A 57671-nucleotide genomic window follows, 5' to 3' on the forward strand; every position below is an offset into this window, starting at 1 on the left:
TGGCAACAGAGTGCCCGAGGGGTTTTGCCGGACGATGTCCGCTTGATGTCTGTCATGCAGGAATGTTACTCGATTGAAATAAATGACCCGGGCGGCGAAATGGCTTTAGATAGCCTCTTTTTGGTCCATGGATCCTGTAACCGTGAGCAGACTGCTGTTCGTCGACGACGACGTGGAAATCCTCTCCTTGCTGAAAAAGTTCTTCGTCCAGCACGCCTATGACGTCGACGTCGCCGAGAATGGCGAGGCGATGTGGGCGGCGATCGCGCAGCAGCGCCCGGACACGATCATTCTTGACCTGATGATGCCCGGCGAAAGCGGCTTGAGCCTGTGCCAGAAGGTGCGCGCGCAGCTGGGCATTCCGATCATCATGCTCACGGCCATGGCCGAGCTGAGCGATCGCATTGTCGGTCTGGAACTCGGTGCGGATGACTACCTGACCAAGCCGTTCGCCCCACAGGAGTTGCTCGCACGGGTGCGCGCCTTGCAGCGTCGCGCCGGTGAACAACGGAGCCCGGTTGAACCGTCGCGGCCGGTGATCGGCTTCGCCGGTTGGCATCTGGACATCACTTGCCGCGAGTTGCGCTCACCGGACAACGTGATGATTCCGCTGTCCGGAGGCGAGTTCGATTTGCTCGTGGTGTTTCTTGATCATCCGCAACGCATTCTTACCCGTGAGCAGTTGATCGATCTCACCCATGGCCAGGGTCACGACGCTTTCGACCGCAGCATCGACGTGCAGGTCAGCCGCCTGCGGCGCAAGATCGAGCCGGACTGCAAACGCCCGGATCTGATCCGCACCGTGCGCAATGGCGGTTATATGTTCACTGTCAAGGTCAATCGCTCGTGATCCCCCGATTGCTGCGTGGCGACACACTGAGCCGGCGCATCGCCCTGACCATCATTGCGGCGATGTTTGCCTCGCTGGCGCTCAATGCCCTGTTTTTTCAGGCGGCGGGGATCTGGGCGAGGCCACCGATCGAACGCACCGGCCTGCTGGAGCAGATTGCCGCGACATCGCGCGTGATCGAGGCTGCACCGGCCAACCTGCGCCCGCAACTGGCTGCCGCAGCGAGCAGCGCCATGCTGCAAGTGTCGTGGAAAGCGCAACGCGCTGAATTCGATCTGCCCAATGACGGCCTGCGCATTGAAGCGAGCAGGGTGCCGGTGCTGCAACAGTTGCTGGGTGCTGATCGAAAAATCGAAGCGTTCAACCCCGGCGATTGGCCGAACGACAATCCCCAGGCGCATTACGCTGCACTCGTGCAATTGGTCGATGGCAGCTGGTTGTCATTTATCCCGCCTGAACGCAGCTGGGGTTTGGAGCTGGGCACGCGGATCGCGATCATCATCACGTTGGGGTTGATTGCCACGTTGTTGGTGGCCTGGATCGCCACGCGCCAACTGGCCAATCCCTTGCAGCGTTTTGCCCGCGCAGCGCGGCGTTTCGGCACCGACTTGCGTGCACCGCCGATCAAACTGGAAGGCCCCGACGAGATACGTCAGGTGATTGTGGCTTTCAACACCATGCAGGCACAGATTCAGCATTTCATTGGCGAGCGCACGCACATGCTCGCGTCGATTTCCCACGACTTGCGCGCACCGCTGACCCGCATGCGCCTGCGCAGCGAGTTCATCGAGGATCTTGAATACCAAAGCAAACAGATTCGCGATATCGAAGAGATGCAATCGATGATCAACGCCGCATTGGCGTTCTTTCGTGAAGATACTCAACCCGAACAAACTACGGCGTTCGACCTTTCGGAACTGCTGCACACCATCGTCGATGACTATCGCGATCAGAACATTGCCGTCGACTACAACGGCCCGGCGCATCGGGTGTATGAAGGCCGGCCGCTGGCGCTCAAACGGGTGATCGTCAACCTGCTGGAAAACGCCTCGAAGTATGCGCAGCGCCCGCGTATCGAATTGAGCGGTAATGAGCGCTTTATCCGTATCGACGTCAGCGACGAGGGGCCGGGCATTCCCGAGGAGTCGCTGCAGCGTGTATTTGATCCGTTCTTTCGCCTCGAAGCCTCACGCAACCGCCATACGGGAGGCGTTGGCCTCGGGCTCTCGGCAGCGCGGGCCATTGTGCGCGAGCAGGGCGGCGAACTGACCTTGAGCAATCGCAGCGGCGGCGGGCTGTTGGCGCGGGTCGAGTTGCCGGTTCAATGACCACGTGCTCAAGGCGCGCAAGTCAGCGACACCCGCTCATAGTTGAGGGCCTTGTCGCGCTCAGGCAGTGAATAGCTGGCCTGACATTGCTTGCCCGCCCACTTGATCGTCAGCGTGGCACGCTGTTCCTGAACCAGTGCCAACGCCTTGCCGGAAGGATCGGCGATCGCAATCTGCTTGCCGGCCGCATCTTCGAGCACCGCGCCAAACGGCAAGCGGTTGTGCTGCGAATCAAACAACTCGAACTGCACTCGGCGACCGGTCTGCGACGGGTAGCGCACCAATACGGCGGCACCGCGGCGTGGCACGACTTGCTGGGTGGCGTTTTCAATTTCTACATCGGCACCCAGATCTCGAGTGTCGAGACTGATCCAGTTCACCCGATAGGGCTGGGTGTTGGGAATCACGGCGAAGCCATTGCGACCGGTTTCAGTGCCGCTGAAGCTGCTGATCTTGACCCCGCCCGGTACCCCCGGCACTTCGGCCAAGGCAAAGGTTTCACCCAAGGTTTGCCCCAGATTGATACCGCCCGCGTGCGCTACCACCGAACCGGCAAGGCTCAGGTTCTGCGAAGTGTAGCCGCGCCCCTGGCTGTAACCGGCGTTGACGTCGACGAACGAGGTGCGCGAACTGATGCTCGCCGAGCCTGAATTGCCGCCGGTGCTGCTGTTGCCGGCCTGCACCGAATAATAGGTGTCGCTGTTTTCCGACAGATAGCCGTTCACGCCCAACTGCGTGCTGTCGCTGGATTTCTGTCGATTGGTCGAGACAAACGCCCTTGGCGCGCGCGGTTTGGAACCCAGCGGAAATGACAGCGAAAGGTTCATCTGTGTGTCGTTGTTCGCCGGGCCGGAATTGCCCACGTCTTGGGTATGCGTTACGCCAAGGTTGTAGGTGACGTCGCCCCAGTTGTTGCTGTAGCCGGCAGACAGGCTTTGCGAGCCGCCACGTCCCCAGTACCGCTGATCGGTTGCGTTGAGGTACAGGCTGCCGAATTGCTGGTTGCGCCCCAGACTCTGGCTGACGGTCAGGTCGGTGCGGGTCTTGGAGTTGCCACGGCGCTGCTCCCCGGTGCTTTGATCCTCGATGTGATCGGTCAGGGTGCGATAGCCCTCGGTGGAGTAACGATAGGCGGCGAGGGTGAAATTGGTGTCGGTGCCGGTGAAGGTTTTGGCATAGAGCATCCGCAGGCTATTCCCTTCGGTGGTCTGCCCGTGCGCCTGACTGGACGAGTGCGTCAGGTCGAACGACACCGCGCCAAACGCCGTGTTGCGGCCCATGCCCAGAGACATCGCCTTGAAGCTGTCTGTCGCCTGCACACCAAGAATCCCGGTCATGTTGCTGGTCATGCCATAAGCCAGCGTGCCGCTGACAAACTTCGGTTCGGCCAGACCCTCGGTGTTGCTTTTGTATTGCCCCGCCGAGAGGCTGTAGTTGACCTGGCCCTTGCGCACCATGATCGGCAGGCTTGAAAACGCCTGCTGGGTTTCATGCCGCGTGCCGTCGGCCTCGATGACGATCACCCGCAAGTCGCCGTTCGAGCCACTCGGATAAATGTCGCTGATCTCGAACGGGCCGGGTGGCACGTTGGTGCTGTAGAGGACGTAGTCGTTCTGGCGGATTTCCACGGTGGCGTTGCTTTGCGCCACGCCGCGGATGACCGGCGCGTAGCCGCGTTCGCTGTCGGCGCGCATGCCTTCGTCGGAACTCAACTTGAGCCCTCGGTAACGCACGCTGTCGAAGAGCTGCGAGTCGGAGAAAATATCGCCGGCGCTGAATTGTCCCTTCAGCGCTGTGACATCGTGCTGCACATAGCTGCGGTTGCTGGTGAACGTGTTGCGCTCGCCGGTACGGCTGCTGAAGTTCGATTCGTTACGCAGCCGCCAGGCGCCGAGGTTGATGCCGTTACGCAAACCGAGGTTGTTGGAGATCGTCGTGGCGGAGTCGGTGCTGTTGCGGTTGCTGCTCAACTGGTAATTGATGAACGCCGCCGGGACGCCGGCATCCCACAGCGCAGGATCGACATAGCCACGCATGCCGCGTTGCATGGCGATTTGCGGCACGCTGATCAACAGTCGCAGGCGGGTAGGGTCGTAGCTGACGGTGGCTTGGTCAATCAGGGTTGGCAAGTCGTAGCAAGTGTCGGGCGCCTCAGGCTTGAGCAGGCCTGCCGCTTCCAGCGTACTCATGTTGATGCCCAACTGCTGCAGCATGTCCAGGGTCAGGCACGCCTCGACCTTGCCGGTTTTCTCGGCGCGACGAAAATCGATATCGCGCCGCCCGACCAACACTTCGTTGCTGTAAACGTCGACTCGGTAATTGCCCGGCAAAACGCTGTTGGCCGAGAGCAACAGATTCAAATCCACCGACGACCCGACTCCCTGCAGAAACGAAGTGTTGAACTGGGCGAGTTGCTCTTGCTCCGGTGCAGCGACGGCATCACTGGCATTCGCCAAGTAAGGAAGACTCACTAACATGGCCAGATACAGCGCATTGAATCCCGAGAGTTTCGGGCAGGATTGTTCAGTCAGCGAATTGAAGTTGCTGCGCGGGAGTAAAGACATACCCAGCCCTATATTGCTACAGAGAACGAAGAGTTAATTCATTATTAGAATCAAGAGAGGGGGCGAACTTTCGGTGCAGGTGCTATTGCACTGCTTTTGCATTCACGGCGGCATTACCCGAGAAAGTTGCGCTGTAACGATCCTGTGCGCCGTAATCGTTAATGCTTGAAAAGTTGAGGTTGGAATAAGTCGAGTTGTTTGTTCCTTTTAGTGCGATGGTCTTGCTCTGACCCGGAGCAATCATCATCGAATCGACTGGTTTTTCCGTTGTGGCACCCGATTGCACGGAGACTTCTGACAACGAAACATGAAAGAGACTTGGATTGGTGATTTTCAATGCGGCATGCCCACCTTGCTGGTCGATCTGCCATAACAGCTGAGTCGGTGCGAGGTAAGCCTGGCTGGCCAGTCCGGCAGGGCGGAAAAACACCTTGATGCGCTGGCGCACGGCCAGTTGCAGGGTGTTTTCCGTTTTGGCGGTCTGGGGGATTTCCTGAACGTTCAGCCAGACCACGGATTCCTTGTCAGACGGCATGCCAGTGCCTTCGTAAATCACCCGCAGCAATTGCTGTTCCTTGCCGAGAATCCTCGCCAACGGCGGCGTGACGGCGAAAGGCACCGAAGCAATGCCGGGCTCATCGCTGTCGATCCATGACTGGATCAACAGGTCATCGCCATTGTTGCGGACCTTGATGCTGACTTCTTTGTGCTCGCCATCAAACACCAGACGGGTCGCGCTCAGCGAGATACCCGCGTGTGCCTGCGTCGCCAGCAACGCGCAGTGCAAACCCATGCACAGGGAAAGAATGTGTCGATTAAACATGGAAAACTGCCTGAAATTGAAAAAAGGCGGGACGATTGCGTCCCGCACAGTGTCAGCCCCGAGTGCGGTTTACTCGTATTGCAGAGTGAACGGCAGAGTCGCGTCACCACGACCGGCGACCGCAGTTTTCGGGTCGGCAGTGGTCACATAGGCGGCGGAGAATTTCAGGGTGGTGCTGCCGTCTTGCAGGGTATTTTGAATTTTGGCGGCGGCAGGCGAACTCAGATCGATCTGATCGCCATTGGCGTCGAGCAGGGCGATACCGATGTTTTTCGCGGCGCCCACACCGTCGGTCAACTTCAGGACCTTGGTGCCAGTGACGATACCCGAACCAGCGCCTTTGGTCGGTTCGAAGATCATCGAAACTTTGGTACCGGCGTTGCAGTTGATCTTCATGTCGAAGTTCTCGGCACTCAGTTTGCCATTGCCCTTAGGCGCTGCAGCGGTACCCATGTCTTTGATTGACACTTCGCCCATCGGTACGGAAATGGTTTTATTCAGACCTGCATCTTCGATAGAGCAAGCATCGTTGTTGATGATACCGGTGAAGTTAATGGTGCCGCTGCCCGCTTTAGTGGGTGTTACCGGTTCGTCTGCTGCAAACGATTGGCCCGCCACCGAAAGCATGGAAAGTGTCAGCAGTGTCAGCGAAAGCTTTTTCATGTCGATATCCATTAGATCGTGATTAAGTTGTGTTGGAGAACACGATCCAGAATATAGGTCTGAGTGCAGTGCTCAGACCATCAGACGATTCCTATAAGGTGGGGGTGTTAGTTGCACTTCGTCTGATAAGTGCATTCATTGAAAGACATTATTCTCCAGGCAATATGTCAACAGATCCTGATCGCTGGACACTTCAAGTTTGCGCATCGCCGAAATCTTTTGCGTGCTGATGGTTTTCGCACTTCTGGACTGGCTGCGTGCAATCGTGGTGACGCTTTGCCCGGAGACAAACATGCGCAGAATTTCAAATTCCTTGGGCGACAGCCGCGACAGTCTTTCGTCCAGCGCCACGTTAGGCTCCAGGACGCTGACAGGCTCGGGTTTGGCACTCTTGAAGGTGCGGCCTTTGGCGATTGACGAGAGTGCCAGTTGAATATCGTCGTGCAACTGGTTTTTCTGAATCACCCCCACCACCCCCAGTTCATGCAGACGGGTCAGAATCAACGGGCTGGAGATCATGGTCAGCACCAGCACTTTCACCTGGGCAAAATGTCGGCCCAGGTACTCCACCAGTTTCAGGCCGTCACCGTAGGGCGAATCCGCCGGCATGTTGAAGTCGGTGATCACCAGATCAACCGACTGGGTGTGCAGCAACTCGATCAGCTCGTTCGAACAGACCGCTTCGCCCACCACGCGAAAGCGCTCATCACGCTCTATCAGCTCACGTACGCCCAATAAAACGATGGGGTGATCATCGGCGATCACGACGTTGAGTATTGCCATGTTCGGCTATCCCTAGTGTGTTGTTGAATTCAATCGGGTTACGCCAGAGCATCGAGCATCGCGGTCAATCGCTCAAGCATAGCGCTGATCTCGCGGACCAGAGCGGGCGTGATGACGCGACCTTGCAGCTGGCTTTCCAGACGCACGCACGCCTCCGCCAGACCAGTGGCCTGCACCGCGCCAAGGGCCCCGGCCATGCTGTGCAGGTGTTGGGCCAGCGCGGGGGCGTCATTGCTCTGGAGCAGGGCGCTGACTTTCTCGATGTCCTGTTGCAGGGTACTGAAAAACAGCACGCGCATTTTCGGTGAAAGCTGTGGCTGATCCAGCGGTGGTGGGGTGCCTTGTGTGGCAACCGCGTCATCGGCCAGCGCCGGCTCAACGAGTTGGCAATGCTTGAGCAACTGCGTTCGCAACGTGTGCAGGTTGAGCGGTTTCACCAGCCAGGCATTCATGCCCACCGCGGCGCAGCGCTCACCTTCATCGCGCAGGGCATTGGCCGTCACGCCAATGATCGGCAGATCCGCGTCGTTGCTGCGCAACGCCTTGGCCAGCTCATAGCCATTCATGACCGGCATGTTGACGTCGGTCAGCACCAGATCAAACACCCCCGGCAGCCATTGATGCAACGCCTGTTCACCATCGGCGGCGGCGACCACCGAGCAGCCCAGGGCTTCCAGCTGTTCTTTGATAATCGCTCGATTGATCGGGTTGTCTTCGGCAATCAGGATGTTCAGATCAAGGCGTCGCGCCGGCGCTTTGATCGCCGGGCGAGCTTGCGGGTCGGCGCCTTGTTGCGCGAAGTGGACAGCCCAGGCCACCGCGCGAATATCGTGGGCATCGACCGTCCAGCCTTCGCCCGTGTATTGCGGCGGATTGGCGCCGGCGGCCGTGGCGATGACGCGCAGACCTGGCCAGCCGGATGGCTCGGCGCACAGCAGTACGTCGAGCAAGAGTGATGATGAGGCGGCCAGGTGTTTGGTCTCGGGGCCGATGATCTGAGTGTCCAGCCCCAGTCGCTCAAGCCAGCCGCAGAAATGTTGCGCCAACTCCGGCGCGTAAGCCTGAACGAACAAGGTTGGCATATGCGCGGTGAATCCCGGGCAGTCACTCAGCGAACCCTCCACACGAGCGAGTTCCAGTTGCAACGAAAAGCTGCTGCCCAGACCGGGCTCGCTGACCACTTTCAGTTGCCCCTCCATCAATTCACACAACCACCAGCAAATCGCCAGACCCAAACCTGCACCGGCTTCGCTGGACGCATCACGTACCTGATAAAACGGGTCGAACAGCTGAAGTTGCTGGGCCTGGGAAATGCCGATCCCCGAGTCGCTGACCTGCCACAGCAGGCTGACATTTTCGGCGGATTCCTGCACAACTCTTGCGCGCAATACCACCCGGCCGTTATCGGTGAACTTGATCGCATTGCTCAGCAGGTTATTGAGGATCTGCCGGATGCGCAGGGGATCGCCGCGCACCCGGTCGGGGATCGCCGGGTCGATGCAGGCGTAAAGCTGCAAACCTTTGGCCTGAGCAAATGCACTGTAGGCCCGCAGCGAATCCTCGGTCAGTTCGAGCGGGCAGAAGTCCTGCGCTTCGATGGTCATTTGCCCGGACTCGATTTTCGACACATCCAGTACGTCGCTGATCAATTGGAACAACGTCGTGGATGAGCGCTGGATCGTCCGCAGATATTCTTGCTGCCGAGGGCCAAGTTCGGTCAGCCCCAGCAACTCCAGAGTGCCGAGAACGCCATACAGTGGTGTGCGGATTTCGTGGCTCATGGTCGCGAGAAAACGGGTTTTCGCTTCATTGGCCGAATCGGCTTCACGCAGGGCATTTTCCAGTGCGGCGGCGTCATCGATGTGCCGGGTCACGTCGTGAAATGCGCAGATCCACACATGTTCTCCGTGGTAGCGCGCAGGCACGAACCCGACGTGATAATGCCGTCCTGCCACTTCCAGATCGGTCTGGCCCGCAGCGGTCAGCGCGTGTTCGCGGATCAGCGCCGCGATCAGTTGATCACTTTGTTGCCACTCCTGAATGCAGCGGTTTTCCAGGAGAATCCGGTGGTCACTGCGGCGCACGACACAAAGGCCTGTTGGGGCGGTGTCGATGATCGCGCGGCTGAAGGCTTCGCTATCAGCGATGCTTTCATGGGCCTGATGTGCAGGAATCACCACGCGGATTTTGTACCAGCGATTGAACGCCCAGCCACCGCCGATACTGGTCAGCATCAACGTCAACAAGCCAAGCAGCGGCCACCAGGCATAGTCGATGAATCGCTTGAAACCGACCACATAGACGGCCGTCCACGGTTGTGGCCCGGCACTGGAAATCTTGAACACCAGACCGTCCAGACGAACATTCAGCCCGTCCTTTAAATCCTGACTGGCATGCTCCGCACCGATCACCAAAGTGCCGTTGGGAGCGGTGAGGTTGAAGCTGTCGTAGATCGACCACTTCATGATTCGTTCGATGTTGTTGATCTGCGCCAGACTCAACAACGACGCCACGACTACCCAAGAACTGGCGCCCTCGATATCCAGTTGCGCGGCGGGCATGTTGACATTGACGTAGGCCAGCAGCGCAGGCGGGCCTTTGCTATCCGATCGGGCGTCGTAGCGGACCCAGTGAACTTCACTGTCCAGCGGCTTCGGGTTGGCATCATGCAGCTGTTGCACCACTTGCTTCATGACGTCAACGAAAGATCCGCCCTGAAGCTGCCCGGCAGTGCGCAACTGCCCGGCAGCGGGGACGGCGATGTCGAAATTATCGGGCACGTTGAACAGGAATACCTGCGGTGATTGATAGTGCGAGGCCGACCAGAAAGCACTGTAGTAACTGGCCAGATGGGCACCCAGGGCAAAGACTCGTGCGCGCTCACTGGTTTCAATCGCTGCCGGATTGATTTTCACGCTGTACGGCAGGGAAGAGGAGAGCTCCTGCGCCTTATAGATCCCGACTCCCTCATAGGGCAATGGCGTCTGCTTGAAGATTTGCACGTGTGTATTCAACGGCAGGCCTTTGTCGGCTTGCTGAACAATGGCGCTGAGGAACACTTCCTGTTCGCCGATGTTCTCCATCAGCCGGGCGAAATGAAACCGCACCGTGTCGCGCTGTTCCTCGACCATCCGATAAAGCCCCCAGCCACTGAGGCCCACCAACAGCGAGGCGAGGCCGCAGAGCACCACCAGACCAGTGTTCATTCGCAATGAGCTATTGGTCAGTTTTTCCAAATGGACAGTCGGGTGGGTCATTGCGCAAGCCTGTTGAAAATGCCGGGATAAGCGTAGGTCACCGCTACCTCTGTAGAAAACATCGGGTCAATCCATCAACGCGGGACCGTCCTGCGTCAGCAGTTGCTGAAAATCCTGTGACGACACGGCGTGGGAAATGATGAAACCCTGAACCTGAGTGCAGTTGATTTTACGCAACACCGCCAGTTCTTGCGCCGTCTCGACGCCTTCGGCCACGACCGTCAAACCCAGTTGTCGGCCGAGGGCGACAATACTTGTCAGGGCCTGCGCCAACTCTTCATTTTCATTGCAGCCCTGGACCAGAGCCCGGTCGATTTTCAACTCGGTAAACGGCGTCGAGACCAGGTTCATGTAAGAACTGTAACCCTGACCGAAATCATCCTGCGAGAGGCCAAAGCCCTTCATGCGCAATCGGCATGCACCGGCGTAGAAGTTACTGATGTCCTCGGGCATCGAGCATTCCATCAATTCGAAACAGATCATCGCTGGAACCCCCTGGCGCTGAAGCACAAAGGCAAGAATCCGGTCAGCCAGATCGGGGCTGTTGAGCAGATGCGTCGGCAGGTTGATCGACACCGGGATCGCGTAACCTTGCACCTGCCATTGTTCCTGCGCCTTGATTGCTTGTCCCAGAATCAGCCACAGCAAACGCTCTTCCAGATTGAAGGCTTTGAAGGCCGGTAGAAATACCCCCGGCAGCAAAAGCCCTTGCTCAGGGTGAAGCCAGCGCACCAGTGCTTCGGCGGCGACGATGCGGCCGTTGGCCAGTGATTTCTTTGGTTGGAACCAGGCCTGCAATTCACCGTTATCCAGCGCATCGAGAATGGCCAGATGATCAATCTGCGGGCCGGGCAGGGGCAGGGTGGCCTGACGCAAGTTGCCCAATTGGTCGGTGAGATTGCGCAGGGCTGCGATCTTGACCGGTTTGGAAATCAGGCCGATGACTTTCACGCCCAGATTGCGCGCGGCGAGGCTGGCACTGGTCAGCATGCGGCGCGAGGCGGCGCTCATGATCGCCAGCGCGGGGCGCGAACCCGAGGCGGCAAGCCCCTGGATGAACTGCACGCCGTCCATGCCGGGCATCAACAAATCGGTCAACACCAGATCGAAGTCGTGGCGTTTCAGGCAGTCCAGCGCGGCGCTGCCTTCTTCGGCAAATTGCAGATGAAACTGGCCGATCTCGCTGAACAGGTTTTGCAGGTACAGTTGCTGGAACGGATGGTCTTCAACGACCAGGATACTAATCGGTTTCATGGAATGTTCTTTCGTAGGACGCCAACTGGTTATGCAGGGCCTGCAGCGTGAAAGGTTTGATCAGGCAGTCGTTCATCCCGGCCGCCAGACACAGCGCTTCTTCGCCGCGCATGGCATTGGCGGTCGCGCCGATAATCGGTACCGTACAACCGAGGCGGCGCAGCTCGCGGGCCAGTTCATAGCCGTTCTTCTGCGGCATGTTGACGTCGCTCAGGATCACGTCGAAATGCCCCTTGCGCCACAGCACCAGGGCTTCCTCACCGTTGCTCGCCAGCTCGGCGGTACAACCCAGCTCCTGCAACTGGTCATGCAGGATCAACTGGTTGATGACGTTGTCTTCGGCGACCAGTACATGCAGATGCAGGGTTTTCAGTTGCCGCTGTGGCGCATCGATTGTGGGTTTTCTCGCCGACAATCCTTGAGCGTGGCTGACCGCTTGATGAATGGCGTGCAGGTGATTGATGTTCACCACCCAGCCGTCGTCGCTCCATTGCGGTTCGTTGTAGCCATCGCCCGTGGCGATCACTCGCGAGCCGGTCCACTCGGCGTCCAGACGCTGTTCGAATGAGCCGGGATGCAGCTCCAGCAGCACATGGTCAGCGTTGCAGGCGCCCCGCGAAGGCCGATCAAGTTGCGGCCGTGCGCCCCAGCGGCGCAACCAGCCATTCATCGCTTCGGCCAGTTCGCGGATGGGTGACACCACGTAGACCGTCGCCGGCAACAGCGGCGTAAAGCTGCTCGGCAACCTCGGCGTTGAGGGCTGCTCGAGCGACAGGGTCAGAGAAAAGCTGCTGCCCAGGCCCGGCTCGCTGACCACGCGAATATGGCCGTTCATCAAGTGGGTCAGGCGTTGACAGATCGGCAACCCCAACCCGGTGCCGGCGATCACGTTGGTGTGGCCCCGCGACTGATAGAACGGTTCGAAAATCCGCACCTGATCTTCTTGGGTGATGCCTTTGCCCGTGTCCGACACTTGCCAGAACAGGTTCACCCGCTCAGCGTCACGCCCAAGCAGCTTCACCCGCAGCACGATACGCCCGGTATCGGTGAATTTGACGGCGTTGTTCAGCAGGTTGTAGAGGATCTGACGAATTCTCGACACATCGCCAATCACCCGTTCCGGCAGCTTCGGATCAATCACTGCGTACAGATCAAGGCCCTTGCCATGCGCCGCCGCCGCGTAGCCTTGAATCACTTCGTGGATCAGCTCGTGGACGCAGAATTCGCTGAGTTCAAGTGCCAGTTGCCCGGCTTCGATCTTGGACACGTCGAGTACATCGCAGATCAACTGCAGCAGCGTCGCCGACGAGCCTTCGATGGTGTGCAGATAGTCGGTTTGCTGCGCGTCCAGTTCTGTTCGCGCCAACAACTCCAGGGTGCCCAATACGCCATACAACGGCGTGCGGATCTCGTGGCTCATGGTTGCCAGAAACAGGGTTTTCGCTTCATTGGCGGCATCGGCCAATTGCCGCGCCTGTTCCAGCGCCTCTTCAATTTGCGTGCGCGTGCTGATATCGCTGAAGGCACAGAGCAACACGTCCTCGCCCTTGTAGCGAGTCGGTGCGCAGCTGAGATAGAGATGGCGGCCGTCGGCGGTTTCGAAGTAGTCAGTGACTTGCGGGTCCAGCGCATCGAACGCCTGATAGATCCAGCGATGGCTGAGCCTTTCTCTTTCGCCGCTTTGGCCCAGCCATTGTTGTGACAGGGTATTTTCCAGTACCACCTGACCATTGGTGCGGCGCAACACGCACAGGGCCACGGGTGCGGTTTGAATCACGTCACTGCTGAACAGTTCACTCTCCACCAGCGCCTGAATACGGCTGATGGTCGGCGCGATAAAGCGGTATTCGAGGCGGCGGATCAGGATCCACACGAGGCTGATACTGAACAGGCAGAACAGCAGCGCGCCGGCGAGGCGCGGCCACAGGGCGACGACGACATCCCGCAGGTTGATCGAATAAACCAGTTGCCAGTCCGAGGACTTCAGTTGTTTGCGCATCACCAGATGATCCGGCAACCAGCCTTCGCCAACGAAACCGAAGAAGTTCTGCCGCTGGATCTGCAGCAGGTTCTGGCTGAGCTGTGCAGGCTGGCTGTTGCTGAACACCAGCATGCCGTCGGAGTTGAACATCATGAACTGCCCGGCACTTTGATCATCCAGTGCATGGGAGACTTCGCGGCCGTCCATTTCCAGGCCGAGCCAACCGGAGTCGACGTCGCGCTCATCCAGGCGAATGAACATATACAGCCGGGAATGACTGGCCGACTGATTGGTCAACCAGAGTTCTTCCAGCGCAGCTGTGTTGTCGCGTTTGAGCGCCTGCAACCGATCAAGCATCGCCGGGGGGAAGTCGGCGACTATCGGCGTCGCCGTGTAAAGCCTTTTGACGCGCACGTCGTTGCCACTGCTGACGTAGAGCAGATTGACCTGTTTGCTCACCAGATACTGCTTGATGCGCTCCGTCAGCCAGATGCTCCACTGTTTGCCTCGCGTGTTGCCCAGCAGCAGGTGAACTTCCTCGGGTGAGACCTGCGGTTTGACCCCTTGAGGCTTGCGGATGGCCGACAGACTGAGGCTTTCCAGCAAGGCCTCGCGGGTGGTGAAAAAGGTGTGCGCCTCGGCAATGGCGCTGCTCATGTGGCTGCGTCGGCGCGACACTTCGGCATTGAAAGTCAGCAGCAGAAAGCTATAGACGCCGCTGAGGATGCCAATCAGTAACACCAGGCCAAAAATCCGCAGCAATCGGCGAGCGGCGTTGGGCGTAGAGAGCAGGGGGTTGATCTGGTGAAGGTAGTTCTTCAGTTTCATCCGGCCACCCTAGCGGGGCGTCGCCGGAGGCCACATCAGACGATTCCTAAAGTGTGCCGTTCTATAAATACGACATGACGAAATTGATACTGGTGTTGGCGCTGCCGGCGCGAAACTCCGCGCCCGGGATTCGGGTGTATGCCGCAAAGAAATTCGCCTCGGCGGTTTCCGCGCCGCTGGTGAAGCTGCTGAGAGTGTAGGTTTTATCCATCAGGATATTACCTACCGACGCATTGGTGATTTTCAGGCCAATACCTCTGGCGGTGGAGTATTGGTCAAGCTCCACGGTGCCGGTGTCTTTGTCGACGATGGGTGTGGTGGCGCTGAGTCTGATCTGAATTTTATTGATGCTCTTGTCGCAGCCGACGACAGGAATCTTGAAGGCGACCGGTGGTGTGGTATCACCGACGTTTTCCAGTTGGTGCAGTCGGTAGTCATTGCCCATCGCGACGTTCACGTCGTTCACCGTGCAGGATGCGGCGACGACATTGATCGGATTGAGCAAATTGAAGGAGGCGATGACATAGCCACTGCTGGTGACCCAGGTGCCGAGCAAGCCAGCGGGAATGGTGGTGCCCGGTTCGATGGTGCGGTTTTTGATCAGAAACAAGCGGTACGGCCCGTCCTTTATCTGCATGCCGGTCTTTGCGATGAAGCTCGGCTGCGGATCCAGTTTGGAGAAGAACGCGCTAAAGCCTTCTATTCTCAACCTCAGGTCCAGTCCGGTATTTCTCAAAGTGAATACTGTGCCCGTGGCGGGCTGAGAGCCCAATGCGGGATTCAACTGGAACCCGGAATTTTCCTCAGGGATACACACCGGTCGGATATGCTTGTTCAACCCCGAAGTGGTCACATCAAGGACGGTCAAACTGCTGCTATCGGCGGGAATATTCAGGGTTGATGGCGCACTGAAATTTATGACGCGAGGCTTGCCGTCGCCGGCCTGCCCATTGTCATCGATATAGCAGTTGGCGACCGCCCCGGCAGAGTGGAAGAGCAGTAATGTTGTGATGATTCGGTAGGTTCTGTTCACGGTGAAATCCAGTCTTCGGGTTTTCTGGCATTGAGCAGGGCGTTTTGGCGTCATCGCTCCCTTACTCATAAGTAATCGTCTGATAGTGATAGGCGCGTTATTCAGAGGCCATCAGAAGATTCCTAGAGTTTCTTGCTGCAGATTCGGTCGTGAGCGATCCTGTAATACTTTGAAACATTTGCGCGCGGCGGGCGGTCAACAGGTCACATTCCTGATAAGAAGCGTCCATGAAAACCCCACGGCCCTCCGCACGTCTTGAACCGCTGTCGCAACTGCGCAATCTGAAAATGGCCCGCTCGGCGCACGCTTATGTACGTGGCAGCACCGTGCAGTTTTACGAGTGGCTGCACAGCCAGCCGGGGCGCAGCCTGCCAAAAGGTCCGGCGGTGTGGATCTGTGGCGATTGCCATGCCGGCAATCTGGGGCCGACAGGGGATCTGAAGGGGAAAATCGACATTCATATCCGCGACCTCGATCAGACCGTCATCGGCAATCCCGCGCATGATCTGGTGCGTTTGGCCCTGTCGCTCGCCACAGCCGCCCGCGGCTCGGATTTGCCCGGCGTGGCGACCGCACGAATGCTTGAAGAGATGATGCGCGGCTACGAGCAGGCCTTTGAAGGCGATCTGGATGAAGAGCCGCCGCGCCCGACTCAGATCAAGGCCGGGATGCGCAGTGCGGTGCAGCGCACCTGGAAGCATCTGGCTGCGGAACGGATCGAGAACAGCAAACCGACCATCCCGCTGGGCTAGCAATTCTGGACACTGTCCCGGCCTGAGCGTGCGGCGCTGAAGGCGCTGTGTGCCACACCGGAAATCCACACGCTGGTGACTTCACTGAAGGGCCGGTCGAAGGACGACCGGGTAAAAATGCTCGACTCGGCGTATTGGGTCAAAGGTTGCAGCTCGCTGGGATTGCAGCGTTATGCGGTGTTGCTCGGTGTGGGCGAGGGTGACGATCAGGAATATTGCCTGCTGGATGTCAAAGAGGCCGTCGGTGCCGCCGCTCCACGTGCAGCCCGCGCCACCATGCCCAGGGACAACGGCAAGCGCGTGGTCGAAGGTGCGCGTTCGTTATCACCGGGGCTGGGCAATCGGATGCTCGCGACACGCATGCTCGATCACGGATTTTTCGTCCGCGAGTTGCTGCCGCAGGACATGAAGCTTGAACTGGACCAACTGAGCCAACGCGATGCGATGTTGGCGGCCGGTTATCTGGCGCGGGTCGTGGGGCTGGCCCATGCACGGCAGATGGACTTGGCGACGAGGGCCTCATGGATAGGCGAATTGCAAGCTTGCCGCTCGAAAACCCTGGACGCGCCGTCGTGGCTTTGGACGAGTGTGGTGCAGTTGGTCGGCAATCATGAGCGCGGCTATCTGGAGCATTGTCGCCGGTATGCGTTGGCGCACTGATTACTGGGCAAGTCGCTCTAATGTGATGCCCGGGGCAGGCGCCGCTGTGGATTTGACCTGATTGCGGTAACTCTGCGCACTGATGCCGAAATGCTTTTGAAACGCTCGGCGCATGCGTTCTTCGCGACCAAACCCCACGGTTTCGGCAATCCTCTTGATCGGTTCATCGGTGGTTTTCAGCAGCCGACTGGCCGCCTCCATGCGCAAGTTCTCTACGGCTTGCGCAGGCGTTTCCCCCGTGGCGGCGACGTAAGCGCGGGCAAAGTGGCGCGGGCTCATGCCGAACTGCTCGGCGAGCCGCTCGACCCGCAGATCACCGTTCAGATTTCCCGCGATCCAGCCGTGCAGACGGGCCAGACGCACATCGTGATCGGTGCGCAAGGCCTTCGATTGCGCATTGAGCGAGGCGCTGAGCTGCGGCTGTTCGGCGCTGCGCCAGAGGAACACGGTGAAATAGCGAGCCAGCGCCAATGCGGCGTGGGCGCCGAGATCCTGTTCGACCAGCCCGAGCGCCAGATCGATACCTGCCGTGGCACCGCCGCACGTCCAGAGATTGCCGTCGTGCAGATACAGGGCTTCGGTCTGACAGTGCAGCGCCGGGTAGCGCGCCTGTAATTCATCGGCGAATTTCCAGTGAGTCACCACTTTTCGCCCATCGAGCAGGCCCGCAGCGGCGAGGGCAAAAGTGCCGGTGCCAATCGAGCAGAGACGGCGGATTTGCGGGGCGCGGCTGCGCAGCCAGTGGCAGGCGTGTTCGTCGGCCTCAAGGGCAGCCATGCCCGGTCCACCGGCGACGATCAACGTATCGATCACTGGCGCTATCTGATCGACCTGCTCCAGCGAACAGGTGGTGACGGTGATGCCCGAGACCGACATCACCTGACCACCCTGCGGCGAGGCCACCAGCAACCGATACGGCAGATTCGTTGCAAAGTCGCCGGCCAACACACGCGGTATCGCGGCAAACACCTCGAGCGGCCCGGCAGCATTCAGCAGCAACAGATCGTCGAAGGCCAACACTACCACCGTGCGCGCAGGCAACGGCAGCGTGTCAGAGATGGCAGCAAAGGAGGGGTGTTTGGCATGGAGCGGCACGGCGGGCCTCGACATACTGAAATCAATGCATAAATGAGGGCACGACAATGCCGCTAAAACTTCCTGCTGCCAAGCACCCACTGCTGACGCGGTTCAAAGCGCTGCTGTGCTGCGCCGCGTTGGTCCTGGCGCATCCGGTGTCGGCTGCCAGCGAGCCATTGAAGATGGGCGACCAGAGCGGTCTGATTCAGGCGTTGCTGCAGGCGGCGGGTGAGGACAAGGATTTGGCGTATCCGCTGTCCTGGCATCCCTTTCTGGCCGGAACGACGATGCTGGAAGCACTGAGCGCCGGGGCGATCGACGCCGGTGTGGTGGGCAATGCGCCGCCGGTGTTCGCCCAGGCCGGCGGCTTCGATGTGCGCATCATCGGCGTGGCCAGTGGTGCGCAAAACAACAACGCGCTGCTGGTTCCGCAGGATGCTCAAGTTCATAACGTGGCCGATCTCAAAGGCCTGCGCATCGCCGTGGCCAAAGGCAGCAGTGGCCATTATTTATTGCTGGCGGCGCTGCATCAGGCAGGCCTGACCCCGCGTGATGTGACCATCGCCTACGTCAGCCCGGTGGATGCGCAAAATGCGTTCGCCAGCGGCAAACTCGACGCCTGGGCGGTGTGGTATCCCTTTGTCGGCCAGGCCACTTCGCGTGGTGCGCGGATTCTGCTCGATGGCAGTGCCTGGCCGGAAACCGGTCTGAATTTCACCGTCGCCAGCAAGCGCGCACTGGCAGATCCTGAACGAGCAGGGCAGGTCGGCGATCTGTTGGCTCGACTGGCCCGCGCCCAAGCCTGGGCCACCGCGCATCCTGAGGCCTGGGCCAAGGTGTTCGCCCAGACCACCCGCCTGCCTGTCGAACTGGTGCAGGAGATGCTCGCGCATCAAGACCTTCGCTACGTGCCGATTCAGCCGACAGTGATCAACTCGCAACAACGACTGGCGGACATGTTTGCTGCCGAGCGCCTGATTCCAAAACCCCTGCAAGTCGAGCAGATCTTCGACGACCGTTTCAACGCCTTGCTGCCAACACCGCAGTAACCCCACGACTTCACCTTGCCGCTTGACTGTCGGCCGGGATTCACACGCCTGGAGAAAAGCCATGCCTAACCTCGAACGCACCACGCTCAAACGCCAGAAAACCGGTCTGATCGCTGTCGATCATGCCCGCAGCGCTGGTGGCTACACGCTGTTCGCCCCGCAAACGGCGGGCGGCAATGTGTTCCTGATCGACCTTGACGGCGAGATCGTCCATCGCTGGAAACTGCCGCAACGCCCCGGCCGCGACGCGGTGATCCTGCGCAACAGCAATCTCGGTTACAACGGCAACCATCCTGATTCACCGGACCTGTTCCCGGGCTGGTCGGTATGGCATGGCGGCGCGTTCAGCGAAGTCACGCCTGAAGGCGAGGTGGTCTGGGAACACACCGATCTGCTCCATCACCACGACGCGCAGTGGCTGGACAACGGCAACCTGCTGTACACCACCGCCGAGCCGTTGAGTGCCGAATTGGCCCGTCGCGTAGTCGGCGGGATTCCCGGCAGCGAGGCGCCGGGCGGGGTGATTTATGCCGACGTGGTCAAGGAAGTCGATCGCCAGGGCAACGTGGTCTGGGAATGGCGCAGCTGGGAGCATCTGCGCCCTGAAGACTATCCGCTGCACGAGTGCTTCGAGCGCCACCACTGGCCGATGACCAATGCGGTGACGCCGGGCCGCGACGGTAAGGTGATCCTGAGTCTGCGCAGCGTTTCTTCGGTGATCGCCGTGCAACGTGGCAGCGGTGAAGTGCTGTGGCGTCTGGGCCACGATCTGGTCGCGCAGCAGCACTGCCCGAGTGAGCTGGACAACGGCAATGTGCTGGTCTTCGACAACGGCATCTTCCGTCCGCACATCAGCATGCCGCACTCGCGCATCGTCGAAATCAACCCGACGAAGCAGCGCATCGAATGGCAATACGCCGACACGCCGGGTTATGCCTTTTTCACCCCGTTCATGGGTGGCGCGCAGCGTTTGCACAACGGCAACACGCTGATCACCGAAGCCAACTTCGGTCGTTTATTCGAAGTGACACACCAAGGCGAAGTGGTCTGGGAATACGTCAATCCGTTCTTCGCCAGCTACCCCGATGCGCCTTCGCGCAATTATTTGCCCGGCGAAAACAACGCGATCTTCCGCGCGCATCGCTACCAGCGCGAAGACCTGCCTTGGCTGCGTGACTGATCACGCGCCGACTTCCACCGCAACGATTCCGCTCACGCAAGCCACGCGCAGCGAAGTATCGACTCCTTTCAAAGAGCGGCGTGAAGCCGCTCCAGGAACCACCGATGACTCTTCTTTATTCGCGCAATTTTTCAGTGGGCGCACTGGGCTTGTGTTCGCTGATGCCCATGTTGCCAGCAGCGGCCAATAATCTGCCGAGCAATTCCGATGTCCTGCAACCGGTGACGGTCGAGGCCCGCCGTCGCAGCGAAGATGCCCAGCAAGTACCCACGGCCATGAGCGTGCTCGGCGCGCAAACCCTTGAAGAACAACGCTTGTATCGCCTGCAGGATTTGCAGCAGGCGATGCCCAGCGTCAACGTCGCATTCATGCATGCACGGCAATCGAGCCTGTCGATTCGCGGTTTGGGTAACAACCCGGCCAGTGACGGGCTGGAGGGCAGCGCCGGGATCTATCTGGATAACGTCTACCTCGGTCGCCCCGGCATGGCTGTGTTCGATCTGCTGGATGTCGAGCAGATCGAGTTGCTGCGCGGCCCGCAAGGCACGCTGTTCGGCAAGAACACCACTGCTGGCGTGTTGAACATCACCACTCAGCGACCTTCGTTTACCCCTCAGGGCAGTCTCTCCACTTCGGTGGGTGAGGATGGCTACACGCAAACCCAGGCGAGTTTTTCCGGCCCGCTCAACGACACGCTGGCCGGACGCATTGCCGCCTATCGAACCCGTGAAAATGGCTACGTGGAAAACGACTTCGACGGCCACACGCTGGGTGGTGGCGTGCGGCAGGGCGCACGCGGGCAACTGCTGTTCCAGCCCAACGAGGATTTCAACCTGCGCTGGCTGGCCGACTATCACGAAGAAGACTCCAGCGCCGGCACTCGCTCGCTGTTCAGCACCGGGCCGATGATCAATGGCGTCAACCGCTACGAGCAGCGCGCAGCGGCGGTGGGCGCGACGTTGGCAAAGGGGCGCCATGTCAATCTCGACGCCGACCAGAGCGTCAAGGTGTTTCAGGGCGGCACGTCGCTGGAAGCCAATTGGAATTTGCCCGGTGACTACACGCTGACCTCGATCAGCGCTTACCGCTGGTGGGATTTCACCCCGCGCAACGACGATGAGCTGAACGTCGATGTCATGCACAACGTCGGGCAGTCGGCGCGGGACAAGCAGTACTCTCAGGAGATTCGCCTGGCTTCGCCGATCGGTGAGCGTTTTGATTACGTGCTAGGCGCGTATTACTTCCGTCAGGAAATGCGCAACACCGTGTTCACCGACTACGGCCCGTTGGCCGATACCTGGAATGGCACGCCGCAAGGTGCGCTGAACAACGTCACCAGCGTCGGCCACGGTGAAGTCGATACCGACAGTTTCGCCACGTTCGCCCAAGGCACCTGGCACCTGACCCCGCGACTGGATTTCAGCCTGGGCCTGCGCGGCACCTATGAACGCAAACTCGCCGAGGTGACGCGCAATGCGCCGGTCGGTGGTGCGGCGGGCAGCGGTACCGCAGCGGCGGCGAGGGCGGGGCGGATCGGTGCTTACGACTCCGGTGATTTGAGCCTGTACAGCTTCAGCCCTTCGGCGCTGGCCAGCCTGGCCTGGCATGTCAACGATCAGGTGCTGGCGTATGCCTCGCTGTCCCACGGCGAAAAGTCGGGCGGGGTCAACCTCAGCGTGGCCAGTGCGCCGGTCGCGGGTGCCGATTCCCTGTTGATTGGCAGCGAACGGGCCAACGACGCGGAACTGGGGATCAAGACCACGCTGCTCGACCAGCGCCTGTTGCTCAATACCAACCTGTTCTGGACCGAAGTGCATGGTTACCAGACCAACGCCTACGATGACGTCAACCTCACCAGCTATCTGACCAACGCCGGTTCGGTGCGCAGTCGCGGGCTGGAGGTTGATAGCAGTTGGCGTCCGCTGCGAGGGTTGACTCTGAACCTCAACGGCTCGTGGAACGACGTGCGCTATCTGTCTTACGAGGATGCACCTTGCCCGGCCGAAGTAGCGTTGCGTCCGGGTGCGCCGGCATCTTGCGACCTCAGTGGTCATGCGATGGTGGGCGCGTCGAAATGGATCTTCAACAGCAGCGCCAGTTACCAGTGGAATCTGGACGATGGCCTGCAACCCTACGTCAACGGCAACTACGCGTGGCGCTCGCACGCGGTCGGCACTGTTGATGATTCCCGTGAGGCGCAGTTGCCGGGCTACGGCCTGGTGAACCTTTCCACCGGTGTGCGCGGCGACTGGGGCCGGGGGCAGTGGGACGTGTCGTTGTGGCTGAAAAACGCCTTCGACAAAACCTACTACACCACCCTCTGGAATTCACCGAACGGCGCCTACACCGGCGTACTCGGCACGCCGCGAACGTTGGGCATGACGGCGCGATACGACTTCTGATTGTCGTTCGCCCTGATCGGCAAAAACACCCGAGCACGTCATTCGATGCTGCGCTGTGGCGGGGCATCGATTGACGTGCCCGGGTGGTCTTGCCGGGCGGAGAGTCCGCCGAGTCGACGTGCAGGGTGCGTAACTTCCGTCAGTAACTAAGCAATAGCCTGTCGGATCTTTCACTTTCCGTAGAACTTAGTCGTGACATATTTTGTTTGCTGTTTCAGAAACGTCCTACAACTTGCCTAAAAAACGTTGGTGTAGGATGTTCGGCAAATAAAAAGGGAGTGGTACGTATGGCTAATCACGGTTATATGAAGATCACGGGCAAGGCTCAAGGATTGATTTCATCGGGTTGTTCAACCCAGGACTCCATCGGCAACAAGTGTCAGACTGCACATAAAGACGAAATCATGGTGCTGTCTTACAGCCACAACATGGCCAATATCGGAAACGCTAACAAGCCGACGCACAATCCCGTCATCATCACAAAAAACGTTGATAAGTCATCGCCTTTACTGGCTCAAGCGCTTTCAAGCAGCGAAGAAATAAACTGCATTATCAACTTCTATCGAATTTCGCCGTTTGGCCTGCAGGAAAAGTTTTACACGGTAGAAATCAGAGGCGGCATGGTCACCGATCTGACACTCGATATGCCCCATGTGGTTTTACAGAATGACGTCGAACCGCAAGAGCACGTTGCCATTCGATATCAAGACATCATATGGACTCACCACCTGGCAGGAACCAGTGGTTACAGTTCATGGTGGGAGTAACCCATGAGCCCACTGAAGAATAGCTGCAAGCCAGGGAGTTGCGATTATTGGATGGTCAGTAATGCCGCTGCCAATCTGGCCAATCAAGCCTGTACGTTAAGTGCCCGTCACATTAAGGATGGCACGTTACGCATCCAGTTCAATCGCGAGGTTTCTTATTACGCCAGAGGCATTGTCAATGACGTTGCGCAGGGCAAAAGAAGCCATGAACAGGGCCTCAAAGCTATAAAAGACGAGCAGAACAGCCTGTTAAGCCAGTCAGTGGAGATTGCCAGAAAAGGCTTCGGTGCAATTGCAGGTGCACTTCAATTTGTAGCAGGTGCGGGGATTTGCTACGGCTCGGCCGGTGCGTTGTGCCTTTTTGTTGGCGCGCCTTTGATGGCTCATGGGGCCAATAATACTTATGAAAACGGGCGGAACTTATGGGAGGGTCGGTCAGATATACAAGGGCCCGTTAGAAAAGGTTATCAAGAGGCCGCTAAATTGATTGGGGGCGGAGCATTTGAAGGGAATATGGCTTATGGGGCCGTTGACTTGGGGCTTTCGGTATATGGCCTCGGCAGGCTGGTATTGAAGCCGGATGCGTGGCGGTTGTTTAGGTATGTGCATTCTGATTATGTTCGCGGTTATGAGAATGTGAGCAAAAAGGTATTGGCGACTGAAGTTATTTCGGACGGCATAACGATAAGGTCCATGCATTTAGATGTCCGGGAGCGCGATGAGTAACGCACTACTTCTAGCGGTGTTGTATTTTCTGGTTTCGCTGATTGTCTTTGTGATTTTTTTTAAAATCTCTAGAAATATTTCGGGAGTAAATTTTAGTGCTGGATGGTTTTGGTTTTTTCTTATATGGGTCATGCTTTGGGGTATGGTCCAGTTAGATGTGGCTCGGAATGGTTATATTCTGTTCATTCCAGCCTCAAAAGTTATCATTGAGGATAACTATTTAATTCGGTGGGTCGCATTTATAAGCTCTATCCTCCAAGTCTTTTGTCTTCCAGGCAAGGAAAAGCCAGGGGGTTGGTTTCCCCGAAAGTAGACTTGCATCTGCGGCAGTAGTGGACACCCTGCATCAGGAGGTCAAAAATAATGATAAGTGATTCACGATTAATAGAGGCGCTATATTTGCTTGTTTCCATATCAGGCTTCTGGTGTTTTCGTTCTATCTCAAGAAGGATTTCAGGAGAAAACTTTACGGATGGGAAGTTTTGGGTTTTTTTGGCATTTTCGTTGTTTTGGGGCGCGAACCAATTGAGCGTGGCTGACTATGGTCGCTTATTTTTATTTATGCCAACCCTGGAGGTTTTTGAAAGTGATTATATAATTCGGTGGATCGCATTGATAAGTGCTGTCGCCCAAGCCTTTATTCTTCCAGTCAAAAAAGAACAAAACCGCTGGTTCTCCCGAAAGTAACTCCTCCTCTAATCCGTCCCGCGCCACACCGCAACCCAGAAGCACCGACCACTCCTGCATGACGAATGACAATCCCCCATGGGGGTTGCCCGCATGAAATTTGTTCTGTAGATTTTCATGAAATTATAAGAAATAAATTTCATGAGGCCGCGAATGTTTCAGCAATCCCAGCGCCATGTCGACAGCTATTACGCCCACAGTTGCGCCACCATCCTCCGCGATCGACCTGCATTGAGCGGTGACCACGATACCGACGTGGTGATCATTGGCGCCGGTTTCAGCGGGCTGCACACCGCGCTGCGCCTGGCGTTGGCCGGCAAGCGGGTAACGTTGCTGGAAGCCAGCCGGGTGGCGTGGGCGGCCTCGGGGCGCAATGGCGGGCAGGCGATTCTGGGCTGGTCGTGTGATATGCCGCCGCTGGAAGCCGCGCTTGGTCATGAGCGGGCTAAACGGCTGTGGGACGGCATGCGCTGGGCGGCTCGCGAACTGCGTGAACTGCCGGGGCGGCATGCTTTCGACTGCGACTATCGCCCAGGGCATCTATGGACGTCGGTGATGCCGCGCCGAGTCAGTCTGCTGACCGAATGGCAACACGAAGCGAGCCACAAATGGGGCCACGATGCGTTGCAATTCATCCCGCGCGAAGAACTGCCGCGATGGGTCGCCAGCGAGCGCTATCAGGCAGGGCTTTACGACCCGGAAGGCGCGCACCTCAATCCGTTGAAACTGGCACTGGGTCTGGCGGCTGCCATCGAGCGAGCCGGCGGGCGCATCTTTGAGCAAAGCAAAGCGCTGAGTTATCAGGAGGAGGGCGCAGGTTTTCGGGTCAACACTGAACGCGGTTCGATCAAGGCCGATGTATTGGTGCTCGCCTGCAACGCCTATCTCGATGAACTCGACCCGCATCTGTCCAGCTGCATCCTGCCGGTGGGCACCTATCAAGTCGCGACCGCGCCGCTCACGTCAGAGCAAGCTACCGCACTGTTGCCGAGCAATGTCTGCGTGACCGACAACCAGTTCGTCCTCGATTACTTCCGCCGCACGCCGGACAACCGTTTGTTGTTCGGCGGTGGCTGCACTTATCTGGGCGGCATGCCCAAGGACATCGTGGCGGCGACCCGGCCGTTTCTCGAACGGGTGTTCCCGCAGCTCAAAGGCGTCGAGGTGCAGTTTGCGTGGGGTGGGCACATCGACCTGACGCTGAACCGCACGCCGGATGTCGGCGGCGCGGGCAACCGTTACTGGCTGCAAGGTTACTCGGGCCACGGTGTGCTGCCGACACTGGCCGCCGCTCGCGCCGTGTCCGATGCGATTCTCGGCAATGCCGATGAGTTGGCGTTGTATCAGGGCCTGAGTAATGGCAGCTTCCCCGGCGGCAAATACCTCGCCGCACCACTCGAAGCCATCGGCAAAGCCTGGTATCGCCTGCGAGACAGCATCTGATGAATCCTTTTCCGGAACCCCGGCCATGAACAAGCAAGAAGAAATCGCCGCGCTGGCGATCCTGATCCACGACCTGCGCAAGCACAAGAAGTGGACCCTCAAGGAGCTGGCCGACAAGATCGGTCGCTCGGTGGGTTTTCTCTCGCAAGTCGAGCGCGGCTTGTCGCGGCCCACCGTGGCCGACCTGACGGCGATCAGCGAAACCTTCGGCGTGCCGACCACCTATTTCTACAGTTTGCCCAAAGCCAAGGAACTGCCGTTTGTCACGCGCCCGGACGAGCGCCGCACGCTGTATTACGCCAACGGCATTACCGACATCCTGGTATCGCCGCAGATGCGCGCTTCGTTTTCCATGCTCGAAAGTCATCTGGAAGCAGGCGCCAGCAGCGGCGACCGGCACATCAGTGACAGCTCGGAGCAGGGCGGTTACGTGCTCGAAGGCGAATTGACCCTGTGGCTGGGCAATGACGAAGAACCGGCGACGCTCAAGGCTGGCGATAGCTTCCAGTTCGACAGCCACACCCGCTGCCGCTACGGCAATCTCACCGACCAGCTCACCCGCGTGCTGTGGGTCTACACCTGATAACAATCAAAGGATGAACACGATGGACGCTGTCTGCGCTGACCTGCTCGCTGAAGTACGGGCGTTTCGCCAACGCTACCCTGAGGTGCGTTATGTCGACCTGATTTGCCTGGACATTCCGGGGCACTTCTACGGCAAGCGCTACCCCGTGGACATGCTCGAAAAAGTCGCCGCCGGCAGCGTGCTCAAACTGCCGCAAAACTGCGTATTGCTCGGTGTGCAAGGTGGCTTGTTCAAGATTGGCGATTACTGCTTCAACGATGGCGACCCGGACGCCGTGCGCCGCCTGGTGCCCGGCACCCTGAAACCGGTGACCTGGGAAGCCCAGCCGCTGGGGCAGATGCTGATCACCTCCGACGGCACCGAAAACCCCATCGAATTCGAACCCCGCGAGGTCCTCGCGCAAGTGCTGAGCCGACTGGCGCGCAAAGGCATTCACCCGGTCGTGGCCTTTGAACTGGAGTTCTACCTGTTCGACAAAAAACTGCGCGACGGCCTGCCGCAATTCCCCCGCGACGACTTGACCGACGATGCCGATGATCAGCCCAACCTGCACATCGAACGCCTGTCACGCTTTGCGCCGGTGCTGGATGAAATGGTCGAGGCCAGCCGCGCTCAAGGCATCGACGCCACCGTGATCACCGCAGAGTTGGGCCCCGGCCAATTCGAAATCAATTTCGGCCATCTCGACGATGGTTTGCGCGCAGCCGACTGGGCGGCGCTGTTCTGTCGCAGCACCCGAGGCGTTGCGCTCAAACACGGCTATCGTGCAAGTTTCATGGCCAAGCCGTACTTGCAGCATCCGGGCAGTGGCATGCACGTGCACGTCAGTCTTTACGATGCTCAGGGCAATAACTTACTGGCGGCGAATCAGCAACAGCCGCTGCGCCATGCCATCGCCGGGTGCCTGGAATTGTTGCCGCACAGCATGCCGATCTTCGCCCCGAACCAGAATGCGATGCGGCGTTTGGGCGGCACGGTGAATACGGCGACCAAGGCGAGTTGGGGGTTTGAGGATCGCGATGCGTGTTTGCGCATTCCCGAGTCGGACGAAAAGAACCTGCGCATCGAGTACCGACTGGCCGGGGCGGATGCCAATCCGTATCTGGTGTTGGCGGCGATTCTGGTGGGCCTGGAGCATGGACTGGCGTCGGGCAAGGAGCCGATCGCGCCGCTCAATGACGATCGCAACAGCGGGATTGGATTCCCGACGGAGATGTTCGAAGCGGTGAGGGCGATGCAGCATCAAGCGCAGTTGCGTGAAGTCCTGGGTGCGGAGTTTGTCGACGTGTATTGCGAGAACAAACGCCAGGATCATCTGGCGTTCATGCAGGAGATCAGTGCGCGGGAGTATCGCTGGTATTTGTGATGGGAGCCCCTCAGGGAGCACGGTTTATTACCGCCAATTCCGCACACGTATAGTGCTTGTCCCAAGGCGCGATTACTCATAAACCCTCGAGTGAGTCGACTTATTAAAGTCAATGACACCGGTCAGTAGCCGGCACAAGGAGGGACTATGAACGCCACTGCGATTCCCGAGGGCTTTACCCCGTTTACCCGCAGCAGCCCGTTGCTTGATTTGCTTGGCCCGATTTACGCGAGGGGCAACGGGCTGCAACTGGAATTGGGATTATTGACCGACTCGCGACTCGCGACTCGCGACATGCCAATGGCCGCGGCACGTTGCATGGCGGTGTATTGGCAACACTGGCCGATGTGGGCATGGGTTACGCCATGGACAGCCTTTCGTGAATGCCTGTTTTCGGCCAGAAGCGGACGTCCATGAACCACCGTTTACAAGCTGACCCGGTCCTTCGTTGCCTAAGCTTTTGACGAGCTGGACGATGCTGACGCTGGCCGGGTCATTCGGCCTGGTCTTCCTCAAGCCTATTGCGCAGGTGGTTCAGAACCTGATGGGTAGTCTGGATAGCATCGATGTCCAACCCTTCCGCCAGCTCATTAATCCAGGGCATCTGAAGCTTCATCGCCAGATCGAATGCTTCTCTTCCAGCTTCAGTCAGGACAACCAACTGCGCCCTGCGGTGGTGTGGGTTCGGCTGAAACTCCAGCAGTCCATCCTTCACCAGATCGTTGACGATCCGCTGAACGTTTTGCCGATTCGCCCCCATGTCGCGAGCAATCCATGAAACCGGTTGTGCTCGTTCGGCGTACACAATCGTACCCAGTAGTTGCCAGCGGGCGCTTGTCAGACCTAGCTCTGCGACGAGTCGATCGCCTGCAGTAAGCAGACGCGCACTTGCTCGAAAGATCTCAAGAACCAGATCGCTCGTGGCACTTCCTGCGAGGGTGTAGTTTGTCTTTTTCATGGCGCGAATCCTTCCACGTTGACACCATGATGTCAATCGCAGTAGGTTTGGAGCGTGAAACCCAAACTGTCATCATGATTACAAGTTAGAGGTCGCCATGCTTTCTATTCGCCCCCTTGATCCGATCGTCCCCATCACTCAACAGCTGCAGTGCAGCGAAGCTCCAGTGGTATTGATCAACCTCTTCACTGTCGACACAGACGATGTACCTGATCTCCTTTGCGCATGGGAGCTGGATGCCAACTGGATGAAAAAACGTGCCGGCTTCATCTCCACGCAGCTCCATCAGGCCATCGGTGGAAGCAACATGTTCTTGAATTACGCCGTATGGGAATCGGTAGAGCGGTTTCGCGAGGCTTTCAATCATCCAGAGTTCGCCAACGCGTTGGCGCGGTATCCCTCAAGTGCCTTGGCCATGCCACATCTGTTCACCAAAGTAGCTGTGTCGAATATCTGCACGGCCTGAGTATTAACCAACTGTCTGACGGTATTAGATAAATGCTAAGACGATTACATTTGGTCTCCAGCACGCTGGCACTGCTGTGCATCGCCACCTTCTTTCTGTCGACCATTTTTGTCGAACTCATCGGATTCCGACACTCGATAGCCTCACTCAAGCACCTGATCGTGAGTCCCGGGCTTTGGATATTGGTGCCGGCAATGATTGCGACCGGTGCAAGTGGGGTGTTAATGAGTCGAAAACGACAAGGACGACTGGTCGCTTTGAAGAAGAAACGCATGCCATTCATTGCCGCCAATGGCCTGTTGGTTCTGATGCCGTGTGCCATTGTGCTCAACCAATGGGCGTCGACGGGAAGCTTCGATACGCGTTTTTACTTCGTGCAGGTAATCGAACTGATCGCAGGGGCCACCAATCTTGCATTAATGGGGCTGAATATGCGTGACGGCCTGCGCCTCAGCGGCCGACTGCTGCGGGTTGCACCTCACAGACGGTAAGCTGAATACTTGCTTCCATCTGTCTTGAAAAGCTGGGCCGAAACCTGCCATTCGTGACCGGCTGCTATCGGCTAATAGCAGTCGCTCGCGGACGGCTGCTTACGACCCAAAACTGGCATCAGGCGATGGATGCTCTTGGCCAAATAGCTTTGATTAAGCAACGAGCGTAATCTTTTGGCCTTCTCGTACAATTGAGGTAGGCAACACATGTCTGGACGGCTTTGCGTTGTATTCATTCCGGCGCTTTCGGACGCTTTGCAAAGCGCCGAAACGAACAAAGGCTCCCCACTTACAGAGTCCGAAACACTCAAAATCCGTGATAACGCGACGTGTGTTGCAGTTCCATTCGACGTCGCCCTTGATATGGAGAAAGAACGTGGTTTCCGGGATCTGGTAGCTGAGGACTGCTGGAATGAATGGCAGCGACTACGGCTCTCAACGAAGAAATGAGAGGCCGCTCTTGGCCAATCTCTGCCTGTCGTGAGGGCCGTAATCGGCCCAAAACGGAGCCTCCAAGCAAGAATGTTTGCGTCAGCTACGCTATTCCACCAAGCACGATACTGAAAGCGAGGATTGGAATGACAGTTGGCCGCAGAGATGATCTAGCCTACTCCGTCCTGTTAATCACTCCGGTTCTCCTTTTCGCCAGCATAGGTGCGAACCCGCTGTATACAGGCAGTGGTTACCTTGTCGCAGTCCCCGCGGCCGTGTTCGTACTGGGCTTGATTTTTCGAACGCCTGCCCTGTTTCTGACTGGTACGACAGCCGCGGCGGTGGCCACACTGTTGATCTACATGAACATCATCACCAGCCTCGACCACCCCGAAGGGTTGTTTGGGCTCGGGCATGTGTTCTCAATGCCCGGCATGTTGGTTGGCGCATCAGCGTCGGCCTGGCTGTTGAGATACTGCGTGAAAGCAAGTTTGCCGTGGATCGTCGCGGGCATTGGCTTTCTGGGAACTGCCTTGGGATTCATGGTCGCCCAGATGGTTGTGTGCAACATCCTGATGTATTGCGGCCCGCTTTCATTTGGGGGTTAACGCAGGAACCGAACGTCCCCTTCTGGCTGAAAGCAGGCGGGTATTACCTTGTTTCAGCTGCGTCAGGAGGCCAGCTCTCATAGAAAGAGCCGCCTACAGGGATCGGGTTGCCATCCATATGGTATGCGGCCCATGCCAGTAGGTGTGCCATGCGTTCGGCAGCAACTGGCGACAGTCCGCAAGATTCTCTGACTTCGTCTAGCCGTACTCGGCAAACATCGAGGTGGCGTCGAACCCCGGAAAATCCGCCAAGATAGAGATAGAACTCGTCGAGAAGGATACCCACACCTGGAACACCATAGGTGCCGGCCACACCTGGTGCCTCCTCATATATGGCCTTCACATCATGGCCTTCCAAGGTCGCGACAGCGGTTAGTACATCGCAAAAAGTATCTTTCATGCTGTTGCTGACCCAGAGGTCATAGCTGCTGCCGATAATGATGGGCGCGCCCATGAGTCTTACTCTGATTTCGATAATGGAATGCTGAAGAAGAGACGGATTCAGCCATGTAGCCAATTTTCAATAGGCCGTCTCCGCTCCGATTATTATCGTTTTGGGCTGGAAAAGGCCATGCGTGGACGGCAGCTCTTGGCCGATAGTGGACATTTTGGCGTTTCAGGTAAATCCGGCAAGGAGAAAGGCCGATGGACTTCATTATCGATTTGATAGCTCATCGCATCGGCGTGTTTGTGCTGGGTTTGCTGAGTGGCGGCCGTTTCAAGGGTGAGAGTGGTTTTGCCTGGGGCTGGGCAGTTGTCGTCGGTGGACTGATTCTGCTATCTCCGTTTGCAGCAGTCATAGCTGTGCTCGTTTATACCAGTGCCCCCTGATTTCATGTCTGTAATGGGTCAGAAGCTGCATTTCTCGAACGGTAGCTTTTGGCCGGTTGCTGCCGATTGCACCTTTCGCTTCCGACCAATCGCAGACTTTGCACCCAAAGGCGTCGAATTTGTCCCCTGAAATAAATCCGGCCTCATTTTTTCCTGGCATCAAACGCATACCAACTGGCGCGCCTTGCCAATGCTCCCCACCACAGTTGGAGATAACCTTCCCTTGGCTTGAATCAATCGGAAGGGGTTTTCATGAGGCAAACAAATCGTGTGGCGCTGGTAACCGGCGCTTCGTCCGGGATGGGCAAAGCTTTCGCGCAGGCTTTGCTGGACGAGGGGATGGTGGTTTATGCGGTTGCCAGACGAGTCGATCAGATGTCTGAGCTACGCCGCCAGGGAGCGATTACCCTGGCAATGGACATCACCGTCGAACAGGATATCCAGCGCGTTATGGCTCACATCAAAAAGGATCATGGTGGCGTGGACGTGCTTTTGAACAACGCAGGTTTCGGATTGTATGGTGCGATGGAAGACACCGATATTAACGAAGCCCGCTATCAGTTCGAGGTCAATTTATTCGGGCTGGCAAGACTGACGCAGTCATTGCTGCCCGATATGCGCGAACAACGCAAAGGCACAATCATCAATATCTCCTCCATGGGTGGCAAGGTGTACACGCCATTAGGCAGTTGGTACCACGCGACCAAGCATGCGCTGGAGGGGTGGTCTGATTGTCTGCGTCTGGAGCTTCACCCATTCGGGATCAACGTGGTCGTGATAGAGCCTGGGGCCATCGAAACTGAATTTGGGGGCGTATTGCTGGAGCCGATGCTCCGGCGTTCGAAAAACGGCGCTTATCAGGATTTGGCAAAGAAAGTAGCAGCCGCCACCGGGCAGTCTTTAAAACCAGGAACGCTTTCCACGCCTCAGGTCATCGTCGATCTTGTGTTGAAAGCTGTGCGTAGCTCTAATCCCAAAACCCGCTATGTGGGGGGCAAGTATGCGCGTGTGCTGATGACTATTCGCAAGTGGCTGGGTGACCGCGTTTACGACAAGATAATAATGTCTACGATGCGGTAATGGAGATAACAGAGTGAGACGGGCCACGCGATTTTCAGTACATCCCGGCTGGGCCTTGCTCATCGCTGATCTCGGCGTGAATGTTGCCGACGCTCTGAAGCTTGCCGGCCTGCCGGATGATCTTTTTGCCCGACAGGATGCGAGCCTTGAGCCGGTGGAATACTGCCGGTTCTGGCTGGCACTGGAGCAACTGACTCAAGGGGAAGAACTGCCCTTGATCATCGGCAGAGCGATTACCGCCGAAGCGTTCGATCCGTCTATTTTTGCAAGCCTGTGCAGTCCGAACCTGGAGGTCGCACTGCGACGCCTTGCGGGCTACAAAGCGCTGATTGGACCTTTGCTGCTGCACATTGACCAGCAGCCTGGCTATCTTGAGGTGCGTGTCGAATTCCCGCTGACTGTACCGTCATGGCCTTCCAGTTGCGCGATGACCGATCTCGTGTTTTTTACCCAGTTGGCACGTCTGGCAACCCGCAAACGGATCTGCCCTCTGCGCGTGCAACTACCGAATCCACCCGATAACCTTCATCCGTACCTGGAGTTCTTCGGCTGCCCGGTGGTCTCGGGGCAGGAGATCGCCATTCGGTTCAGCGATAGCGATTCGAGGAGGCCATTCCTGACGGCGAACCAGGCCATGTGGGAGTTCTTTCGACCTCTCCTCGACAAGCGCCTGAGCGAACTGGACGTCAATGCGAGCATGCGCAAGCGCGTGCGCGGCCTTTTACTGGAGCTTTTGCCCAGTGGCCAAGTGAGTATCGATGCTGTGGCTGGGCGGTTGGCGATCAGCAGGCGTTCATTGCAACGCCATCTGGAAGTTGAGGGTTGCAGCTATCAGGAGGTGCTTGTGGAGACGCGACGCAGCCTTGCCGAGCACTACCTGAGTCACTCACATATCAGCTTCGCCGAGGTAGGGTATCTACTGGGTTTCAATGACGGAAATACTTTCCACCGCGCCTTCAAGTCGTGGCTAGGAATAACACCCGGGGTATACCGCTCTCGGTCACTAGGCTTGACCTTGAGCTAAAACAACATCATCAGCGCCGCGCCCAGTGTACCGCGTACCAGACCACCTCCCGATGCGCCGCTGTAAGCAATGATCGCTGCATAATACCGGTCAGTTGCAGTGCTGAAAAAAAAGCGGCGAATGTCGTTGATGTTTTATAGCGGACAGCGCAATAGCTCGAATGATCTTTGGAGAGAACCATCAAGACGTTATCGATTGTGCGGCCCAGTGGCGGTCGTATCGCTTCAGGGGAGAAAACCCTCGAAATTCGCCGGTGGCATCCAGACCTGGATCCTTGCGAAGATCTTCTGATTGTTGAAAACGGACGCTTTCTGCACACCGAGGGTGACGAGGATGCCGACGGCATTGCTGTCGCTATCGTGCGGGTGAAGGCTGTTCGCCCGTTTGTCCTCGCGGACATGCAAGCGGCCTGTGCGAATTACTTTGAGGAGGGTTGGCTCGCATGGGAATTGAGTCATGTCAGGCCGATCACGCACCCTGTGAACATCCGGGCGGCGCGGGGTATTTACGAAGTGGACTTCGTGTTTACCGATAACGGTTGATCATCGGGGTGGGGGCGAGTGGTCGAAAACGCTCCTGATCAATACACACTTTTTCACAAAGACCTCCTCGCAACCATTCAATGGCAGAATCCCCTCAACTTGAAAGTTTTGGAGATCACCATGCTTCGTGTGTTTGAACGAAGACTCGACCCTTTTCCTCCTGACGAGGTGCCACCACCACCCAACGGTTTGGCACGTTTTCTCTGGGCCTGTACGCGGGGCGCTCGCGGTTACATTCTGGTGCTGGCGCTGCTGAGTGCCGCTGTGTCGATCTACGAGGCCTGGCTGTTTTCTTTCCTCGGGCAGGTCGTCGATCTGCTCTCGACCTGGCAGGCGGGCGGTGAAGCCGCCGTGCAGGAAAATCGCGTGTTGTGGGGCATGGGCATTGTCATGGTGACCAGTGTCGGGCTGGTGGCGTTGCGCACGATGGTGCAGCACCAGATATTGGCGATCAACCTGCCGCTGCGGCTGCGCTGGGACTTCCATCGGCTGATGTTGCGGCAAAGCCTTTCGTTTTTTTCCGATGAGTTTTCCGGCCGCGTCACAACCAAGGTGATGCAGACGGCGCTCGCGGTGCGCGACGTGCTCTTCACCCTTATCGAGATCCTCCCCGGGATTGGCGTGTATTTCATCGCGATCATCGCGCTGGCCGGCGGCTTCGCCTTGAAACTGATGTTGCCGTTCATTGGCTGGGCCGTATTGTTTGCGCTGGCCATGTGGTATTTCGTGCCGCGCCTGGGGAAAGTCGGGCAGGAACAGGCGAATGCGCGGTCGATGATGACCGGGCGTATCTCCGACGCCTACACCAACATCACCACGGTAAAGCTGTTCTCCCATTCCAACCGTGAAGCGCACTTTGCGCGGGCGGCGATGGAAGATTTCAAACTCACCGGTTTTCGCCAGATGCGTCTGGTCAGTCTGTTCGAAATCGTCAATCAGGCTCTAGTGGTGGGTTTGATCATGTCGGCGGGCGGTTATGCCTTGTGGTTGTGGCATCAGGGCGACGTTGGCGCCGGTGCAGTGGCGGCAATCACCGCCATGGCGTTGCGGATCAATGGCATGTCGAACTGGATCATGTGGCAAATGACTTCGTTGTTCGAAAGCATCGGCACGGTGCAGGACGGCATGGCGACACTGACCCAGGGCGCCAAGGTCCAGGACGCGCCGGATGCCGGCGTGCTGGTGACCTCCGGCGGCGCGGTGACTTTCGACAAGGTGCGTTTCAACTACAACGGCGAGCGTCAGGTGCTCGATGGCCTGAGCCTGAGCATTCGTCCGGGCGAAAAAATCGGTCTGGTCGGTCGCTCTGGCGCCGGCAAATCCACGCTGATCAACTTGCTGCTGCGCTTCTATGACATCGACAGCGGCGAGATTCGAATCGACGGCCAAAACATTGCCCACGTAACGCAAGATAGCTTGCGCAGTGCGATCGGCATGGTCACGCAAGACACTTCGTTGCTGCACCGTTCCATTCGCGACAACATCGCCTACGGCCGTCCCGATGCCACCGACGCGCAAGTGCGCAGCGCCGCAGCCAGCGCGCAGGCCGATGAGTTCATCAGCCAACTCAGCGACCGCCAGGGCCATAGCGGTTACGACACGCTGGTGGGCGAACGCGGCATCAAGTTGTCGGGCGGTCAGCGTCAACGCGTGGCGATTGCTCGGGTAATGCTCAAGAACGCGCCGATCCTGCTGCTGGACGAGGCCACCAGCGCGCTGGACTCGGAAGTCGAAGTGGCGATTCAGGAAAGCCTCGATGACATGATGCAGGGCAAAACCGTGATCGCCATTGCCCATCGTCTGTCGACGATCGCGGCAATGGACCGGCTGATCGTCATGGACGAAGGCCGCATTATTGAACAGGGCACTCACAGCGAATTGCTTGCGAAGAACGGCGTTTATGCGCGGTTGTGGCAGCATCAGAGCGGTGGTTTTTTGGGGGAGGACAACGGCGTGGTGGAGGCTGCCTGCATACAATGAGCCGGGAGCAAATGATTTTGCAGTAACGAATGCGGTCTCATTTACGACCGCATCTGGCAATTCAAAGCTGAGCCATCAGCACGGCTCAGCGTTCGCCAGGGTTAATGTTTCAAGGGATGTTTAATGACGAGGGATGATTCAGTGGCGAACACCGCAATGAGCATTAGTCAGCTGCAAATCGATATTCAAGAACACTTTCAAAAGTTCGAACGTGCTCCTATCAAAGCTGCATGGCGCAGGCGCGATGCGCGCAGCTGTCTGATTTGGATTGCTGCATGTCTCCCGGGCATCTTATGGGTGACTTTGGAGTTGCCCAGTGTCTCGCTTTATCAATACATCCCCGTGCTGTTTGCCATTTTGATTATCACCATGATCTGCGCGGCACGGATCGCCGATGTGTACTCTCGGATTCGCGCAGAAAGCCTCGGCGCGGACGTGAATGCTTCTCGCACTGATCGTTTGAAGTTGAGGCAAGATTGGCTGTGCATGCGTTATGAGTGTGGCCCCGGTGAGCTTGTCACCAAGGCGAGAGCCCTCAGACAGCTTTGGGAAGAACGGCAGGAAATTCGACGTTTGGCCAGTAACGATACGATGGGGCCGCGCTTCGCTGCGTTCTTTCGGTTGCCCGACTCTGCGCGTTTTATAGGATTGCTGATTGCGATCACGGCAATTATTGCCACTCTGGTGACGTTGGGAAGTAGCATCGACTCAATCTTCGACGCCTTGCAAAACTGGCGGATGCTGATCGCAAATGTGCTTGTTGCCACCTTGTTGTGCGCCGAGTTGATACTGTTGTGGATAATGCTCACGGGCATGATCCGAGAGATTGGCCCTTCGATACTGGAGCAACTCGCAGTGCTGCCACTTTCCAGTCGGCAGGTTTATCGCTACCTGTTGGCCATGCACACTGCTAGCGAGCCGAATGATCTGCAAGGGAAGTGGATTGATCGTTTATTAAGTTTTGCTGCGCTGTTTTTTATACCCATCCCGCGATTGTGCGGGCGAATAAAGGCCTGGGTCTCCTCGCGACTGTCGAGGCTGAACGCCTGACTGCAAACGTCCGCCTGACATGCGATGAGCCAAGAGGGAATTGATCAGATCGTCTGTTCGGTGGACTGCCGACAGATGTTTTCATGGATAGGGGGTGTTTCCATGCCGAAACCGACATTGCACCTGATGTGCGGCAAGATTGCCTCTGGCAAATCTACACTCGCGAAGTCACTGGCAAGCGAGCACCGCGCGATTCTTTTGAGTGAAGATCAGTGGATTTCAAGGCTCTACCCCGGCGAAGTGCAAACGGTGCAGGACTACGTGCGCTGTGCAAAACGCATTCGCCATGTATTGGGGCCTTTGGTTATCGATTTGTCAGGTGCAGGGCTTGATGTGGTTTTGGACTTTCCGGCGAATACTGTGGCGGATCGCGAGTGGCTACGAGGTCTGGCGGACGCTGCTGGATCGCCGCATTGCCTGCATTATCTGGATGTTGATGACGACACTTGCCGAGCCAGATTGCATGCTCGCAATGAGCGGGGAGGGCATGACTTTGCGGCAACTGATGCGGAGTTTGATTTGATCACTGGCTACTTTCAGATTCCGGAAGAGGTGGAGGGATTGGTGATCGTTCGGCATTGTCCGTGAGTGCCTGAGGGGGGACAGGTCAGTGCCGCCCAAGAGTTGAGTGACTGGTATCGGCCAGAAGCGGACGCTCCCGAGTATTGACTTTATCAGCGGAGATTCAGGGCTGGGGTTGAGTTGAGTTGAGTTGAGTTGAGGCAAAGCTAATCCCCAAGCTCGAATTGCTGAAACCCTACACGCCTGACGTAAACCCAAAAGTCATGTCTTGGCTCATACTGCTCCATGCATACCCTGTGAACCTGGCGCAGTTCATCTTCGTCGATCAGGATACGATCCCAGTCGAAGTCAGGGTTCGTGGAAATGGCGTAACTAGGGTAAGGTTTGTCGAGATCGAAGTGGATCGAGTAAACGAAAAACGGAGATTCCCCCGGCATGTAGGTTTCGTACAACCGCATCAGTTCGGGCATCTGTGCTTTACAGTGCTGTTCGGCGAACTTCAGTACTTGGGGTAAATCATCCCACGCAGCATTGACCGCGCGTTGCGCGGCGGCGACCCTGGCGCGAGGTGGCTCGTCATCGCGATGTTGGACGTAAATCAATCGGCTGCCGAATTGGTATTCGCATTGCCAGACACCCGATGCAGCACGCCAGTGGCCAAGCATGGATTCGGTCAGTAAGTTGATGCCCATATGGGTGCCACACAGATTAAAAGGTGTTCAGGGTACCCTCTCAAATACCGACCTGGGAAGGCCGTAGGCGTTTGGGCTATTTGCCCGAAACCCATGGGGATCTAACCGGCAGCATTGGGACGAAAGCAGCTTCTTGTAAAGGGCGGCTTTTGGCCGATTGCTGCCGCTCACGAGTGACCGCTTTCGGCCAATAGCAGCCGTGCGACTCGCCTGCTAATTAACCCATAGCGGCCGGTCAGCATTCACGGAAATCGAGAGTCTATTGCCTATCGCTGTTATGCAATCTGCTCAACCGCCGGCAGGCTGGCCCAGGTGCTCACCGGTTCACGTCGCGAGCTCACTGCCAGAAGGCGCCGGGGTTCAGAAAGTCGTGAACCCCGTTTCCATTTTAATTTACCATTCGCAGGCGGTCCGTTCCGGCGCCGCTCAGCCCACCCCTGCATTCCGAATTTCAAATGGAAGGATCCCCGCTTCATGTCCACTACTTGGTTCCGCGCACTCGCCTTGCCCAGCCTGTTAGTCCTCGCCAGCTGCACCACTGCAACGACAACCGTATCGACGCCTGTTACCTCCAAGGCCATCGAAGCCTTCGTCGACATCTGTCTGAAGACCGCCCCCTCATTCGCCGGCTCTGCTGAAGCGGCCAAGCGGTTCGGCATCAACGACCTACAGGACATGGGTTTCACGCGCATCGGCTTCACAGCGGACAAAAACCTCTCAGTGCAACTTTCCGAAAAGGAATGCGTCGTTACCACTCCGGAGCAACCCGACGACAGCCTGACCCGCCAACTGCTGAGTGCCGCGCAGGCTTACTCGCAAACGCCGGTAGCAGATCGTGTGCCATCGAAGGTGCGTATCCAGGACAACAACTTTATTCTTCAGCATGACCGAAACGGCGGTGAAGCTTATGTGCTGTTGCGGAACAAGTAATTAGCACTTATACCCCGCGTACAAAAAAAGCCCGCAAAGTGGGCTTTTTTTGTGTCGGCAATTTAACGTAAATGCCGTTCTATCTATCTGCCCCTTGAGGCCGCAATCGACCCAAAACCGGCATCAGGCGAAGGATGCTCTTGGCAACCAGCATATTCCTCGCAGATCAGCGCCATCGGCCGACAGCGTCCGGTTCGCCATGTGCAGTGAGCAAGGCGAGGGCTCAGCCAACCATCACCTCGTCCAGCGCCTGCTCAAGCGTACTCAGCGTGCGCTCGATATTGTGCAGCTTTTCCAGTCCGAACAGACCGATGCGAAAAGTCTGGAAATCGGCCGGTTCGTCGCATTGCAACGGTACTCCGGCGGCGATCTGCAGGCCGTGGCTGGCAAATTTCTTGCCGTTCTTGATGTCGGCGTCATCGGTGTAGCTGACCACCACGCCAGGCGCCTGAAAGCCCGGGGCGGCCACGCTTTTGATGCCTTTGCCGTTCAACATCGCGCGCACCTGATCGCCCAGCGCCTGCTGTTCGTCGCGGACCTTGTCGAAGCCGTAGGCTTGCGTCTCTTTCATCACTTCGTTGAAGCGTGCGAGGGAATCGCTGGGCATGGTCGCATGGTAGGCATGTCCGCCCTGTTCGTAGGCCTGCATGATCTGCAGCCACTTTTTCAGGTCGCAGGCGAAGCTGCTGCTTTGCGTTTGCTCGATGCGTTCGAGGGCCAAGGCACTGAACATCACCAGGGCGCAGCAAGGGGAGGCGCTCCAGCCTTTTTGCGGTGCGCTGATCAGCAGGTCGACCGCGCATTTGTGCATATCCACCCACAGCGCGCCTGAGGCGATGCAGTCCAGCACGAACAGACCACCGACCGCATGCACGGCGTCGCCGACGGCTCGCATGTAATCGTCGGGCAGGATAATCCCTGAGGAGGTTTCAACGTGGGGAGCGAAGACAATCTGCGGCTTCTGCGCCGCGATGGCTGCCAGCACTTCGTCCAGAGGAGGCGGGGCGTAGGCAGCCTGACGACCTGCTTCAATCGGTCGGGCTTTCAGCACCGTGGTGGCCGCCGGGATCTTGCCCGTTTCAAGGATCTGGCTCCAGCGATAACTGAACCAGCCGTTGCGAATCACCAGGCATTGCTGGTCGGTGGCAAACTGTCGCGCCACCGCTTCCATGCCGAATGTGCCACTGCCCGGAACCACCGCTACAGCCTCGGCGTTGTAGACCTGTTTCAGGGTGCTGGAAATGTTCTTCATCACGTCCTGAAACGACTGCGACATGTGGTTGAGCGAGCGGTCGGTGTAGACCACCGAGTACTCGATCAGCCCCTCGGGATCGATACTGGGATAGAGCTTTGACATAGATGACTCCTTTGGCAGAGATTTCAGTGGTATCGACCCTGCCCCAAGCGTTCAAGAGGGGCAGCAACCGACCCAATATAGCTGACCAGCGTTTTTGCGCCCCCGCCGTCAGCCAATGATGAGCGTACCGATGGCAATCACCGCGCAGGCCAGTGTCTTTTGCCCCGACCGAGAATGTAGGGTGAGAATTGGTTTCTCAGCAAAATGTACTCTTCAGTTACTGCATCGATTCAGCACTGCTTGTATCCTTGCTTCCCGAATAGGATGAATGACTGCCGCCATTGCCTTGACCCCATGTTGCTGGAGCGGAAAACCGGACTTTCCAAAAGGTAGTAACGTGAAGCGTGATTCCCACCTGGTTGTGCTTTTGCTGCTGGTCATCGGTTGTTCCCTGGCGTCTTTGACGGTCTGGAAGGTATTGGCCTCTCGAGAGCGAGCACTGGCGGAGGTCGACGTCCATGGTTTGAACCTTACCCAGGCCCTGGCGACTTACTCCGAAGGCATTGTCCGTCAGAGCTCGCTGCTTTTGCTCGGGCTCGTCGAGCGTCTGGAAACTGAAGGCAGCGGTCCTGCACAGATTCAGCGGCTGCGTGCTTTGGTCGACCGCCAGGAGCCGCTGATGCCACAGCTCAGTGGTATCACCATCTACGATAATCAGGGGCGTTGGTTGATGTCCTCCAACCGGCCTATTCCAGCAGGTGCGAACAGCAGTGATCGGGTGTATTTCATTCATCACCGCGACGATCCTTCCCGCGAGACCTTTATCGGTCCGCCCATCCAGAGCCGTTCCAACCAGGAATGGGTGATCACCGTCAGCCGGCGTTTCAATGGTCCTGGCGGCGAGTTTGCCGGCGTGGTGGCGGTTACCCTGGGGATCGAAAACTTCCTGCGATTGTTTGGGAAGATCGACGTTGGGCAGGAGGGTGCTATCGGTTTGTCCTATACCGACGGAACATTGCTCGTTCGCTATCCATTCCGTGAGCAGGACATGGGGCGCAATTTTTCCAATTCGCCCATCTATGCCAAGTATCTCGTCGATCGATCTGTCGGCACCGCCTCATTTACCTCCAGTCTGGACGGCGTGGAGCGCCTCTATGCCTTCCGCAAAAGTGACCGGCTGCCGCTGATAACGACTGTTGCTCTGGGCAAACGCGAAGCCCTCGCCGCGTGGCGAACGGAGGCATTGCTCTCGGCGGTGGTGGTAACGGGTTTGCTGGGGCTGACAGGGCTCATCGGCTGGTTTCTGATTCTGGATATCCGTCGGCGTACCGAGGCAGAAGATCAGTTGCGCGGGGCTCAGCAGCAGTTGCTTTCATCGAACCGGCAACTTGAGTTGCTGGCAATGAGGGATGCCCTGACCGGTCTGGCCAATCGGCGTTGTTTTGATGAAAGCCTTGCCATTGAGGCGCGGCGAGCACAGCGTAACGGCACGACGCTGGCATTGCTGATGATTGATATCGACTACTTCAAGCGCTTTAACGATTCCCTCGGGCATGTCGCGGGAGACGTGTGTTTGCAGACGGTGGGCAAAATCTTCGAGGGCTGCGTAAGGCGACCGTCGGATCTGGTGGCACGTTATGGCGGAGAGGAGATCGGCATCATCATGCCTGACACCGACGCTGACGGGGCCGCAGTGGTGGCGCAACTCATCCTCGACCGTTTGCAGCAAGAGAACATTGCGCACAACACCAGCCCGCTCGGTCGGCTGAGTGTGAGCATCGGGATTGCTACCGCTAGCGGCACCCGGCTGGACAATTTACAGGGGTTGATCGAAGTGGCAGATCAGGCTCTGTACAACGCCAAGGCATTGGGACGTAATCAGTTTGTGAGGGGAGGGATGTAACAAGGTGCGCTGGCTCACCGGGCTGGCACGCAAGCCCGTCCGTCCAGAACTCGGCACTCCCATGGGTTGATCGCCTCTGAACTTCAAGCACGGACTTCCCGCGCCTTGTTAGGAGAGCCAGCATGGACATTGATGAGAAAGCGCCAGGCAACACGTCTCAGCAGGAAGTGACACGCACCACGGACAATGAAACCGGGCACGACCCACGGCGCGATGAACCTGAGGTGCCGCTGCCAGCGGACGACGAAGCGCCGGTCGAAGAAGACATGAGCGACGTGGAGGCCAATAACTCGGTGTCGAGTGAGCATCCCGAGCCGAGATAGTTGGCAAAAAACACCCCCAGGTATTCCTGCGGGGTGTTTTTTTTGCCTTCAATGCCGGCATAACCGCAATGCCCTTGTGGGAGCGGGCTTGCTCGCGAAGGCGGTGTATCAGCTGAAGCAATGTGGACTGAGACGGCCCCTTCGCGAGCAAGCCCGCTCCCACATTGAATTTGTGGCGGTCTTGAGGGCAACTTTTCAGGCTTGGAAGAGCATTCCTTCAGAGGGCTGCTTTCACCTGTAAACCCACCACCAACGCATTGTCGATGTCCTGTCCGGAAAAAGCCCCCGGCTCGATGATGTACTGCAGATTCGGGCGCAGGGTCAGCCAGGGCGTTGCCTGATACCCGTAGCCGAGTTCGATCAATTGTTCGGCGCTGTCCAGATTCGGGAACGCCGTGCCGTTGTTCAGCGCGGCATCTTGCTGCACATCACGACTGCGCGGATTGGGCACCGCACGGCCGTAGCCCAGAGCGACGGTGTCACGCGGGCGGCCTTCGAACGGTTTGTACAGAACGACGCCGGTGCCGTACCACTTGCTGAACGGCGAAGCGGCTTCACTGGCCGCCGAGTATTGACCGAAGGCATGCAGACTGCGGCCCTCGGACGTCTCGGAACGCCACACCGCCTGATCGATCAGCAAATAATGACCACCACGACCGGACACTTCCTTATCGCTGCCAATGCGCTTCACATCAGAGCTGTCGTAGTAGTAGCCGACCTTGTATTCACCCGGCAATTGACCTGCGTGCTTGTACACCAGTTCGATCGGCACCACGGTGCCTGTGGTGTGTTTCGGCCCAAGGTGCCAGGCGCGGCTGGAATTGCCGTTGCTGTCGGGATCGACATTGAACGCGGCCACACGCAGTTGCCATTCAGGCGACAGATCGTATTTCACCCGCACGCCGAGGCGGGCATTGGGGTAGTTGGTCCAGCCGCTGCCGCCGGACATGTTCAGCGGATGCCCGCAGAAACCGGCGTTCATGAAGTTGCAGAGGATGCCGCTGTCGAGGCCACCGAGGTCATTGCCCATGGCCATGTAACCCAGCTTCACGTTCAGTGCCGGAGTAAACAGGCTGCGCTCGTAGCTCAGTTCGGTCAGGCGCGTATAGAGCCCACCGTAGTTTTCCTGGATCGGCAGACGGTTGCCGACCAGATCCTCGGAAGCGCTGTTGCCGCGGCGGTCGTTGATGCTCAGTTGGACCTTGCCGGCATTGTCGACGCCGTACAGTTTGCTCAGGTCGAATTGCACGCCGAGCTTGATGTTCTGCGAGTAACGGGCCGAACGGTGCAGACCGCCGTCGGCGTTATAGGCCGTCTCGCCACTGTAGTCGCCGGTGAATTTGACGCCGTCCTCGTCCATCTGGTGGCGCAAACCGCCCCAGTCGCCGGTGAGGGTATTGCGGGTCAAAAGGTTCGAATCATCGGAGGCGAAGGCGGGCAGGGCGGCGCTGCAGGTCAGGCCCAACAGCACGCCGTTGAGCCAGCCGGTATGAGTAAAACGAAACATGACAATCTTCCTGCTGAAATCTTTAGCGATAGCGCAAAGCAGTACGGCACCCGCAGGTGCCGCACTGAAAAGAAAGCGCCCGTGTTGAACACGGGCGCAGCCGCTTACGGCAAGGCGTAAGCCATCACGTAGTCGCCGCGATCGGTCGACTGACGCGCGCCACCGGCGGTGATGACGATGTATTGTTTGCCGGTTTTCGGCGAAACGTAGGTCATCGGGCCGCCCTGGCTGCCCACTGGCAGGCGGGCTTTCCAGACTTCTTCACCGTTGCCGCTGTTGAAGGCGCGCAGGTAGAAGTCCTGAGTACCGGCGATGAAAATCAAGCCACCTTGGGTCGACAGGGTGCCGCCGAGGGTCGGCAGGCCGATCTTGATTGGCAAGTGCATGCGGATGCCCAGCGGACCGGTGTCTTCGACGGTGCCAACCGGAACCTGCCAGGCGACTTTCTGGGTTTTCATGTCGATGGCGGTCAGGGTGCCGAACGGCGGCGCCTGGCAAGGAATGCCGGCGACCGACAGGAAGCGGTTCTTGTTCACCGCATACGGCGTGCCTTTCAGCGGCACAGCGCCCATGCCGGTGTTCAGCGCTTCGCCACCGGAAGCCGCCTGCGCCTTGTTCTGCGACGGGATCATCTGAATCCACAAGCCCAGACGCATGTCGTTGACGAAGATGAAACCGTGCACCGGGTCAGTGGAGATGCTGCCCCAGTTCATACCGCCCAACGAGCCCGGGAAGCTCAGGGATTTGTCGGTGCCCGGCGCGGTGTACAAGCCGTCGTAGCGCATGCCTTTGAAGTCGATGCGGCAGAGCAATTGATCGTAAGGGGTCGCGCCCCACATGTCCGATTCGGTCAGGTGCTGAGCACCGATCTGCGGCATGCCCACCGATTTTGGCTGGGTTGGCGAGTAAGGCTCGTTCGGAATGTTCGCCGCTTTGACCGGCACTTCTTTGACTTCGGTCAGCGGTTTGCCGGTAGCACGGTCGAGCACGTAGATCTGCCCGGCCTTGGTACCGATCACCAGCGCCGGTACGGATTTACCGTCCTTGGTGAAGTCGATCAGGCTTGGCTGCATCGGCAGGTCAAAGTCCCACAGATCGTTGTGCACGGTCTGGAACACCCACTTTTCTTCGCCGCTATTGGCGTCCAGCGCGAGGATCGAAGCGCCGTAGGTGTGATCGAGTTTGCTGCGCTCGACACCGTAGATGTCGGTGGAGGAACTGCCCATCGGCAGGAACACGGTGTTGGTCGCCGCGTCGTAGGACATCGGCGCCCAGCTGTTTGGCGTGCTGCGCACATAGGTGCTGCCGTCGGCCGGAGCCTTTTTATCCTGCGGATTGCCCGGGTCGAAAGCCCAACGCATGGCGCCGGTCATCACGTCGAAACCACGGATCACGCCACCCGGCATGTCGGTCTGCACGTTGTCGGCCACGCGACCGCCAACCACCACGGTGGTGCCGGCCATCAGCGGGGCGGAGGACAATTGGTAGTAGCTGTCCGGGACATCACCCAGACCGGCCTTCAGATCGACCTGACCGTTGTTGCCAAAACCCTGGCAGAACTCGCCGGTGTCAGCATCGACCGCGATCAGACGGGCGTCGATGGTGTTGGTCAGCAAGCGGCGCTGGCAATTGGCAGCGGGGGCGGGTGCCGCCTCGGGAGTGACTGGCGAGCTGCTCGGTTTGGCGACGGCGGCAGTGGCGTCGAAATACGCCATGCCACGGCAACGCTGCCAGACTTTCGACTGGGCGTTGATGGCGTTTTTCCAGAGTTCCTTGCCGGTGTCGGCATCCAGCGCGATCAGGTTGTTATGCGGGGTGCAGATGAACACCTTGTTGCCGACCTGCAGCGGGGTGAGTTGGTCTTCGGCACCGTTGCCATCGCTCAGGGCGACATCACCAGTGTGGTAAGTCCACGCCACTTTCAATTTGTCGACGTTGTTACGGTTGATCTGATCCAGCGCAGCGAAGCGGCTGCCGCCCTCGGTATTACCGTAGTGCGCCCAGTCTTTCTGCGCCTTGTCCGGCTCGACCGGGGTCAGGCCCGGGCCAGTGCCAGTGGCGGCGACAGTCGGGTGCGCAACGAACATGTTGCCGGCCGCGACAGCCACGCCGATGGCGAGTACAGCGGCCAGCGCATAAGCGCCGCGCCCTGGAACACCGCCGTTGGCACGTTTGAGCAGTGGATACACCAGCGCCACGACCACGCCGATGGCGCTGAACATGAACAGACGCGAGAACACCGGCCAGAACACCAGCCCGGCGTCGCTCACCGCCCAGATCGCTGTTCCGACCAGGAACGCCGCAAACAACCACGCGCCGGCCGGTTTGAAGCGAGCAATCAGCAGGCCGGAAACAGCCATCACCAGGCCACCCAACAGGAAGTACCACGAGCCTCCCAGGCTGACCAATTTCACGCCACCAGCAGCGAGTGCCAGACCGAGCAGGGCGATGACCACGCCCAGCCCGACCAGAATGAATTTTGATATGCCCGAGAGGCGTTGACTCTGCTTCACGTTGAATGTCCCGTTGAAATGAGGCGTGCATTATATAGATAGGTAACTATCTAGTTAAATCACTATTTCTGAGGGAAGCGTAGTTCGCTGCTCAAAACCGTGCCAACAGGGGGAGCGGTGCAATGGCTATAGCTCGACGCAATTATCCAAAGGTCGTGGAAAGCGCTGTTTATGTCAGAAGGTCTGGTACTTATGACAGCTCTAAAAATTCTCCAATGATTCGGCGATTAACCGACATACGGCAGGAGTCAGAGCTTTCCCTCCACACAATCAGACATATGCATATGCCCTTTTAGTCTTTGATTCCCGATCGGTTTCCCGCTCAACTGGCGCCTTTTTGATAGGGAGCTATTGATGTCCGAGCGCTGCGAGGTAGTCGTTCTGGGGCTGGGTGCCATGGGCGCCGCGACGGTGTATCAGTTGGCGAAAGCAGGCGTGAATGTTGTCGGCATCGACCGCCATCATCCTCCGCACAACCTTGGATCGAGCCATGGCGATACGCGTATCACTCGATTGTCGGTGGGTGAGGGCGCGCAATATGTGCCGATCGTGCGCAACTCCCACCGCATCTGGCGCGAACTGGAGGCGCTGACGGCCGAGTCGCTGTTCGAACAGTCCGGGCTGTTGGTGCTGACGTCGAGCCCCGAGTTCGATCCCGATGACAAAACCGACTTCACCTTGCGCACCATCGGTCTGGCGCAGACCTATGGCATCGAGCACGAAGTCCTGAGCGCCGCGCAGATTCGCCAGCGTTTTGCGCAATTCGCCAACGTGCACGACACGGCCATCGGCTACTTCGAGCCGGGCGGCGGTTTCGTCCGCCCGGAACGCTGCATCGACGTACAGCTCAGACTCGCCGAGCAGCATGGGGCGATTCTGCACAAAGGTGAAACGGTCACCGATATCAGCTCTGACGAGCAGGGCGTCACCGTCACGACAGACCGTCGCACGCTGTCTGCCAACAAACTGGTGATCAGCGCGGGCAACTGGAGTGGCGAGCTACTCGGCAAACCGTTCGAAAACCTGCTCAGCGTCTACCGGCAGAAATTGTTCTGGTTCGAGCTGGAAGAAAACGCCGAACTGGTCGGCCATTCTCCGACCTTTATCCTCACCCACGGTCGCGGCGACGATAAAGTCAATTACGGCTTTCCCGCGTTGCCCGGCGAAGGCAGTCTGAAAATCGCCACGGCGCAATACCACACCGCGACGTTGCCGCAAGACATCGACCGCACCGTCTCGGCGGCCGAAGAGCAGGCGATGTACGAGCATCAGGTGCGCGGCCGAATCGCTGGCGTGACTTCGACGGTGCTCAAGTCTGCGGTCTGCGCCTACACAGTGACGCCGGACCGCCATTTCATCATCGACGAACATCCGTCCCTGCAGCACACCTTGTTCGTGTCAGCCTGTTCCGGCCATGGTTTCAAACACTCCGCCGCACTCGGCGAGGCATTTGCGCAGTGGTGCATGCGTGGATCGACCGACCTGGATCTGTCCTCTTTCTCCCTGAAACGCTTCGAAGGAAAACTATCGTGAAACGCGCCGCTTTTTCCGTTGCACTGCTGCTCGCCGCCATGGGCTCGGCCTCAGCCGAAACCCTGAAAATCGCCGTGGTGCCGGTGCCGCATGCCGAAATTCTCGAGTTCCTCAAACCTGAGCTGGCGAAAGAAGGCGTGACGCTGGACGTCAAAGTGTTCTCTGACTATATCCAGCCGGACCGGCAGACCGACGAAGGTCTGCTCGACGCCAACTACTTCCAGAGCAAGCCTTACTACGATGCTTACAAAAAGGATCGGCCAAGCAGCGACCAGGTGCCGATCGTGGCGGTGCACATCGAACCGTTCGGTGCCTACTCGAAGAAGATCAAATCCATCAGCGAGCTCAAGGATGGTGCGACCATTGCCATCCCCAACGACCCGACCAACTCCGGCCGCGCGCTGCTGCTGATCGCCAGGCAAGGACTGATCACCCTCAAGGATCCGGACAACATCATGGCGACCCGCCTGGACATCGTCAGCAACCCCAAACACTTGAAGTTTCAGGAACTGGAAGCCGCGATGCTGCCGCGAGTGCTGAACCAGGTTGACCTGGCACTGATCAACGCCAATTACGCGCTGGAGGCGAAACTGGAGCCGCACAAGGATGCTCTGTTTATCGAAAGCTCGGAGTCACCGTATGCCAATTACCTCTACGTGCGCCGCGACAAGGCCAACGCCCCGGCGGTGCAAAAGCTCGGTGCCTTGCTGAATTCGCCACAAGTGAAGCAATTTATTCTTGAGCGCTATCACGGCGACGTTGTGCCGGCGTTCTGATTCAGTCGGGAACCGTCGCAGAGGTTGGCGGTTCCCTTGATCGACCCACTTGCCTATCCCGCAGCAAAATAATTTGAACCGCCCCCCAGCGCGCTCACCCTAATGATCAGCTTGTGATCAATTGCACAGGCGTTGTGCCAATACCGGCATACTCCGAGAGGTGATCAGCGTGGCTAAAGACGAAAAGAAAGGCAAAGGTGAAGCTTCGAAAGCCAGCAAGGATTTGAAGGACAAAAAGTCATCACCTGAAAAGAAATCCGCAGCGGCCTCGGCGCTTTCAAAATCTTCCGACAAGAAAGACAAGAAAAAAGACGCCGAACCGAAAAAGTCTGCAAAGAAAGCTGACAGCAAGCCAGACAAGGCCAAGGACTCGAAAAAGGCTGAAAAGCCTGCGAAAAAGAAAAAGTGATATCCGCTGTCTGCCAGGGCTTTACGCCCTGGCTGACTTGACCGTGTTGCTAGGCAGTCGGGATTGATCGTCCGCTAGTGCATTTTCAAAGCCAACACTTTTGTTCCCGCGCAAGCTCTGACGTAACCTCTTGCGAATCAGCCGCCCACCTGCTCAGGCGCGCTTTGGCAGTTTCCAGTTCGGGCGAATGAAATGGCAGGTGTAGCCATTGGGGATGCGCTCCAGATAATCCTGATGCTCTGGTTCCGCTTCCCAGAAAGGTCCCGCGGGTTCGATTTCGGTGACCACTCGACCTGGCCACAGTTTTGAGGCGTCAACGTCGGCGGCGGTGTCTTCGGCGATGTCGCGTTGCTGTTCGCTGAGGTAGTAGATCGCCGAACGGTAGCTGGGCCCGAGGTCGTTGCCCTGACGGTTGGGCGTGCTCGGGTCGTGAATCTGGAAGAAGAATTCGAGAATCTGCCGATAGCTGATCACGGCAGGGTCGAACTCGATTTCGATGGCCTCGGCGTGATTGCCATGGTTGCGGTAGGTGGCGTTCGGCACATCGCCGCCGGTGTAACCGACGCGCGTGTGCAGCACACCGGGGTACCGCCGCAGCAGATCCTGCATGCCCCAGAAGCAGCCGCCGGCAAGAATGGCAGTTTCGGTTGGTGCGGTCATGGTGTGTCCTTCCTCTCGGGGGGGAACATTGGGTATAGCCATGGTTATGAGGGCATGCTGAGCAATTCCAAGACCGCACCGCGCAAATAGTCAGCGAGCGTGACGATTGGTCGGTCGCTCGAGTCCCAAATGCTCGCGCAGGCTCGAGCCGCTGTATTCGTGGCGGAACAGTCCGCGCTGTTGCAGCAACGGCACCACGCCCTCGACGAAGTCATCCAGCCCCTCAGGCAGGAACGGCGGCATGATGTTGAAACCGTCGGCAGCCTGTTCGACGAACCATTGCTCCAGGGTATCGGCCACGGTTTTCGGCGTACCGATCACGGTGTGGTGCCCGCGTGCCCCGGCGACTTTCAAATACAGCTGACGAATGCTCAGGTTCTCCCGACGGGCCAGATCGATGAACAGGGCCTGACGGCTTTGCATCGAGTTGCTCAGTGGCAGTTCCGGCAAGGGACCGTCGAGATCGTATTCGGAAAGGTCGAAGCCACCGGCCATGCCCGCAAGCATCGCGAGCCCGACCCGGGGTTCGACCAGGTCCTGCAACTGTTGATATTTGTCTTCCGCTTCGCTCTGCGTCCGGCCGATCACTGGCGAAATCCCCGGCATGATTTTCAACTGATCGGGCCGGCACTGATGTCCGGCACGGCGATACGAATTTCCTTGACCGTATCTGCCAGCGTCAGACTGGACACCAGCACTGCGGCCAGGGCCAGCGCAATTTTCGGAAGGGAGATTCTGCATGGCGAAGTCGTTCGATTCACACGGATGCTCCTGCAAATTCCAGAGGTGTACTGGATCGAAGGCGCACTTATAACGATGTAGAAATAAAGAAATAAAATACTAAAAAAATAGCTGTTTATACGTTTGTGGTATATGTGCGGCGGGACAAAGGCTGGGCGTGCAATGCTTTTAAGGCATAAAAATTATGTCCCGCTCCGAGGTCGGGTTTGCCGGACATTGAAGCGAATTGCCGGATGGTTCCATCAATATCCTCGGTAATGGATCTTTCCTTGGCTCCCGGCCTGTTTAGACTCGCGACATGCTCATTGGCCCAATGGAACAGCCTCCATGTCCGCAACCGTTTTCGACTGCCAACCCACATTGTGTGGCCCCACGCTGAGGCTTCAACCGTTGGCCGAAAATGACCTTGAAGGCTTGTATCAGGCAGCGAGTGATCCGCTGGTCTGGGCTGGCCATCCCGCCACCGATCGCTATAAGCGTGGGGTATTCGAAAGCTATTTTTCCTCGCTATTGGCGACGAAAACGGCGCTCACCGTAATCGATACAAAATCGGGAAAAATCGTCGGTACGTCGAGCTATTACGCGCCACCCGATCGGCCCGAGGGTATTGCTATCGGATACACCTTTCTGGTGCGGGAAAAATGGGGCGGCACCAGTAATCACGAGCTGAAGCGGCTGATGCTGGAACACGCATTCAAGACGCATGACACTGTGTACCTGCACATCGCGCCCACCAACGTTCGATCACAAAAAGCCACGTTGAAGCTGGGCGCCGTGCACCTGTACGACGCCGAGCTGACCATGGGCAATGTGTGCAAACCCTGCAAGTGCTACGGACTGAGCCGCGCGCAATGGGCAGAGGCGCAGCGTACCGGTTAAGCGTTCTCTACTTGCCTGCGCACATCACCCAAAGAATCACGCTGCATCGATTGCAGGTTTTTCTCGATGGTTTCGCACAGAGCTTCCATCTGGATCTGGTGTTCGCTGTGGCGAAACGGGCTTTGCAGATCGGTGCCGATGCGTTCGATGGCCAGCAGCATGAAACCCACCACGGTCGAGGCCAGCGGGGTGAACCAGCCCAGCGATTCCACCAACCCCACGGGCACGATCAGGCAAAACAGCGAGATAAACAGGCGCGGAAAATACACATAAGGGTAGGGCAGTGGAGTGTTGGCGATCCGCTCCATGCCGCCCTGGCTGTTGGACAAATCCACCAGCGTCGACTCCAGCCGCGCCAGGCGAATGCTGTCCAGGCGCCCGGCCTTGTATTCCCGGGCGAGCAGGGTCGCGGAACCGGTGAGGATGTCGTTGGCAAAGTTGTTGGTGGTGCCACTGCGGGCGAATTCATCGGCGGGAATAAACGCCCGCACTTCCTCCGGACAAGGCTGGCCCCGCAGATGTGCCGCAAGGCAATTGACATACGCCACGTGCCGGCGCAGCAACGTCGACTTGACCGGATTCACCTCGCTGCCGGGGTCATCCAGCAGCGTCAGGACCTGACGGGCGAAGCTGCGAGAACTGTTGATCATCATGCCCCACAGCGTCCGCGCCTCCCACCAACGGTTGTAGGCGCTGCTGTTGCGAAAACTGATCAGCACCACCAGCGCCGAACCGAGCAAGGTCAGCGGCATCAGCGGCAGGTTGATCTTGGCGTTGAGAAACAGCATGAAGTCCACGGTGACGGCAATGTCCCAGAGCAACAGCCAGAACAGCGACCAGCCCACATAGCCCATGGTCTTGATGATCAGACGGTATTTTTTGACGATGGCAGCTTTCAAACGGAAACCTCGTGGCGAGCGGTAAGCATTGATGCCTTAGCTCGGACGGTGGTTTCTGGGTAAAGGTTCGCAGGCTGATGTCGGCCCGCGTGTGAAACAAATGGCTGAAGGCCCCCAGCTCACGTTCTGCTTCTCTGTATCCCGCGCGACGCGCGTGCATGCGGCCATTGCCAGATAAGTGAAACAACTTGTTGCTCGTTTCGCGTGGATTTGAAGAGGCTGTTGGGAGATTGACACGGTCAATCTGCGTAGCCAGCGGCATAAGCGGGATCCAGGCCACGCGCTGAGAGGCTTCGTTGGAAAACGTGTCTGATCACGATGAAACTGGGAAGGAAGTGTTGGCGATGGCAGGGGTGAGCTCATTGAATGGCAGAAATGAGGTTAGAGTGTTCATCAATGTCTCAATCGTTGCGTGAACAATGAATCCTCCGCTTTTTGTTTCTCTGGATGGGCCCAAGGGCACCGGCAAAACCACGCTGTTGGAGGCCGTTACGGCGGGACTGCGGGCTGACAACCACAAAGTCATCCGACTTTGCGAGAGGAAAAGCGATCCTTACCGGGGCGAAACCATGGCTCTGGTTAACGAACTCGCCAGAAATCCTTCGCGGGATCTGGAGTGGGCGGTGTGTCAGCGTTTCGCTGATAGCCGTCGCTGGATCTCCCGGCATGTGCTGCCTGAACAGCCGTTGGGCAGCATTATCCTGATTGATCGCTGGTATCCGTCGGACGCCGCGTTCCGCCATACCGTGCCGTTTGCCGAGATTCTCAAGTTGAACATTGAGCGGGAGGTGCGTGTGCCGGATCTGCATGTCGGGGTTGTCACCGCACCGGATATTTCATGGGCAAGAGCAACGACACGCTCGCGGGGACTGGGCGGCACTGTGATCCGCAAGCACGCGGAGCATGTAGCGTGTACCGAGATGTTCGAGCAAGCGGTTGCCGATCACGGCTGGGTTTTATGCCGTAACGAAGGGACAGTCGAAGCGGCATCGATGCAGGTGATGAACGAGATCTATAAAGTGCTTCGGTGACTTCCAGGCGCATTCAGCGCTTGCCGCTCTTCGGTCGGCTCATCAAGGGGCGCCATGCTCATTTGATCGTGATAACGACCTTGCCCTTGGCGCGTCCCTGCTCGACGTACTTCAGTGCCTCTGCCGTTGATGCAAAGCTGAAGGCGCGGTCAATTACCGGTTTGATGATGCCGGCCTCAACCAGCGCGGTGATTTGTTGCAGTTGGACGCCATTGGCCCGCATGAATACGAACGCGTAGCTGACGTCCTGCTTGCGGGCCTTGCGCCGAATGCCAAGGCTCAGCAGGCGCATGACTTGCTGCAAAGGCCAGGACAGCCCTTGCTCCTGCGCGAACCCTGCCGTGGGCGGCCCTGAGATGGAAATGAGCTGGCCACCGGGCTTGAGCACCTTGAGTGACGTCTCCAGGACATCGGCACCGAGGCTGTTCAACACCACGTCGTAGCCGTGCAAGACGCTGGCGAAGTCCTGCTTGGTGTAGTCGATGACCAGATCTGCACCCAGTGCCGTCACCCATTCGACATTTGCGGTGCTGGTGGTGGCGGCGACATAGGCACCGAGGTGTTTGGCGAGCTGGATGGCGACGCTGCCGACACCGCCGGAGCCCGCATGGATCAGCACTTTCTGGTCTTTCTTCAGGCGAGCGGTCTCGACCAGCACTTGCCAGGCGGTCAGTGCGACCAAGGGCAGGGACGCGGCTTGTGCCATGTTGACGTTGCCGGGTTTCAGGGCGATGGCGTTTTCATGCACGGCGATCAATTCGGCAAACGTGCCGATCCGCGCTTCTGGCGGGCGAGCGTACACTTCGTCTCCAGGTTTGAAGCGTTTCACCTGCGAACCGACCTCCACCACGACGCCCGCGAGGTCATTGCCCAGTACCAATGGAAACGAATAGGGCAGGATCAGTTTGAATTCGCCTTTTCTGATCTTGGAGTCCAGCACATTGACGCTGCTGGCCTGTACCTCGATCAGCACGTCGTGGGCCCCCACTGCGGGGGCAGGAACCTCGCCGATGCGCCCGGTGTGCTTGCCATAGCGATCGATCAAAAATGCTTTCATCGTGACGCAGCTCTGGTCAGTTGTAAGGAGGGGCACCGTTGCCTGACGGCGCTGAATAGCAGGACGGATTCGATGCACGGCCTTGCGCCTGCATCGAATCCGGTGCCGATACTTGCCAGCAAAAAATCACTGTGGCGTCTGGTAGCGCTCGGCAACCGCAGACTGGCGGATCTGCCCGATCAGGCCCTGACGTGCGCCCTGCAGGACATCCCAGCGCTCCGCTTCGTGCAGCGGCGGGATGGTCACCGGTTCGCGGCGATCGAAACCGACCAGCGCGGCATCGACCAGATCGTCGACTTCCATGATTTCGCTTAAGGTATTGATGTCGATGCCGGAACGATCCCAGATCTCGGTACGGGTGGCGGCGGGCAGCACGGCTTGTACGTAGACGCCCCGAGGCGAGAGTTCCAGGCTCAGTCCTTGGGACAGGAACAGCACGAATGCCTTGGTCGCGCCGTAGACCGTCATGCCTAACTCTGGCGCCAGGCCGACCACCGAACCGATGTTGATGATCGCGCCGTCACCGGCCTTGGCCAGACGTGGAGCGATGGCGCTGGCCAGACGCACCAGCGCCGTGGTGTTGAGGGCGACCAGTTGCGCAATGCTGTCGGTGCTTTGCTCGACAAAATTGCCGGACAATCCCGCGCCGGCATTATTGACGAGGATGCCAATGCGCTCGTCGTCGCGCAGGCGGCTCTCCACGGTGCGTAGATCGCCAAGTTGGGTCAAGTCCGCCGGGATGACATCGACGGCGACGTCGTATCCGCTACGCAAGCGCGCCGCCAGTGCGTCCAGGCGCGCCTGATCACGGGCGACCAGCACCAGATCGTGGCCGCGTTGCGCGAAGCGCTCGGCGTAGATGGCGCCAATGCCGGTGGAGGCACCAGTGATCAAAACAGTAGGGCGAGTTGTCATGGGTATCTCTCTCAGATGAAGCACGGTGTGTGTGCAATTAGGATGATGATCGAAATCTAAACTGTCAACGGTTTTGATTATGGTCGGCATCTATGTATGATTGGACGCAGGATTTCCCGGTAAACACGAGGTATTGCACGTGAGAGTGACCAAGGCCCAGGCGCAGGCCAACCGAGAACACATCGTTGAAACGGCTTCAACGCTGTTCCGTGAGCGCGGCTTTGATGGAATCGGTGTGGCGGATCTCATGGCGGCCGCCGGTTTCACCCATGGCGGTTTCTATAAACACTTCGGGTCGAAGGCCGACCTTATGGCCGAAGCCTCGGCGTGCAGTCTGGGCAAATCGCTGACAGGCGCGCAGGCGCTGGATGTTCCCGGCTTCATCAACGTCTACGTGAACAGAGAACATCGCGACGGACGTAGCGAGGGTTGCACCATGGCCGCGCTGGGCGGCGACGCGGCGCGTCAGTCGGACGATGTGAAAACGACGTTTGCCGAGGGTATTGAACACACCGTGCAAACCTTGGGAGAGAGATACCCGACTGGGCCGGACGCGGATGCGGGGGCGGGACGCAAGAAGATGATCGATCTGCTGTCGCGTGCCGTCGGCGCGATTATCCTGTCGCGTGCCTGCCCGGATGACTCTGCACTGGCGGACGAAATCCTTGAGGTGTGCCGCGCTGAGATGTTGGCGTCGTTGCCGACCGATAACGTCGATGTGCAATAGAAGCGCGGCTCACTCCGCCAGCGCTTTGGCCCTGGCAATTGAAAACGCTTGCGGCAGGCGGGCGCCATTCTTCGCTGCAAGAATCTCGGCCATCACGCTGACGGCGATTTCCGCAGGCGTCTTGCTGCCAATGTAGAGGCCGATTGGCCCGTGCAGGCGCTCAAGCGAGGCCTCGGTCTCGCCAAAATGCTCGATCAGGCGTTCGCGGCGCAGTTGGCTGTTGCGCCGTGAGCCGATGGCACCGATGTAGAACGCCGGGCTGTGCAGCGCTTCAAGCAAGGCCAGATCATCGAGTTTGGGGTCATGACTCAAGGCGACGATGCAGGTGCGCAGATCCACCGCGAAGTCGCGCACCACATCATCCGGCATGCCGACGATGCACTCCACACCGTCTACCGCCCAGGTCTCGATGTATTCGGGACGCGGGTCGCATACCGCCACCTTGAACCCGTTGAATAACGCCATGGTCGCCAGATACTCGGCCAGCGCGCCGCCGCCGATCATCAGCATCCGATAGCCCGGCCCCAAGGTATTGAGCATTTGCGCGCCATCGAAGCTGAACTGTTCCGGCGTCGCAGTCGGTTCGAGCATGACCTGACCGGACTCCAGCGCCAGGCAACGGCGAACCAGTTGCCCGGCGTCCAGTTGCTTGAGCAGTTCATCGAGTGATTGCCACGCCGGGTTGAACTCAAGGATCAGTTCAAGCGTGCCGCCACAGGGCAAACCGAAGCGATGCGCCTCATCGGCGCTGACGCCATAGCGCACCATTTCTGGCGCGCTGTCGCTAAAAGCGCTGCCGCCATGAGCCGTGGTGTAGCGATGGATCAGATCGTCCT

Annotated in this window: 52 protein-coding genes and 2 pseudogenes (1 of these 54 running past the window's edge); 32 read left to right on the top strand and 22 right to left on the bottom strand. The window is 58.2% G+C overall.

Going from position 1 to position 57671, the window contains the following annotated elements; genetic code table 11:
* Window positions 1-127: 127 nt before the first annotated feature.
* Window positions 128-850 carry a response regulator gene (locus ACVVH8_RS13895; protein ID WP_475230832.1) on the top strand — a complete coding sequence of 241 codons (723 nt, stop codon included), beginning with the start codon at window positions 128-130 and terminating at the stop codon, window positions 848-850.
* Window positions 847-2178, top strand: coding sequence for an ATP-binding protein (locus tag ACVVH8_RS13900; RefSeq protein WP_475230834.1), 1332 nt, complete (start codon window positions 847-849; stop codon window positions 2176-2178). The genes ACVVH8_RS13895 and ACVVH8_RS13900 overlap by 4 nt, the downstream gene beginning before the upstream one ends.
* An 8-nt stretch (window positions 2179-2186) precedes the next feature.
* Here ACVVH8_RS13900 and ACVVH8_RS13905 read toward each other — a convergent pair whose 3' ends face one another.
* From ACVVH8_RS13905 to ACVVH8_RS13940, 8 genes are all read right to left on the bottom strand, one after another.
* Window positions 2187-4655, bottom strand: a complete 2469-nt coding sequence (locus ACVVH8_RS13905; RefSeq protein WP_475231175.1) for a fimbria/pilus outer membrane usher protein — start codon at window positions 4653-4655, stop codon at window positions 2187-2189.
* A 169-nt stretch (window positions 4656-4824) separates the two neighbouring features.
* Window positions 4825-5565, bottom strand: a complete 741-nt coding sequence (locus ACVVH8_RS13910) for a fimbrial biogenesis chaperone (RefSeq protein WP_475230836.1) — start codon at window positions 5563-5565, stop codon at window positions 4825-4827.
* 69 nt (window positions 5566-5634) lie between these two features.
* Entirely contained in the window at window positions 5635-6228 is a 594-nt protein-coding gene (locus ACVVH8_RS13915) for a fimbrial protein (RefSeq protein ID WP_103301917.1), read from the bottom strand.
* Window positions 6229-6363: 135 nt separating this feature from the next.
* Window positions 6364-7011 carry a response regulator gene (locus ACVVH8_RS13920; protein ID WP_103301918.1) on the bottom strand — a complete coding sequence of 216 codons (648 nt, stop codon included), beginning with the start codon at window positions 7009-7011 and terminating at the stop codon, window positions 6364-6366.
* A gap of 38 nt (window positions 7012-7049) precedes the next feature.
* Complete coding sequence (locus ACVVH8_RS13925; protein WP_475230838.1) at window positions 7050-10268, bottom strand: hybrid sensor histidine kinase/response regulator; 3219 nt, start codon at window positions 10266-10268, stop codon at window positions 7050-7052.
* Window positions 10269-10334: 66 nt separating this feature from the next.
* Entirely contained in the window at window positions 10335-11522 is a 1188-nt protein-coding gene (pvrR, locus tag ACVVH8_RS13930; protein ID WP_475230840.1) for a response regulator cyclic di-GMP phosphodiesterase PvrR, read from the bottom strand.
* Window positions 11509-14331: an ATP-binding protein gene (locus ACVVH8_RS13935; protein WP_475230842.1), complete on the bottom strand. Its 2823-nt coding sequence runs from the start codon at window positions 14329-14331 to the stop codon at window positions 11509-11511. Before ACVVH8_RS13935 ends, pvrR begins: the two co-directional genes overlap by 14 nt.
* 61 nt (window positions 14332-14392) lie before the next feature.
* Window positions 14393-15364 carry a fimbrial protein gene (locus ACVVH8_RS13940; protein WP_475230844.1) on the bottom strand — a complete coding sequence of 324 codons (972 nt, stop codon included), beginning with the start codon at window positions 15362-15364 and terminating at the stop codon, window positions 14393-14395.
* Between the two features lie 227 nt (window positions 15365-15591).
* Between ACVVH8_RS13940 and ACVVH8_RS13945 the strand changes: the two are divergent.
* Window positions 15592-16776, top strand: a pseudogene (locus ACVVH8_RS13945) (DUF2252 family protein).
* On the opposite strand, the gene ACVVH8_RS13950 reads toward ACVVH8_RS13945, so the two are convergent.
* On the bottom strand, window positions 16777-17886 hold the full coding sequence (locus ACVVH8_RS13950; protein ID WP_475230846.1) for a GlxA family transcriptional regulator: 1110 nt from the start codon (window positions 17884-17886) through the stop codon (window positions 16777-16779).
* A gap of 32 nt (window positions 17887-17918) precedes the next feature.
* Here ACVVH8_RS13950 and ACVVH8_RS13955 point away from each other — a divergent pair, with 32 nt between their 5' ends.
* From ACVVH8_RS13955 to ACVVH8_RS13995, 9 genes and pseudogenes are all read left to right on the top strand, one after another.
* Window positions 17919-18902, top strand: a complete 984-nt coding sequence (locus ACVVH8_RS13955) for an ABC transporter substrate-binding protein (protein WP_475230848.1) — start codon at window positions 17919-17921, stop codon at window positions 18900-18902.
* 61 nt (window positions 18903-18963) lie between these two features.
* Window positions 18964-20082, top strand: coding sequence for an aryl-sulfate sulfotransferase (locus tag ACVVH8_RS13960; protein ID WP_475230850.1), 1119 nt, complete (start codon window positions 18964-18966; stop codon window positions 20080-20082).
* Between the two features lie 104 nt (window positions 20083-20186).
* The gene (locus ACVVH8_RS13965; RefSeq protein ID WP_475230852.1) at window positions 20187-22484 is read left to right on the top strand and encodes a TonB-dependent receptor; all 2298 of its coding nucleotides are present in this window, start codon (window positions 20187-20189) and stop codon (window positions 22482-22484) included.
* Between the two features lie 287 nt (window positions 22485-22771).
* On the top strand, window positions 22772-23251 hold the full coding sequence (locus ACVVH8_RS13970) for an Hcp family type VI secretion system effector (protein WP_475230854.1): 480 nt from the start codon (window positions 22772-22774) through the stop codon (window positions 23249-23251).
* A gap of 3 nt (window positions 23252-23254) precedes the next feature.
* Window positions 23255-23977, top strand: coding sequence for a DUF4225 domain-containing protein (locus ACVVH8_RS13975; protein WP_475230856.1), 723 nt, complete (start codon window positions 23255-23257; stop codon window positions 23975-23977).
* Window positions 23978-24817: 840 nt separating this feature from the next.
* Window positions 24818-26107 carry an NAD(P)/FAD-dependent oxidoreductase gene (locus ACVVH8_RS13980; protein ID WP_475230858.1) on the top strand — a complete coding sequence of 430 codons (1290 nt, stop codon included), beginning with the start codon at window positions 24818-24820 and terminating at the stop codon, window positions 26105-26107.
* A gap of 25 nt (window positions 26108-26132) precedes the next feature.
* Window positions 26133-26690 carry a helix-turn-helix domain-containing protein gene (locus ACVVH8_RS13985; RefSeq protein ID WP_401296042.1) on the top strand — a complete coding sequence of 186 codons (558 nt, stop codon included), beginning with the start codon at window positions 26133-26135 and terminating at the stop codon, window positions 26688-26690.
* A gap of 22 nt (window positions 26691-26712) precedes the next feature.
* Window positions 26713-28059, top strand: a complete 1347-nt coding sequence (locus tag ACVVH8_RS13990) for a glutamine synthetase family protein (protein ID WP_475230860.1) — start codon at window positions 26713-26715, stop codon at window positions 28057-28059.
* Between the two features lie 147 nt (window positions 28060-28206).
* Window positions 28207-28427 (top strand): annotated as a pseudogene (locus tag ACVVH8_RS13995) (PaaI family thioesterase); the annotation flags it as partial.
* Between the two features lie 125 nt (window positions 28428-28552).
* Here ACVVH8_RS13995 and ACVVH8_RS14000 read toward each other — a convergent pair.
* On the bottom strand, window positions 28553-29017 hold the full coding sequence (locus tag ACVVH8_RS14000) for a MarR family winged helix-turn-helix transcriptional regulator (RefSeq protein WP_475230862.1): 465 nt from the start codon (window positions 29015-29017) through the stop codon (window positions 28553-28555).
* Window positions 29018-29114: 97 nt separating this feature from the next.
* Between ACVVH8_RS14000 and ACVVH8_RS14005 the strand changes: the two genes are divergently transcribed.
* The 4 genes from ACVVH8_RS14005 to ACVVH8_RS14020 all read left to right on the top strand — a co-directional run bounded on the left by ACVVH8_RS14005 (window position 29115) and on the right by ACVVH8_RS14020 (window position 31014).
* Window positions 29115-29483 carry an antibiotic biosynthesis monooxygenase family protein gene (locus tag ACVVH8_RS14005; RefSeq protein ID WP_475230864.1) on the top strand — a complete coding sequence of 123 codons (369 nt, stop codon included), beginning with the start codon at window positions 29115-29117 and terminating at the stop codon, window positions 29481-29483.
* Window positions 29484-29515: 32 nt separating this feature from the next.
* Window positions 29516-29974: a hypothetical protein gene (locus tag ACVVH8_RS14010; RefSeq protein ID WP_475230866.1), complete on the top strand. Its 459-nt coding sequence runs from the start codon at window positions 29516-29518 to the stop codon at window positions 29972-29974.
* Between the two features lie 207 nt (window positions 29975-30181).
* A complete protein-coding gene (locus tag ACVVH8_RS14015) occupies window positions 30182-30424 on the top strand; it encodes a hypothetical protein (protein WP_249412129.1) in 243 nt (80 codons plus the stop codon).
* 128 nt (window positions 30425-30552) lie between these two features.
* A complete protein-coding gene (locus tag ACVVH8_RS14020) occupies window positions 30553-31014 on the top strand; it encodes a hypothetical protein (protein WP_103301937.1) in 462 nt (153 codons plus the stop codon).
* Between the two features lie 43 nt (window positions 31015-31057).
* Here ACVVH8_RS14020 and ACVVH8_RS14025 read toward each other — a convergent pair whose 3' ends face one another.
* Window positions 31058-31468 carry a hypothetical protein gene (locus ACVVH8_RS14025; protein WP_103301938.1) on the bottom strand — a complete coding sequence of 137 codons (411 nt, stop codon included), beginning with the start codon at window positions 31466-31468 and terminating at the stop codon, window positions 31058-31060.
* Window positions 31469-31659: 191 nt separating this feature from the next.
* Here ACVVH8_RS14025 and ACVVH8_RS14030 point away from each other — a divergent pair, with 191 nt between their 5' ends.
* The 7 genes from ACVVH8_RS14030 (at window position 31660) to ACVVH8_RS14060 (ending at window position 38109) form a co-directional block, all read left to right on the top strand.
* Window positions 31660-31845, top strand: a complete 186-nt coding sequence (locus ACVVH8_RS14030; protein WP_103301939.1) for a hypothetical protein — start codon at window positions 31660-31662, stop codon at window positions 31843-31845.
* 252 nt (window positions 31846-32097) lie between these two features.
* Window positions 32098-32925 carry an oxidoreductase gene (locus ACVVH8_RS14035; protein WP_475230868.1) on the top strand — a complete coding sequence of 276 codons (828 nt, stop codon included), beginning with the start codon at window positions 32098-32100 and terminating at the stop codon, window positions 32923-32925.
* Between the two features lie 55 nt (window positions 32926-32980).
* Entirely contained in the window at window positions 32981-33949 is a 969-nt protein-coding gene (locus ACVVH8_RS14040; RefSeq protein WP_475230870.1) for an AraC family transcriptional regulator, read from the top strand.
* A gap of 167 nt (window positions 33950-34116) precedes the next feature.
* A complete protein-coding gene (locus tag ACVVH8_RS14045; protein WP_213028625.1) occupies window positions 34117-34491 on the top strand; it encodes an ASCH domain-containing protein in 375 nt (124 codons plus the stop codon).
* A gap of 120 nt (window positions 34492-34611) precedes the next feature.
* Window positions 34612-36471 carry an ABC transporter ATP-binding protein gene (locus tag ACVVH8_RS14050; RefSeq protein WP_401296070.1) on the top strand — a complete coding sequence of 620 codons (1860 nt, stop codon included), beginning with the start codon at window positions 34612-34614 and terminating at the stop codon, window positions 36469-36471.
* 156 nt (window positions 36472-36627) lie between these two features.
* On the top strand, window positions 36628-37521 hold the full coding sequence (locus ACVVH8_RS14055; RefSeq protein ID WP_103302439.1) for a hypothetical protein: 894 nt from the start codon (window positions 36628-36630) through the stop codon (window positions 37519-37521).
* 102 nt (window positions 37522-37623) lie between these two features.
* Window positions 37624-38109, top strand: coding sequence for a P-loop nucleotide/nucleoside kinase family protein (locus ACVVH8_RS14060; protein WP_475230872.1), 486 nt, complete (start codon window positions 37624-37626; stop codon window positions 38107-38109).
* A gap of 140 nt (window positions 38110-38249) precedes the next feature.
* On the opposite strand, the gene ACVVH8_RS14065 is transcribed toward ACVVH8_RS14060, so the two are convergent.
* Window positions 38250-38735 (bottom strand): hypothetical protein, encoded by a 486-nt coding sequence (locus ACVVH8_RS14065; protein WP_213028628.1) that lies wholly within the window; start codon window positions 38733-38735, stop codon window positions 38250-38252.
* Window positions 38736-39209: 474 nt separating this feature from the next.
* Here ACVVH8_RS14065 and ACVVH8_RS14070 point away from each other — a divergent pair, with 474 nt between their 5' ends.
* Window positions 39210-39665, top strand: a complete 456-nt coding sequence (locus ACVVH8_RS14070) for a hypothetical protein (protein ID WP_103301944.1) — start codon at window positions 39210-39212, stop codon at window positions 39663-39665.
* A 223-nt stretch (window positions 39666-39888) separates the two neighbouring features.
* On the opposite strand, the gene ACVVH8_RS14075 is transcribed toward ACVVH8_RS14070, so the two are convergent.
* Complete coding sequence (locus ACVVH8_RS14075; protein ID WP_475230874.1) at window positions 39889-41022, bottom strand: aminotransferase class V-fold PLP-dependent enzyme; 1134 nt, start codon at window positions 41020-41022, stop codon at window positions 39889-39891.
* 337 nt (window positions 41023-41359) lie between these two features.
* Here ACVVH8_RS14075 and ACVVH8_RS14080 point away from each other — a divergent pair, with 337 nt between their 5' ends.
* Both ACVVH8_RS14080 and ACVVH8_RS14085 read left to right on the top strand, forming a co-directional pair.
* Complete coding sequence (locus ACVVH8_RS14080; RefSeq protein ID WP_475230876.1) at window positions 41360-42865, top strand: sensor domain-containing diguanylate cyclase; 1506 nt, start codon at window positions 41360-41362, stop codon at window positions 42863-42865.
* Between the two features lie 122 nt (window positions 42866-42987).
* Window positions 42988-43188 (top strand): hypothetical protein, encoded by a 201-nt coding sequence (locus ACVVH8_RS14085; RefSeq protein WP_213028631.1) that lies wholly within the window; start codon window positions 42988-42990, stop codon window positions 43186-43188.
* A gap of 217 nt (window positions 43189-43405) precedes the next feature.
* Here ACVVH8_RS14085 and ACVVH8_RS14090 read toward each other — a convergent pair whose 3' ends face one another.
* Window positions 43406-44695 carry a carbohydrate porin gene (locus tag ACVVH8_RS14090; protein ID WP_475230878.1) on the bottom strand — a complete coding sequence of 430 codons (1290 nt, stop codon included), beginning with the start codon at window positions 44693-44695 and terminating at the stop codon, window positions 43406-43408.
* Between the two features lie 104 nt (window positions 44696-44799).
* The gene (locus ACVVH8_RS14095) at window positions 44800-47208 is read right to left on the bottom strand and encodes a glucose/quinate/shikimate family membrane-bound PQQ-dependent dehydrogenase (protein WP_475230880.1); all 2409 of its coding nucleotides are present in this window, start codon (window positions 47206-47208) and stop codon (window positions 44800-44802) included.
* Between the two features lie 354 nt (window positions 47209-47562).
* Between ACVVH8_RS14095 and solA the strand changes: the two genes are divergently transcribed.
* From solA to ACVVH8_RS14110, 3 genes are all read left to right on the top strand, one after another.
* On the top strand, window positions 47563-48741 hold the full coding sequence (gene solA, locus ACVVH8_RS14100; protein WP_475230882.1) for an N-methyl-L-tryptophan oxidase: 1179 nt from the start codon (window positions 47563-47565) through the stop codon (window positions 48739-48741).
* Window positions 48738-49517: a MetQ/NlpA family ABC transporter substrate-binding protein gene (locus ACVVH8_RS14105; RefSeq protein ID WP_103301951.1), complete on the top strand. Its 780-nt coding sequence runs from the start codon at window positions 48738-48740 to the stop codon at window positions 49515-49517. Before solA ends, ACVVH8_RS14105 begins: the two co-directional genes overlap by 4 nt.
* A gap of 169 nt (window positions 49518-49686) precedes the next feature.
* Window positions 49687-49926, top strand: coding sequence for a hypothetical protein (locus tag ACVVH8_RS14110; protein WP_103302441.1), 240 nt, complete (start codon window positions 49687-49689; stop codon window positions 49924-49926).
* Window positions 49927-50079: 153 nt separating this feature from the next.
* Here the strand turns inward: ACVVH8_RS14110 and msrA are convergent, their stop codons facing one another.
* From msrA to ACVVH8_RS14125, 3 genes are all read right to left on the bottom strand, one after another.
* Window positions 50080-50586 carry a peptide-methionine (S)-S-oxide reductase MsrA gene (msrA, locus tag ACVVH8_RS14115; RefSeq protein WP_103301952.1) on the bottom strand — a complete coding sequence of 169 codons (507 nt, stop codon included), beginning with the start codon at window positions 50584-50586 and terminating at the stop codon, window positions 50080-50082.
* 90 nt (window positions 50587-50676) lie between these two features.
* Window positions 50677-51201, bottom strand: a complete 525-nt coding sequence (locus ACVVH8_RS14120) for an LLM class oxidoreductase (protein ID WP_475230884.1) — start codon at window positions 51199-51201, stop codon at window positions 50677-50679.
* Window positions 51198-51347, bottom strand: coding sequence for a hypothetical protein (locus ACVVH8_RS14125; RefSeq protein ID WP_475230886.1), 150 nt, complete (start codon window positions 51345-51347; stop codon window positions 51198-51200). Before ACVVH8_RS14125 ends, ACVVH8_RS14120 begins: the two co-directional genes overlap by 4 nt.
* A gap of 307 nt (window positions 51348-51654) precedes the next feature.
* Here ACVVH8_RS14125 and ACVVH8_RS14130 point away from each other — a divergent pair, with 307 nt between their 5' ends.
* Window positions 51655-52206, top strand: a complete 552-nt coding sequence (locus tag ACVVH8_RS14130; protein ID WP_475230888.1) for a GNAT family N-acetyltransferase — start codon at window positions 51655-51657, stop codon at window positions 52204-52206.
* On the opposite strand, the gene ACVVH8_RS14135 is transcribed toward ACVVH8_RS14130, so the two are convergent.
* Window positions 52203-53105: a bestrophin family protein gene (locus ACVVH8_RS14135; protein ID WP_103301954.1), complete on the bottom strand. Its 903-nt coding sequence runs from the start codon at window positions 53103-53105 to the stop codon at window positions 52203-52205. The two genes, ACVVH8_RS14130 and ACVVH8_RS14135, sit on opposite strands and share 4 nt — an antisense overlap.
* Before the next feature lie 419 nt (window positions 53106-53524).
* Between ACVVH8_RS14135 and ACVVH8_RS14140 the strand changes: the two genes are divergently transcribed.
* On the top strand, window positions 53525-54136 hold the full coding sequence (locus ACVVH8_RS14140; RefSeq protein ID WP_103301955.1) for a dTMP kinase: 612 nt from the start codon (window positions 53525-53527) through the stop codon (window positions 54134-54136).
* 58 nt (window positions 54137-54194) lie between these two features.
* Here the strand turns inward: ACVVH8_RS14140 and ACVVH8_RS14145 are convergent, their stop codons facing one another.
* Together ACVVH8_RS14145 and ACVVH8_RS14150 are read right to left on the bottom strand one after the other, a co-directional pair.
* A complete protein-coding gene (locus tag ACVVH8_RS14145; protein WP_475231177.1) occupies window positions 54195-55193 on the bottom strand; it encodes an NADP-dependent oxidoreductase in 999 nt (332 codons plus the stop codon).
* Window positions 55194-55319: 126 nt separating this feature from the next.
* Window positions 55320-56108: an SDR family NAD(P)-dependent oxidoreductase gene (locus ACVVH8_RS14150; RefSeq protein ID WP_213028638.1), complete on the bottom strand. Its 789-nt coding sequence runs from the start codon at window positions 56106-56108 to the stop codon at window positions 55320-55322.
* A 139-nt stretch (window positions 56109-56247) separates the two neighbouring features.
* On the opposite strand from ACVVH8_RS14150, the gene ACVVH8_RS14155 reads away from it, so the two are divergent.
* Complete coding sequence (locus ACVVH8_RS14155) at window positions 56248-56835, top strand: TetR/AcrR family transcriptional regulator (RefSeq protein WP_315445412.1); 588 nt, start codon at window positions 56248-56250, stop codon at window positions 56833-56835.
* 9 nt (window positions 56836-56844) lie between these two features.
* On the opposite strand, the gene ACVVH8_RS14160 is transcribed toward ACVVH8_RS14155, so the two are convergent.
* On the bottom strand, window positions 56845-57671 hold the 3' portion of the coding sequence (locus tag ACVVH8_RS14160) for an XdhC family protein (protein ID WP_475230890.1). 178 nt of this gene lie beyond the right edge of the window; the window shows 827 of its 1005 coding nt (coding positions 179-1005); its start codon lies beyond the right edge, outside the window; it ends in the stop codon at window positions 56845-56847.

It is taken from the genome of Pseudomonas trutticola BRTCR10, assembly GCF_056155105.1.

What these genes read in the sequence shown, in the direction of transcription:
- ACVVH8_RS13960 (WP_475230850.1), top strand. Translation starts at nt 18,964, where the DNA reads ATGCCTAACCTCGAACGCACCACGCTCAAACGCCAGAAAACCGGTCTG.
- ACVVH8_RS14055 (WP_103302439.1), top strand. Translation starts at nt 36,628, where the DNA reads ATGAGCATTAGTCAGCTGCAAATCGATATTCAAGAACACTTTCAAAAG.
- ACVVH8_RS13950 (WP_475230846.1), bottom strand. Translation starts at nt 17,886, where the DNA reads ATGTCGAGGCCCGCCGTGCCGCTCCATGCCAAACACCCCTCCTTTGCT.
- ACVVH8_RS14075 (WP_475230874.1), bottom strand. Translation starts at nt 41,022, where the DNA reads ATGTCAAAGCTCTATCCCAGTATCGATCCCGAGGGGCTGATCGAGTAC.
- ACVVH8_RS14010 (WP_475230866.1), top strand. Translation starts at nt 29,516, where the DNA reads ATGCTAAGACGATTACATTTGGTCTCCAGCACGCTGGCACTGCTGTGC.
- ACVVH8_RS13965 (WP_475230852.1), top strand. Translation starts at nt 20,187, where the DNA reads ATGACTCTTCTTTATTCGCGCAATTTTTCAGTGGGCGCACTGGGCTTG.
- solA (WP_475230882.1), top strand. Translation starts at nt 47,563, where the DNA reads ATGTCCGAGCGCTGCGAGGTAGTCGTTCTGGGGCTGGGTGCCATGGGC.
- ACVVH8_RS14050 (WP_401296070.1), top strand. Translation starts at nt 34,612, where the DNA reads ATGCTTCGTGTGTTTGAACGAAGACTCGACCCTTTTCCTCCTGACGAG.
- ACVVH8_RS14150 (WP_213028638.1), bottom strand. Translation starts at nt 56,108, where the DNA reads ATGACAACTCGCCCTACTGTTTTGATCACTGGTGCCTCCACCGGCATT.
- ACVVH8_RS14085 (WP_213028631.1), top strand. Translation starts at nt 42,988, where the DNA reads ATGGACATTGATGAGAAAGCGCCAGGCAACACGTCTCAGCAGGAAGTG.
- ACVVH8_RS13990 (WP_475230860.1), top strand. Translation starts at nt 26,713, where the DNA reads ATGGACGCTGTCTGCGCTGACCTGCTCGCTGAAGTACGGGCGTTTCGC.
- pvrR (WP_475230840.1), bottom strand. Translation starts at nt 11,522, where the DNA reads ATGAAACCGATTAGTATCCTGGTCGTTGAAGACCATCCGTTCCAGCAA.
- ACVVH8_RS14000 (WP_475230862.1), bottom strand. Translation starts at nt 29,017, where the DNA reads ATGAAAAAGACAAACTACACCCTCGCAGGAAGTGCCACGAGCGATCTG.
- ACVVH8_RS13985 (WP_401296042.1), top strand. Translation starts at nt 26,133, where the DNA reads ATGAACAAGCAAGAAGAAATCGCCGCGCTGGCGATCCTGATCCACGAC.
- ACVVH8_RS14025 (WP_103301938.1), bottom strand. Translation starts at nt 31,468, where the DNA reads ATGGGCGCGCCCATCATTATCGGCAGCAGCTATGACCTCTGGGTCAGC.
- ACVVH8_RS14065 (WP_213028628.1), bottom strand. Translation starts at nt 38,735, where the DNA reads ATGGGCATCAACTTACTGACCGAATCCATGCTTGGCCACTGGCGTGCT.
- ACVVH8_RS14005 (WP_475230864.1), top strand. Translation starts at nt 29,115, where the DNA reads ATGCTTTCTATTCGCCCCCTTGATCCGATCGTCCCCATCACTCAACAG.
- ACVVH8_RS14130 (WP_475230888.1), top strand. Translation starts at nt 51,655, where the DNA reads ATGTCCGCAACCGTTTTCGACTGCCAACCCACATTGTGTGGCCCCACG.
- ACVVH8_RS13970 (WP_475230854.1), top strand. Translation starts at nt 22,772, where the DNA reads ATGGCTAATCACGGTTATATGAAGATCACGGGCAAGGCTCAAGGATTG.
- ACVVH8_RS13925 (WP_475230838.1), bottom strand. Translation starts at nt 10,268, where the DNA reads ATGACCCACCCGACTGTCCATTTGGAAAAACTGACCAATAGCTCATTG.
- ACVVH8_RS13905 (WP_475231175.1), bottom strand. Translation starts at nt 4,655, where the DNA reads ATGTTAGTGAGTCTTCCTTACTTGGCGAATGCCAGTGATGCCGTCGCT.
- ACVVH8_RS13895 (WP_475230832.1), top strand. Translation starts at nt 128, where the DNA reads ATGGATCCTGTAACCGTGAGCAGACTGCTGTTCGTCGACGACGACGTG.
- ACVVH8_RS14030 (WP_103301939.1), top strand. Translation starts at nt 31,660, where the DNA reads ATGGACTTCATTATCGATTTGATAGCTCATCGCATCGGCGTGTTTGTG.
- ACVVH8_RS14035 (WP_475230868.1), top strand. Translation starts at nt 32,098, where the DNA reads ATGAGGCAAACAAATCGTGTGGCGCTGGTAACCGGCGCTTCGTCCGGG.
- ACVVH8_RS13915 (WP_103301917.1), bottom strand. Translation starts at nt 6,228, where the DNA reads ATGAAAAAGCTTTCGCTGACACTGCTGACACTTTCCATGCTTTCGGTG.
- ACVVH8_RS14015 (WP_249412129.1), top strand. Translation starts at nt 30,182, where the DNA reads ATGTCTGGACGGCTTTGCGTTGTATTCATTCCGGCGCTTTCGGACGCT.
- ACVVH8_RS13955 (WP_475230848.1), top strand. Translation starts at nt 17,919, where the DNA reads ATGCCGCTAAAACTTCCTGCTGCCAAGCACCCACTGCTGACGCGGTTC.
- ACVVH8_RS13910 (WP_475230836.1), bottom strand. Translation starts at nt 5,565, where the DNA reads ATGTTTAATCGACACATTCTTTCCCTGTGCATGGGTTTGCACTGCGCG.
- ACVVH8_RS14060 (WP_475230872.1), top strand. Translation starts at nt 37,624, where the DNA reads ATGCCGAAACCGACATTGCACCTGATGTGCGGCAAGATTGCCTCTGGC.
- ACVVH8_RS14145 (WP_475231177.1), bottom strand. Translation starts at nt 55,193, where the DNA reads ATGAAAGCATTTTTGATCGATCGCTATGGCAAGCACACCGGGCGCATC.
- ACVVH8_RS13920 (WP_103301918.1), bottom strand. Translation starts at nt 7,011, where the DNA reads ATGGCAATACTCAACGTCGTGATCGCCGATGATCACCCCATCGTTTTA.
- ACVVH8_RS13935 (WP_475230842.1), bottom strand. Translation starts at nt 14,331, where the DNA reads ATGAAACTGAAGAACTACCTTCACCAGATCAACCCCCTGCTCTCTACG.
- ACVVH8_RS13975 (WP_475230856.1), top strand. Translation starts at nt 23,255, where the DNA reads ATGAGCCCACTGAAGAATAGCTGCAAGCCAGGGAGTTGCGATTATTGG.
- ACVVH8_RS14140 (WP_103301955.1), top strand. Translation starts at nt 53,525, where the DNA reads ATGAATCCTCCGCTTTTTGTTTCTCTGGATGGGCCCAAGGGCACCGGC.
- ACVVH8_RS14020 (WP_103301937.1), top strand. Translation starts at nt 30,553, where the DNA reads ATGACAGTTGGCCGCAGAGATGATCTAGCCTACTCCGTCCTGTTAATC.
- ACVVH8_RS14090 (WP_475230878.1), bottom strand. Translation starts at nt 44,695, where the DNA reads ATGTTTCGTTTTACTCATACCGGCTGGCTCAACGGCGTGCTGTTGGGC.
- msrA (WP_103301952.1), bottom strand. Translation starts at nt 50,586, where the DNA reads ATGACCGCACCAACCGAAACTGCCATTCTTGCCGGCGGCTGCTTCTGG.
- ACVVH8_RS14070 (WP_103301944.1), top strand. Translation starts at nt 39,210, where the DNA reads ATGTCCACTACTTGGTTCCGCGCACTCGCCTTGCCCAGCCTGTTAGTC.
- ACVVH8_RS13980 (WP_475230858.1), top strand. Translation starts at nt 24,818, where the DNA reads ATGTTTCAGCAATCCCAGCGCCATGTCGACAGCTATTACGCCCACAGT.